Source organism: Streptomyces sp. NPDC058289 (assembly GCF_042880975.1).
Taxonomy (GTDB): domain Bacteria; phylum Actinomycetota; class Actinomycetes; order Streptomycetales; family Streptomycetaceae; genus Streptomyces; species Streptomyces stoeckheimensis.
In genome coordinates this window covers 1-49014 of record NZ_JBHVYI010000069.1, presented here as the reverse complement: position 1 = coordinate 49014, position 49014 = coordinate 1, and the positions used below count along the sequence as shown (strand labels likewise).

General features: G+C 71.6%; 40 protein-coding genes. 12 read left to right on the top strand and 28 right to left on the bottom strand.

Features of this window, described 5'->3' with window-relative positions:
- Positions 1–81: 81 nt before the first annotated feature.
- Both ACFVX6_RS29325 and ACFVX6_RS29320 read right to left on the bottom strand, forming a co-directional pair.
- Entirely contained in the window at positions 82–624 is a 543-nt protein-coding gene (locus tag ACFVX6_RS29325; RefSeq protein ID WP_389696483.1) for a DNA-3-methyladenine glycosylase I, read from the bottom strand.
- Between the two features lie 29 nt (positions 625–653).
- On the bottom strand, positions 654–1007 hold the full coding sequence (locus ACFVX6_RS29320) for a DivIVA domain-containing protein (RefSeq protein ID WP_389696469.1): 354 nt from the start codon (positions 1005–1007) through the stop codon (positions 654–656).
- Positions 1008–1083: 76 nt separating this feature from the next.
- On the opposite strand from ACFVX6_RS29320, the gene folP reads away from it, so the two are divergent.
- Positions 1084–1944 (top strand): dihydropteroate synthase, encoded by an 861-nt coding sequence (folP, locus tag ACFVX6_RS29315; protein WP_383944796.1) that lies wholly within the window; start codon positions 1084–1086, stop codon positions 1942–1944.
- A gap of 16 nt (positions 1945–1960) precedes the next feature.
- On the opposite strand, the gene ACFVX6_RS29310 is transcribed toward folP, so the two are convergent.
- Positions 1961–2719, bottom strand: a complete 759-nt coding sequence (locus ACFVX6_RS29310; protein ID WP_389696467.1) for a TIGR00730 family Rossman fold protein — start codon at positions 2717–2719, stop codon at positions 1961–1963.
- Between the two features lie 64 nt (positions 2720–2783).
- Positions 2784–3863, bottom strand: coding sequence for a succinyl-diaminopimelate desuccinylase (gene dapE / locus ACFVX6_RS29305; RefSeq protein ID WP_389696465.1), 1080 nt, complete (start codon positions 3861–3863; stop codon positions 2784–2786).
- A gap of 78 nt (positions 3864–3941) precedes the next feature.
- Between dapE and ACFVX6_RS29300 the strand changes: the two genes are divergently transcribed.
- Both ACFVX6_RS29300 and ACFVX6_RS29295 read left to right on the top strand, forming a co-directional pair.
- Positions 3942–4928 (top strand): hypothetical protein, encoded by a 987-nt coding sequence (locus ACFVX6_RS29300; RefSeq protein WP_389696481.1) that lies wholly within the window; start codon positions 3942–3944, stop codon positions 4926–4928.
- A gap of 228 nt (positions 4929–5156) precedes the next feature.
- Positions 5157–5492: an ATP-binding protein gene (locus ACFVX6_RS29295; protein ID WP_389696463.1), complete on the top strand. Its 336-nt coding sequence runs from the start codon at positions 5157–5159 to the stop codon at positions 5490–5492.
- Positions 5493–5576: 84 nt separating this feature from the next.
- Here ACFVX6_RS29295 and dapC read toward each other — a convergent pair whose 3' ends face one another.
- Positions 5577–6677, bottom strand: coding sequence for a succinyldiaminopimelate transaminase (gene dapC, locus ACFVX6_RS29290; RefSeq protein ID WP_389696461.1), 1101 nt, complete (start codon positions 6675–6677; stop codon positions 5577–5579).
- Positions 6678–6798: 121 nt separating this feature from the next.
- A complete protein-coding gene (gene fdxA, locus ACFVX6_RS29285) occupies positions 6799–7128 on the bottom strand; it encodes a ferredoxin (protein WP_030868357.1) in 330 nt (109 codons plus the stop codon).
- Positions 7129–7245: 117 nt separating this feature from the next.
- Here fdxA and ACFVX6_RS29280 point away from each other — a divergent pair, with 117 nt between their 5' ends.
- Positions 7246–8238, top strand: coding sequence for a GNAT family N-acetyltransferase (locus ACFVX6_RS29280; protein WP_389696459.1), 993 nt, complete (start codon positions 7246–7248; stop codon positions 8236–8238).
- Complete coding sequence (locus tag ACFVX6_RS29275) at positions 8235–9026, top strand: tetratricopeptide repeat protein (protein WP_389696457.1); 792 nt, start codon at positions 8235–8237, stop codon at positions 9024–9026. The genes ACFVX6_RS29280 and ACFVX6_RS29275 overlap by 4 nt, the downstream gene beginning before the upstream one ends.
- 211 nt (positions 9027–9237) lie before the next feature.
- On the opposite strand, the gene ACFVX6_RS29270 is transcribed toward ACFVX6_RS29275, so the two are convergent.
- The 17 genes from ACFVX6_RS29270 to ACFVX6_RS29190 form a co-directional block, all read right to left on the bottom strand.
- Complete coding sequence (locus tag ACFVX6_RS29270) at positions 9238–11274, bottom strand: hypothetical protein (protein WP_389696455.1); 2037 nt, start codon at positions 11272–11274, stop codon at positions 9238–9240.
- A 390-nt stretch (positions 11275–11664) separates the two neighbouring features.
- On the bottom strand, positions 11665–12048 hold the full coding sequence (locus ACFVX6_RS29265; RefSeq protein WP_389696453.1) for a DUF6113 family protein: 384 nt from the start codon (positions 12046–12048) through the stop codon (positions 11665–11667).
- Complete coding sequence (gene mshB / locus ACFVX6_RS29260; protein ID WP_389696451.1) at positions 12045–12953, bottom strand: N-acetyl-1-D-myo-inositol-2-amino-2-deoxy-alpha-D-glucopyranoside deacetylase; 909 nt, start codon at positions 12951–12953, stop codon at positions 12045–12047. The genes ACFVX6_RS29265 and mshB overlap by 4 nt, the downstream gene beginning before the upstream one ends.
- 57 nt (positions 12954–13010) lie before the next feature.
- Positions 13011–13205 carry a hypothetical protein gene (locus ACFVX6_RS29255; protein WP_250741735.1) on the bottom strand — a complete coding sequence of 65 codons (195 nt, stop codon included), beginning with the start codon at positions 13203–13205 and terminating at the stop codon, positions 13011–13013.
- Positions 13206–13561: 356 nt separating this feature from the next.
- Positions 13562–14659 carry an ABC transporter ATP-binding protein gene (locus ACFVX6_RS29250; RefSeq protein WP_389696449.1) on the bottom strand — a complete coding sequence of 366 codons (1098 nt, stop codon included), beginning with the start codon at positions 14657–14659 and terminating at the stop codon, positions 13562–13564.
- Positions 14652–15626, bottom strand: a complete 975-nt coding sequence (locus ACFVX6_RS29245) for an ABC transporter ATP-binding protein (protein ID WP_389696447.1) — start codon at positions 15624–15626, stop codon at positions 14652–14654. Before ACFVX6_RS29245 ends, ACFVX6_RS29250 begins: the two co-directional genes overlap by 8 nt.
- 12 nt (positions 15627–15638) lie before the next feature.
- Positions 15639–16646: an ABC transporter permease gene (locus tag ACFVX6_RS29240; RefSeq protein ID WP_389696445.1), complete on the bottom strand. Its 1008-nt coding sequence runs from the start codon at positions 16644–16646 to the stop codon at positions 15639–15641.
- Positions 16639–17562 carry an ABC transporter permease gene (locus tag ACFVX6_RS29235; protein ID WP_389696443.1) on the bottom strand — a complete coding sequence of 308 codons (924 nt, stop codon included), beginning with the start codon at positions 17560–17562 and terminating at the stop codon, positions 16639–16641. Before ACFVX6_RS29235 ends, ACFVX6_RS29240 begins: the two co-directional genes overlap by 8 nt.
- Before the next feature lie 31 nt (positions 17563–17593).
- Positions 17594–19222 carry an ABC transporter substrate-binding protein gene (locus ACFVX6_RS29230; protein ID WP_389696441.1) on the bottom strand — a complete coding sequence of 543 codons (1629 nt, stop codon included), beginning with the start codon at positions 19220–19222 and terminating at the stop codon, positions 17594–17596.
- A 148-nt stretch (positions 19223–19370) separates the two neighbouring features.
- A complete protein-coding gene (locus ACFVX6_RS29225) occupies positions 19371–20285 on the bottom strand; it encodes a GNAT family N-acetyltransferase (protein ID WP_389696439.1) in 915 nt (304 codons plus the stop codon).
- A 208-nt stretch (positions 20286–20493) separates the two neighbouring features.
- Entirely contained in the window at positions 20494–21543 is a 1050-nt protein-coding gene (locus ACFVX6_RS29220) for an ABC transporter ATP-binding protein (RefSeq protein WP_266955438.1), read from the bottom strand.
- On the bottom strand, positions 21536–22582 hold the full coding sequence (locus ACFVX6_RS29215; RefSeq protein WP_389696479.1) for an ABC transporter ATP-binding protein: 1047 nt from the start codon (positions 22580–22582) through the stop codon (positions 21536–21538). The genes ACFVX6_RS29220 and ACFVX6_RS29215 overlap by 8 nt, the downstream gene beginning before the upstream one ends.
- Before the next feature lie 20 nt (positions 22583–22602).
- Positions 22603–23550 (bottom strand): ABC transporter permease, encoded by a 948-nt coding sequence (locus ACFVX6_RS29210; protein WP_389696437.1) that lies wholly within the window; start codon positions 23548–23550, stop codon positions 22603–22605.
- Positions 23543–24475: an ABC transporter permease gene (locus ACFVX6_RS29205; protein ID WP_389696477.1), complete on the bottom strand. Its 933-nt coding sequence runs from the start codon at positions 24473–24475 to the stop codon at positions 23543–23545. The genes ACFVX6_RS29210 and ACFVX6_RS29205 overlap by 8 nt, the downstream gene beginning before the upstream one ends.
- Positions 24476–24649: 174 nt before the next feature.
- Positions 24650–26287, bottom strand: coding sequence for an ABC transporter substrate-binding protein (locus ACFVX6_RS29200; RefSeq protein ID WP_389696435.1), 1638 nt, complete (start codon positions 26285–26287; stop codon positions 24650–24652).
- 439 nt (positions 26288–26726) lie between these two features.
- A complete protein-coding gene (typA, locus tag ACFVX6_RS29195) occupies positions 26727–28631 on the bottom strand; it encodes a translational GTPase TypA (RefSeq protein WP_389696433.1) in 1905 nt (634 codons plus the stop codon).
- A 319-nt stretch (positions 28632–28950) separates the two neighbouring features.
- The gene (locus ACFVX6_RS29190) at positions 28951–31398 is read right to left on the bottom strand and encodes an ABC transporter substrate-binding protein (protein WP_389696431.1); all 2448 of its coding nucleotides are present in this window, start codon (positions 31396–31398) and stop codon (positions 28951–28953) included.
- A 364-nt stretch (positions 31399–31762) separates the two neighbouring features.
- Between ACFVX6_RS29190 and ACFVX6_RS29185 the strand changes: the two genes are divergently transcribed.
- The 7 genes from ACFVX6_RS29185 (at position 31763) to ACFVX6_RS29155 (ending at position 42767) form a co-directional block, all read left to right on the top strand.
- Complete coding sequence (locus ACFVX6_RS29185) at positions 31763–31984, top strand: hypothetical protein (RefSeq protein WP_389696429.1); 222 nt, start codon at positions 31763–31765, stop codon at positions 31982–31984.
- Positions 31985–32088: 104 nt separating this feature from the next.
- Complete coding sequence (locus tag ACFVX6_RS29180) at positions 32089–32913, top strand: hypothetical protein (protein ID WP_389696427.1); 825 nt, start codon at positions 32089–32091, stop codon at positions 32911–32913.
- Positions 32914–34827 (top strand): fumarate reductase/succinate dehydrogenase flavoprotein subunit, encoded by a 1914-nt coding sequence (locus ACFVX6_RS29175; RefSeq protein WP_389696425.1) that lies wholly within the window; start codon positions 32914–32916, stop codon positions 34825–34827.
- Positions 34824–35597 carry a succinate dehydrogenase/fumarate reductase iron-sulfur subunit gene (locus ACFVX6_RS29170; protein WP_389696423.1) on the top strand — a complete coding sequence of 258 codons (774 nt, stop codon included), beginning with the start codon at positions 34824–34826 and terminating at the stop codon, positions 35595–35597. Before ACFVX6_RS29175 ends, ACFVX6_RS29170 begins: the two co-directional genes overlap by 4 nt.
- 84 nt (positions 35598–35681) lie before the next feature.
- Positions 35682–39797, top strand: a complete 4116-nt coding sequence (locus ACFVX6_RS29165; RefSeq protein WP_389696421.1) for a protein kinase — start codon at positions 35682–35684, stop codon at positions 39795–39797.
- A gap of 133 nt (positions 39798–39930) precedes the next feature.
- Positions 39931–41991: a TPM domain-containing protein gene (locus ACFVX6_RS29160; protein ID WP_389696475.1), complete on the top strand. Its 2061-nt coding sequence runs from the start codon at positions 39931–39933 to the stop codon at positions 41989–41991.
- A 47-nt stretch (positions 41992–42038) separates the two neighbouring features.
- Positions 42039–42767: a PspA/IM30 family protein gene (locus ACFVX6_RS29155; RefSeq protein WP_389696419.1), complete on the top strand. Its 729-nt coding sequence runs from the start codon at positions 42039–42041 to the stop codon at positions 42765–42767.
- Positions 42768–42818: 51 nt separating this feature from the next.
- Here the strand turns inward: ACFVX6_RS29155 and ACFVX6_RS29150 are convergent, their stop codons facing one another.
- From ACFVX6_RS29150 to ACFVX6_RS29130, 5 genes are all read right to left on the bottom strand, one after another.
- Positions 42819–45416 (bottom strand): SpoIIE family protein phosphatase, encoded by a 2598-nt coding sequence (locus ACFVX6_RS29150; RefSeq protein WP_389696473.1) that lies wholly within the window; start codon positions 45414–45416, stop codon positions 42819–42821.
- Positions 45417–45601: 185 nt separating this feature from the next.
- A complete protein-coding gene (locus ACFVX6_RS29145; protein ID WP_389696471.1) occupies positions 45602–46030 on the bottom strand; it encodes an ATP-binding protein in 429 nt (142 codons plus the stop codon).
- A 165-nt stretch (positions 46031–46195) separates the two neighbouring features.
- Entirely contained in the window at positions 46196–46666 is a 471-nt protein-coding gene (locus tag ACFVX6_RS29140; RefSeq protein WP_389696417.1) for a (deoxy)nucleoside triphosphate pyrophosphohydrolase, read from the bottom strand.
- 41 nt (positions 46667–46707) lie between these two features.
- Positions 46708–46911 carry an SPOR domain-containing protein gene (locus tag ACFVX6_RS29135; protein WP_254382854.1) on the bottom strand — a complete coding sequence of 68 codons (204 nt, stop codon included), beginning with the start codon at positions 46909–46911 and terminating at the stop codon, positions 46708–46710.
- Between the two features lie 160 nt (positions 46912–47071).
- Entirely contained in the window at positions 47072–48760 is a 1689-nt protein-coding gene (locus ACFVX6_RS29130) for a purine-cytosine permease family protein (RefSeq protein WP_389696415.1), read from the bottom strand.
- Positions 48761–49014: the final 254 nt, after the last annotated feature.

Here is a 49014-nt window from a genome sequence, read left to right as displayed (position 1 = left end):
CCCGTTCCTCAAACGCCGGCGTGGCTGGATCTACCCAGCCCCTCCGGCGTCTGAGGAACGGGGGTCCGGGGGCCGGCGGGGTCAGGTCAGGTCGCGGGCCACGCAGCGGGACAGGTGGTCGTTGACCAGGCCGCAGGCCTGCATCAGGGCGTAGGCCGTCGTGGGGCCCACGAAGCGGATGCCCGCCTTCTTCAGGGCCTTGGCCAGGGCCGTGGACTCCGGGGTGACCGCCGGGATCTCGGTGGTGCTCTTCGGGGCCCGCCCGGGCGCCGGGGCGTGGGACCAGATCAGGGTGTCGAGTTCCCCCGCCTCCCACCCGGCCAGGGTCTTGGCGTTGGCGAGGGTCGCCTCGATCTTGGCGCGGTTCCGGATGATCCCCTCGTCGGCGAGGAGCCGTTCCACGTCCACCGCCCCGAACTCCGCCACCTTGGCGATCTCGAAGCCCGCGAAGGCCGCCCGGAACCCCTCGCGCCGGCGCAGGATCGTCAGCCAAGACAGCCCCGACTGGAAGGCCTCCAGGCACAGCCGCTCGTACAGCGCGTCGTCCCCGTGGACCGGACGGCCCCACTCCGTGTCGTGGTACGCGATGTAGTCCTCGGTGGCCAGCCCCCAAGGGCACCGCATGCCCCCGTCGGGGCCGGCGAGCACTCCGCTCACTGCTCGGCGGCCTTGGTCAGGTCCACGGAGCCGTCGACGGGCCCGGCCGCGGACGCGGGCGCGGCCGCGGCGGTGAGCTCGGCGATCCGTGCGTCGCGCTCCGCCAGCTCCGCCGCCAGCCGCTCCAGTACGTCGTCCACGTCGGACATCCGGTAGCCGCGCGGGGCCACCGGCAGGCGCAGCTCGTCGATGTCCGCCCGTACGACGGGACGGTTCTCCGGCAGGGCGTCGGACAGCCGGTCGGGCTCGGCCTCCGGCAGCACGGCCTCGGACCCCCCGCCGGCCACCGCGAGGGTGACTCCCGCGACGACCACGACCAGCGCGATGAGCAAGAACGCGAACACGATCAACTCCCCTGAGAGACTCCGGCCACCAGGTTAAGGTCGCAGGCGAGGCGCGAGGGTCGCCGAAGGAGGAAAGAGCAGGATGCTGCGACTGGGCAGGCGCGAGTTCGACGACCACGAGCCGGTGATCATGGCCATCGTGAACCGGACCCCTGACTCCTTCTACGACCAGGGAGCGACCTTCCGGGACGAGCCGGCCCTGGACCGGGTCGAGCAGGCGGTGGCCGAGGGCGCCGCGATCATCGACATCGGCGGGGTGAAGGCCGGTCCCGGCGAGCACGTGGACGCGGCGGAGGAGGCCCGGCGCACGGTCGGCTTCGTCGCCGAGGTGCGCCGCCGCCACCCCGACGTGGTGATCAGCGTCGACACGTGGCGGCACGAGGTCGGCGAGGCCGTCTGCGAGGCCGGGGCCGATCTGCTCAACGACGCGTGGGGCGGCGTCGACCCGAAGCTCGCGGAGGTCGCCGCGCGCCACGGCGCGGGCATCGTCTGCACGCACGCGGGCGGGGTCGAGCCGCGGACCCGGCCGCACCGGACCGAGTACGAGGACGTGATGGCCGACATCCTCCGCGTCACGGTCGGCCTGGCCGAGCGCGCGGCGGCCCTGGGCGTACCCCGTGAGTCGATCATGATCGACCCGGGCCACGACTTCGGGAAGAACACCCGCCACTCGCTGGAGGCCACCCGGCGCCTCTCCGAGATGACGGAGACGGGCTGGCCGGTCCTGGTCTCCCTCTCCAACAAGGACTTCGTCGGCGAGACCCTCGACAAGCCCGTGAAGGAACGCCTCCTGGGCACCCTGGCCACGACGGCCGTCTCGGCCTGGCTGGGCGCCCAGGTCTACCGCGTCCACGAAGTCGCGGAAACCAAGCAAATCCTGGAAATGGTCCGCTCGATCCAGGGCCACCGACCCCCGGCGGTCGCCCGCCGGGGGCTGGCATAGGGGTCGGCGGCGGGTCCTACCTGGCGACTTCCTTCGTCACGAGCGCGATCGCCTCGTCCACGTCGTCGGTGACGTGGAACAGGTAGAGGTCCTTCTCCGAGGCCTTGCCCTGGGCGATGACCGTGCCCTTCAGCCAGTCGATCAGCCCGCTCCAGTACGCCGTGCCGAACAGCACGATCGGGAAGCGGGTGATCTTCTGCGTCTGGACCAGGGTCAGGGCCTCGAACAGCTCGTCGAGGGTGCCGAGCCCGCCCGGCAGGACCACGAAGCCCTGGCTGTACTTCACGAACATCGTCTTGCGGACGAAGAAGTAGCGGAAGTTCAGCCCGAGGTCGACGTGCTGGTTGAGCCCCTGCTCGAAGGGGAGCTCGATGCCCAGGCCCACCGAGATGCCGTTGGCCTCCCGCGCGCCCTTGTTGGCCGCCTCCATCGCGCCCGGGCCGCCGCCCGTGATCACCGCGAACCCGGCCTCCACGAGCGCGCCGCCGATCCGCACGCCCGCCTCGTACTCGGGCGAATCCGCCGGCGTCCGGGCGGAGCCGAACACGCTGATCGCCGGCGGCAGCTCCGCCAGGGTGCCGAAGCCCTCGATGAACTCCGACTGGATGCGCAGGACCCGCCACGGATCGGTGTGCACCCACTCGGAGGGCCCGGCCGAATCCAGCAGCCGCTGGTCCGTCGTACTGCCGGCCTGCACCTGGCCCCGCCTCCTCAACACCGGCCCGAGCTGCTGCTCCTCGGGCCGACGACGAGCGGACCCTTCAGGGTTGCCCATGATGTGCTCCCTCCTGCTGATCGTTGGATCAGGTTAGGCGCACAAAGGTGACGAGAAGCGGAATTCAGGAGGTCAGCCAGGCGCGGAGTCGTTCCTCGCAGTGGAGGATCGCCTTCGTTTCCACGCGCTCGTCGGCCTTGTGGGCCAGGAGGGCGTCTCCCGGGCCGTAGTTGACCGCCGGGACGCCCAGGGCGCTGAAGCGGGAGACGTCCGTCCAGCCGAACTTCGGCATGGCGTGTCCTCCGACGGCCTCCATGAAGGCCGCGGCGGCCGGGTGGGAGAGGCCGGGGAGGGCGCCCGGGGAGAGGTCGTCGATCACGAACTCGTCGATGTCGCAGTCCGCGAAGACCTCGCGGACGTGGGCGATCGCCTCGTCCGTGGTCCGGTCCGGGGCGAAGCGGAAGTTGACCGTGACCGTGCAGGCGTGGGGGATGACGTTGTTGGCGACGCCGCCGTCGATGCGGACCGCGTTGAGGCCCTCGTGGTACTCCAGGCCGTCGATCACCGGCTTGCGGGGCTCGTACGCCGCCAGCGTGGCCAGGATCGGGCTCGCCGTGTGGATGGCGTTGGAGCCCATCCAGCTGCGCGCGGAGTGGGCGCGCTCGCCGGAGGTGCGGAGCAGGACGCGCAGGGTGCCCTGGCAGCCGCCCTCGACCTCGGCGTTGGAGGGTTCGAGGAGGACGGCGAAATCGCCGGTCAGCCAGTCGGGGTGGGCTTCGGCGACCTTGCCGAGGCCGTTGAGGTCGGCGGCGACCTCTTCCTGGTCGTAGAAGACGAAGGTGAGGTCCCGGTTGGGCTCGGGGACCGTGGCCGCGATGCGCAGCTGCACGGCGACGCCCGACTTCATGTCGGTGGTGCCGCATCCCCACAGGACGTCGTTCTCGTCGAGGCGGGAGGGCACGTTGTCGGCGATCGGCACGGTGTCGAGGTGCCCGGCGAGTACGACGCGTTCGGCGCGGCCCAGGTGGGTGCGCGCGACCACGTTGTTGCCGAAGCGGTCCACGGTCAGGTGCGGCAGGCCGCGCAAGGCGTGTTCCACGAGGTCGGCGAGTACCTTCTCGTCGCCGCTCACGGAGGGGATGTCGACGAGCCGGGCGGTCAGCTCGGCGGCGTCCAGGGTGAGGTCCAGCTCGGATTCGGACATGGAGCTGACCCTAACGCCCCGGGCTGCGGCGAAGCCTTGTCCGTCCGGCCGATGGACGCGTCATATGGCTCAAGTACGGTGGGCGGCGTGCCGCAGACCGATCTCCCCCGCCCTCGCCGCCGCCGTCGCCCGCTCCGTTGGGCCGCGGGCTTCCTGGTGCTGGTGGCGGTGGCCGGGTACTTCGTCGTGCAGCGCGCGTCGAACGACAACGGCGGCGTGCCCTACTGCACGGCTTCGGCCGACGGGAAGAGCGGCGCCAAGGGCTCGGGCCAGTTCGACGAGATGTCCCCCGAGCAGGCGGCGAACGCGGCGACGATAGCCGCCGTCGGGGTCTCCAAGGGGATGCCCGACCGGGCCGTGACCATCGCGCTGGCGACCGCCATGCAGGAGTCGGCCCTGCGCAACCTGGACCACGGCGACCGCGATTCGCTGGGCCTGTTCCAGCAGCGGCCCTCGCAGGGCTGGGGCACGCCGGACCAGATCATGGATCCCGTGTACTCGGCCGGGATCTTCTACGACCGGCTGGCCGAGATCAAGGGGTACTCGCGGCTCCCGCTGACGGTGGCGGCGCAAAAGGTTCAGCTGAGCGGTTTCCCGCAGGCCTACGCGAAGCACGAGCCGGAGGCCACCGTGCTGACCGGGGCCTTCACCGGCTCCGGCCACCTGACCTGTACCGGGCCCGCGCCCGCCGGGCCCGGCGATCCGGCGAAGGTCCGGGCGCAGCTGACCCGGCTGCTCGGCAAGAACCCCCTGTACACGCTGCCCGCGGCTGCGGGCGGCGGCGCCGGGGACGGTGCCGGGGCGGCCGCCGAGTCCGAGGTGACCCTGGTGGCGAAGCCCGGCGGCGGGGAACCGGCGGCGCGGACCGGGCAGGTCCTCGCGCAGTGGGCGGTGGCCAGCTCCCGCGAGCTGGGGATCACGCGGGTCTCGTACACCGCCAAGTCATGGGTGGCGGGCAAGGACGGCGACCGCTGGCGGGAGCGGGGCGCCGCGGGTGCCGGCAACGCCGCCGGGGATCCCGGCGCCGCGGCTCCGGGCCAGGTACGGATCTTCGTGCGCGGCTGAACCGCCGGTGGACAGGCGTACGACCCGTCCCCCGTACGGGGGTGACCCGTACGGCGGACACGGGGGTCCCGGCGGGCACGCAACCGCAGGTCGGCGCATGTTCCGAGCGGTCGGCCCGGAAGCCGATTAAACGATCCGTTACTGATCCTTTACCCACCGGCTCCGCAACTCGCGCCCCCCTCCGAGCGGTTGTCACGACGTACTCAGCCGCTACCGCTTAGGAGCAACATGTCCCTCCCCCTGACCCGTCGGATCGCCCGTGCCGCGCTGCTCCTCGCAGCCGGGGCAGCGCCCGTGGTCGGTGCGGCCGGCGCGGCCAGCGCCGCGGGCCTGGAGTCCGTGCCGCAGCTGGGCGCGCTCACCGCGCCGGACGCGACGGTCGCCGCCGCGGGCGACACCGCGACCGATGTCGTCCCCGCCTCGACCCTGCCGGCGCCCGCGCCCGCCGACGAGGTGACCGGCGCCGCGGGCAGCCTGCTTGCCGGGCTCCCGCTCGCCGGTGGCGGGCTGCCGGGCGGCGGCCTCCCCGGCGGCCTCCCGGCCGGGCTGCCCGGCCTCGGCTAGCAGCCGCCGCCTTGAAACGCCGAGGGGCCCGGGAGCACGAACTCCCGGGCCCCTCGGGCTGTCCTGCGGCTGGGTCGACAGGCCCTAGGGCGCCAGCCGCTTGACCGCCGCCGCGACGCGCTCGTCCGTGGCCGTGAAGGCGACGCGGACGAAGTGCGCGCCCGCCTCGCCGTAGAAGTCGCCCGGCGCGACCAGGACGCCGAGCTCGGCCAGGTGGGCGACCGTGTCCCAGCAGGGCTCGTCCCGGGTCACCCACAGGTACAGGCTGGCCTCGCTGTGCTCGACCCGGAAGCCGTGCGCCTCCAGGGCCGCTCGCAGGGCCGCGCGGCGGTCCGCGTAGCGCACCCGCTGCTCCTCGACGTGTACGTCGTCGCCGAGGGCCGCCACCGTGGCCGCCTGCACGGGGGCCGGGGTCATCATGCCGCCGTGCTTGCGGATCTGGAGCAGCTCGCCCAGGACTTCGGCGTCACCGGCGATGAAGGCCGCCCGGTAGCCGGCCAGGTTGGACCGCTTGGAGAGCGAGTGGACGGCGACGATGCCCTCGTACGAGCCGCCGCAGACCTCGTCGTCCAGGACGGAGACGGGCTCGGCTTCCCAGCCCAGTTCCAGGTAGCACTCGTCGCTGAAGATCAGGATTCCGTGCTCGCGCGCCCAAGCCACGATCCGTACGAGCTCCTCCTTGGGGAGGACCTTGCCGGTGGGGTTGGACGGGGAGTTGAGCCACAGCAGCTTCACGCGGGCCGGGTCGAGATCGGTGGTGGGGTCGTCGTAGACCACCGGCTCGGCGCCGCACAGCCGCGCGCCGACCTCGTACGTCGGGTAGGCCAGCCGGGGGTACGCGACCTGGTCCCCGGCGCCCAGGCCCAGCTGGGTGGGCAGCCAGGCCACCAGTTCCTTGGAGCCGACGACCGGCAGGACGTTGCGGTGCCCGGCGGCGCTCGCGCCGAGGCGGCTGCGCACCCAGCCGGTGATCGCGTCGCGCAGGGCGGGGGTGCCCCACACCGCGGGGTAGCCCGGGGAGTCCGCGGCCTCGATCAGGGCGCGCTGGATCAGCTCCGGCACCGGGTCGACGGGGGTGCCGACGGAGAGGTCGACGATCCCGTCCGGGTGGGCCGCCGCCGTCGCCTTGTACGGCTCCAGCTTGTCCCAGGGGAAGACGGGGAGACGGGCTGAGACTGCGGCCACGTGGTGCTCTCGCTTTCCGGGTGTTCCGTGCTTTCCAGGGTTTTGTCGTACAAACACCTCGGTCCCGTGCGGCTGTGAGCCGTACGGGACCGAGGGACGCGCGTGGGGCGGTACCCGACCGTCAGTGGCTCGGGTTGATGTCCGCCGGAAGCGCTGCGATGAAGGGGTGGTCGCGCTCGATCAGGCCGAGCTTGGAAGCACCACCGGGCGAACCGAGCTCGTCGAAGAACTCGACGTTCGCCTTGTAGTAGTCCTTCCACTCCTCCGGAGTGTCGTCCTCGTAGAAGATGGCCTCGACCGGGCAGACCGGCTCACACGCACCACAGTCGACGCACTCGTCCGGGTGGATGTACAAGGACCGCTGGCCCTCGTAGATGCAGTCGACGGGGCACTCTTCGATGCATGCCTTGTCCTTGACGTCGACACAAGGCTCCGCGATGACGTAGGTCACGCTCTCGTTCCTCCTCATAAGGGCTTTCCATATCGCGCGGGAGCGCGGCGTCGTCGATGCCCGCCTCTAGTATCTCCGTTCCCGGGCACGATCCGAACAGGAGGGGCGGACAGAGCTGTGGAAATCACTGCCGGTGGACGGCTGGAGATCCGGATTACACCCGCTGACGTGGGTAAACGTGTCTCTGTGCGACAGGTGGAGCGCGGCTCGACCGGGAGCCCCTCTTTCACGGACACCGTAGGGGTTCTCACATCCTGGAACGCGGGTGTGGTGACGATCACACGAAAGACCGGTGAGTCGGTCCGCATCGCGGAATCCTTGCTGGTGGCGGGCAAGGTCGTACCGGCCGCTCCGGCCCGCCGCAGGGGTCCCGCGGCCTCCTTCGAGGAGCTCGCGCGGGTCTGCGCACGGTCCTGGGTGCCGCTGGAGAGCGAGCCGCTGGGCGAGTGGACGCTGCGCGCGTCCGGCGGATTCACCCGCCGGGCCAACTCCGTGCTGCCGCTCGGCGATCCCGGTGCCCCGCTGGACGATGCACTCGCGCGGGTGACCTCCTGGTACGCGCGGAGGGATCTTCCGGCCTACGTCCAGACCGCCACGGGGGCCGCGGGCACGCAGGAGCTGCTGTGCGCGGAGCTGGAGGACCGGGGCTGGGTCCGCGAGGTGTCGGCGCTGGTGCAGGTCGGCGGGCTGGCGGCGGTGGGCGACCTGGACGTGGACGATGCCGTGGTCGCGGGCGTACGGCTGACCCGTACTCCGGACGAGGACTGGCTCTCCCGCTACGGGCGGGTGAAGGATCCCGGGACCGCACGCCGGGTGCTGGTGGCGGGGCCGTCGGTGTGGTTCGCGGCGGTGCCCGGCCAGGCGATCGGGCGGCTCGTGGTCGACGGCCGCTGGGCCGGGTTCGGTGCCGTCGAGGTCGACCCGGTGCACCGGCGGCGCGGCCTCGCCTCGGCCGTGATGGCGGCGCTGGCGCGGCGCGCGCTGGAGGAGGGCGCGTCGGCGGCCTGGCTCCAGGTGGAGAGCGACAACGCCGGGGCGCGGGCGCTGTACGAGGGGATGGGCTTCGGGACGCACCACTCCTACCACCACTACCGCCGGGCGGCGGTGTGACCTCGCCCTGGCGGGAGCGGTTCGCCGCCGAGGCGCGGGCGGAGCGGCCCGACCTGGCCGCGCTGTGTCTGCTGCTGGCGGCGGAGGGGGACCCGGAGCTCGACGAACGGGCCATGGACTGGGCGCAGATCGAGCTGGACCGGCTGGCGGGGATGCTGCCGTACGGGCTGCGGGGCGCGCGTGCGTGGGCTTCGGCGGTGAGTGAACTGCTGGGCGGGCGGCTGGGCTTCCACGGCACGCCGGCCGACTACGACAAGCTCTCGTCCTCGCTGCTGCACGAGGTGCTGCGGCGGCGCCGGGGACTGCCCATCCTGCTGTCCGTGGTCTGGCTGGAGGTGGCCCGGCGGGCCGGGGCTCCGGTGTACGGGCTGGCCCTGCCGGGGCACTTCGTGGTGGGCTTCGGGGATCCGGAGGAGGGCGTGGTCGTCGACCCCTTCGCGGGGGGCGCCTCGCTGGGCGCGGGTCCGGCGGAGCTGGCGGCGGGGCCGCGGACCGCGGCGCGCACGATGGACATCGTCCTGCGGATCCTGAACAACATCCGGGCGTGGGCCTCGTCGCGGCCCGAGCACTCGGGGGTGGCGCTGTGGGCGCTGGACCTGGCGCTGCTGCTGCCTTCGCATCCTGCGGCGTTGCGGTACGAGCGGGCGAAGCTGCTGGTGGAGCGGGGGGAGTTCGCGGCGGGGGCGGCGGAGATGGAGTCCTACGCGGTGGTCGTGGACGTGATCGATCCGCCGTCCGCCGTGCGGATTCGCGCGGAGGCGATGGCCGCGCGGGCGCTGCTGAACTAGCCCGGCTGCGGGTGTTCCGCTGCGCGGGGCTGAGTCCCCGCGGCGCCCCTTGCCGCTGCGCGGGGCCAGGTCCCCTACCCGCCCTTCCGCCGTTCCCCGGGGCTCCGCCCCGGACCCCGCACCTCAAACGCCGGCGGGGCTGAATTTGGCTGATGTGACGGCGGAGCCCCTCCCCCGGGTTCGGGGAGGGGCTCCGCCGTCAGGGTCGTGGTCAGCTCGGGTTGGTGGGGATGACCGCGGTGCGCTCGGCGGTCGTCTTGCCGCGCAGGGCCTTGCCGAGGACTCCGGCGACGTCCTGCGGGGTGACGGCGGTCTTCTCGCCGGTGCCGCGCATGATGAGGACGCCGTCGAAGGTGTTCCCGTAGGCCGTCTTGAGGGCTTCCAGGTCGTACTTCTCGACGAGGTGGCCGTCGACGACCTGCATGCTCAGGATCTTCGGCAGGGACTTGGCGCCCAGCGGGATGGACTTGGTGCCCGCCTTGACGAGGACCGACGCCGACATCGCGGGCTGCGCGAAGTCCTTCATGGCACGGTCCAGTTCGGACTGGTCGACGACCGGGTCCTTGGTGGCGACCGGGAGGGCGACCGGGGCGGCCTGGCCGGTGGCGACCATGTCGTGGAAGGCCTTGGTGACCAGGCTGACGGAGCCGTCCACGTCGAGCGTGGAGCCGGGCTTGCCGGGGACGGCGACGGCCTTGCCGGTGTCGAAGGTGATGGTGCCCTCGGTGGCGGAACCGGCGGTGCCGGCCAGCTCCTGGAGGGCGACCCGCAGCTTCTCGTCGTCGGTGGGCAGGACGGCCTCGGCCTTGCGCTCGCTGCCGAAGAGCGAGCCGATGACCGTGACGGGGTTGTAGTCGCTGCCCGCCGCGTTGCGGACGGTGGTCTGGCTGTCCAGGCTCAGGCCGGCCTTTTCGGGCTTCAGCTCGACCGTCTTGCCGCCGACGGTGAGCTGGAGCGGGGCGGCGGCGCGGTTGCCGAAGGACGTCTGGAGCTTGGCGACGGCCTCGTCGCGGCTGCCGCTGATGTCGACGCCCATGACGGTGGTGCCCTTGGGGACGTCGGAGTGGTTGAGGAGCAGGCCGGCTCCGTAGGCCACGCCGCCCAGCACGAAGAGGGCTCCGCCGAGGAGGACCACCTTGTTGCGGCCCTTCTTGGCGGGCCGGGCCGGGGCGGGCGCGGTTGCCTTGGGCTTGGCCTTGTTCGCGGGCGCCGGGGTGGGCGCGGGCTGCGGGTATCCGGCGGCGTCCAGCTCGGGGCCGGGCCAGCTCGGCTCCTGCGTCCCGCCGACCGGTACGGAGCCCAGCGCGGGCCCGCCGGTCGGTCCGTCGGGGCCGCGGCCGCTGCCGGGCCATGCGGGGGCGGGCGGGACCGGGGCGATCAGGGCCTTGGCGACGGGACCGGTGGTGGGGCCGGAGCCGTAGTCGACTCCGGCTCCGGGGCCGGGCTGCGGCGCGGGCGGTCCGGCGGGACCGGGGCCCTGCGTGGGGCCCGCGGGGCCGCCCGTACGGGGACCACCGGGTCCGGCGGGCGGCGCGGGGTAACCGGCGCCCGGCCCGGTGCCGACGCCGGGGCCGCCGGGGCCGGGGCCCATCGGCGCACCGGGGCGCGGCCCTGGCGGGCCCTGGGCGAAGCCCTGCTGCGGGGGCCCGTCGAAGCGCGGGCCGCCGGCCTGGGCCGGGGCGGGGCCGGGACCACCGCGGCCGGGACCCATCGGAGCACCCTGGCCGGGACCAATAGGTGCACCGGGGCCGGGGCCCATAGGTGCACCGGGGCCGGGACCCATCGGAGCACCCTGGCCGGGACCCATGGGTGCACCGGGGCCGGGACCCATCGGCGCGCCAGGGCCGGGGCCCATCGGCGCGCCAGGGCGCGGCCCTGCCGGGCCCTGGGCGAAGCCCTGCTGCGGGGGCCCGTCGAAGCGGGGGCCGCCGGCCGGAGCCGGAGCCGGTCCGCGTCCCGGGGCCGGAGCCGGGGCCTGCCCCGGGGCGGGCGGGGAGCCCGCCTTGCGCGGGGCGAACCAGTTGCTGGGCATGCCCTCGCCCGGACCCGGCTCCGGCGCGGCCGGCGGGGCGACGGGCTCGGGCGCCTGCCCGGCCTCGGCTTCGGCTTCGGGCATGGTCTGACGTACGACCACGGGCGGAATCGGCCGCGAACCCGGGATGTTGATCCGGATCCGGGTCGTCAGCTGGGTCTCCGTCTTCGGCCCGTCGGAATCGGGCGTGGACGGCTTCGCGGGCGGTGCGGTCACTGAACTCTCCTCCGGAATGGTCGCCGCGCCCGGACGGGGGGGCACTGCCGTGGTCGGATACTGGCCTGATCCGTACGGAGCCGCACCCGAGGGGTGGGCGGCTCCGCCGGGCCCGTTGGGCCCGGGGGACGGACTGTCAGTATCACGACTCAAAGCAGGTTCTCCCGATCGGCTCCGCCGCCCGTCATAGCGTGCGCGGGCAGCTCGGCGGCCGGTCCACCATACTGGCCACCGCCCGCGCGCACCCGGCCGCCGGGAACGAAGGGTTCCCCTTGACCTCCTGCGCGCCCCCTCCGCACCCCTCCTGAGCACCTGTCGCCCGGCCTCCGGAGGTCCGTGGACGCAGCGGCCGAGCCGCTCGTCAAGGCGTCGCGCGCGTCCGACGCCGCGTCACTTGGCGTTCCTGGCGGCCGAAAGCGGCCGGTCCTCCGGGAGGTTCATCGTGGCGCACATCACAGCAAGCACCACTCCACCCAAAAGGTAGACGTACATGCCGATTCCGGACGAACCGAGCAGGAAGTCCCCCTCCGGCCGGGGCACGCCGAGGATCACGTAGGAGAGGAACCAGCCACCCGTGGCCGCTCCGACTCCGATGCCGGTGCCCAGGGCGATCCGGCCACCGAGGAACAGGCCGAAGAGCGCGAGGAGCGCCAGCGCCAGTCCGCCCGGGAACCACAGGTCGACGACGAGCCAGCCGGCGACGCCGACCAGCACCCCTGCCACCAACAGGCCCAGCAGGGCGCCGATCCGCCCCGCGTTCCACGCGCCGGTCATGCCCGCACCCCCGCGAAGAGGTCGCGCTCGCGCTCGCCCGCCGGGACGCCCGGCCTGCCCACGGCCAGCTCGTAGTACTCGTGGGTGAACAGCGGCTGCGCCAGGTCGTTGGAGAGCGCGAAGAAGGGCCCGTCCACCGCGATCTGGGTGGCATGGGCGCGCATCGCGGCGGTCTTGGCGGCCACGAACGCCTGCTCGGCGGCCTCGTCCCCGCCGATCTCGGCGGTGATCCGCTCGTCGGCCACCACGCCCGGCACGTCGTCCGGCGTGGCCGGCGCCGGGAAGGGCACCTCGCTCCCGGCCTCGTGCAGCCGGGCGAAGCCCTCCTCGACGACCGTGCGCGGGACGCGGTTCCAGTAGAGCTTCTCGATGGCGTGCGGTGCGCCGAGGTCCCGGCGGTACGCGGGTTCCGCGGCCAGTTCGGCGGCGCGGGTGGCGACGCGGTGGGCCTGGATGTGGTCGGGGTGGCCGTAGCCGCCGTCCGGGTCGTAGGTGACGAGGACCTGGGGGCGCAGTTCGCGGATCACCTCTACGAGGTACCCCGCCGCCTCGTCCACGTCGGCGGACCAGAAGGCGCCGGGCCGGTGGTTCTGTTCGGCGCCCATCATCCCGGAGTCCCGGAAGCGGCCGGGGCCGCCGAGGAACCGGTGGTCGGCGACGCCCAGTTCCCGCATGGCCTCGGCGAGCTCGCCGATGCGGTGGGCGCCGAGGGAGTCCTCGCGGTCGGCCGTCAGGTGGGCGAGGTCGGGCGGGATGACCTCACCCTCCTCGCCGAGGGTGCAGGTCACCAACGCGACATGGACGCCCTCGGCCGCGTACTTGGCCATGGTGACGCCGTTGTTGATCGACTCGTCGTCCGGGTGCGCGTGCACGAGCAGGAGCCGACGGGCGGGAAGACCGTTCATGGCACCAGCCTACGAGGACCCGCCACCCGGAACCCCACACGGCGACCCCTGCAGCGCCTAGAACTTGAGGCCGCTGATCATGCTCGCCACGTTGTTGGTCAGCTGAGAGAGCGTCGGAGCCACGGTCGAGCTCGCCAGATAGAAGCCGAGCAGTACACAGACCACTGCGTGACCCGCCTTCAGGCCCGATCGCCGGACCAGCAGGAAGACGACGACTGCCAGCAGCACCACGGCCGAGATCGATAGTGCCACGGCGTTTCACCTCCACGTCGAGCGGACATCGGGTTCGCGTACTCGCAACTCGGTGCTCGGCAGAGTCATACCCACCGTGCGCTACGGATCATAACTATCCGTACCCCGACATCGATCGATTCCGGCAGCACGAGGGGCGCATGCCGCGCACGTCCGGGGTCACAGGAGTGCCGGCCGGGGAAGCTGTACGCCTCCCCGGCCGGCTGTCGGCACCCGCACGGCCGCACGGGATCAGGCTGCCCGGCCCAGATCTCGGGACAGAAACGGTCAAGTTGCCTGCATGTAAACCGAGTTGCCGGTCGACCGGGCGCCGTTCACAGCTGTGGCGAGAAATGAGCGGTACCGGGGCCCGTGGCTCACTCCTTGGTCGGCGGTCCCGACGGCGATCCCGATGGCGGTCCCGGCTGCGGTCCCGGCTGCGGTCCCGACGGCGGTCCCGGCGGAAGGACGGCCCGCTCGGATGCGAAATGGCACGCCGAGGGGTGGGCCGTCGGGCCGCCCGGGAGGAAGGCCGGGATCTCCAGGAGCGGGACCTCCGACGCGCAGCGCGCCTCGGCCTTCCAGCAGCGGGTGCGGAAGCGGCAGCCCGAGGGCGGGTTGGCCGGGGAGGGCACGTCGCCGGAGAGGATGATCCGGTCGCGGCCCGCGCGGGCCTCCGGGTCGGGAACCGGAACGGCGGAGAGCAGCGCCTGGGTGTACGGGTGGGTGGGGTGGTCGTAGATCTGGGTGTCGGTGCCGATCTCGACGATCCGGCCCAGGTACATGACGCCGACCCGGTCGGAGATGTGGCGGACGATCGAGAGGTCGTGCGCGATGAACACGTAGGAGAGGTTGAACTCGTCCTGGAGGCGCTCCAGGAGGTTGACCACCTGGGCCTGGACGGAAACGTCGAGGGCGGAGACGGGCTCGTCGGCGACGATGATCTCGGGCTGGAGGGCGAGGCCGCGGGCGATGCCGATGCGCTGGCGCTGGCCGCCGGAGAACTGGTGCGGGTACCGGTTGATGTACTCCGGGTTGAGTCCGACCACGTCCAGGAGCTCCTGGACCTTGCGGCGGCGGTCGCCCTTGGGGGCGACCTCGGGGTGGATCTCGTAGGGCTCGCCGATGATGTCGCCGACGGTCATGCGCGGGTTCAGCGAGGTGTAGGGGTCCTGGAACACCATCTGGATGTTGCGGCGCACGGCCTTCAGGGCGCGGCCGGACAGCTTGGCGAGGTCCTCGCCCTTGTACGTGATCGAGCCCGCCGTCGGCCGTTCGAGGTTGACCAGCATCTTGGCGACGGTGGACTTGCCGCAGCCCGACTCCCCGACGATGCCGAGGGTTTCGCCGGCCCGCAGGTCGAAGGAGACGCCGTCGACGGCCTTCACGGCGCCGACCTGCTTCTTGAAGAGGACGCCCTGGGTCAGCGGGTAGTGCTTCACCAGATCCTCCACCACGAGGATGGACTCAGCCACCGAGGCACTCCTTCCAGAAGAAGCACGCACTGGCGCGGTCCGGTCCGACCTCGGCCAGCGGCGGTACGTCGGTGCGGCAGACGGCCCGGGCCATCGGGCAGCGCGGGTTGAAGGCGCAGCCGGGCGGGATGGCGAGCAGGTTGGGCGGCAGACCCTTGATGGCGTAGAGCTCCTGGCCCTTCTGGTCCAGCCGCGGGATGGAGTCCAGCAGGCCGCGGGTGTACGGGTGCGCGGGGTTCTTGTAGATCTCGTGGACGGGGGCCGCCTCGACGATCCGGCCGGCGTACATGACCGCGATCTTGTCGGCGACGTCGGCGACGACGCCGAGGTCGTGGGTGATCAGGATCAGGCCCATGTTCAGCTCGCGCTGGAGCTCCGCGAGCAGGTCCATGACCTGGGCCTGCACGGTGACGTCCAGGGCCGTGGTCGGCTCGTCCGCGATGATGAGCGAGGGTTCCAGGGCCATCGCCATGGCGATCATGATGCGCTGGCGCATGCCCCCGGAGAACTGGTGCGGATAGTCCCCCACCCGCTCCCGCGCCGCCGGGATCTTCACCCGGTCCATCAGCTCGACGGCCTTGGCCCGGGCGTCCTTGCGGGACATCCCGCGGTGGACCTCGTACATCTCGCCGAGCTGCGCGCCGACGCTCAGGACCGGGTTGAGGGAGGACAGGGCGTCCTGGAAGATCATGGCCATCTCGGCGCCGCGGATCTTCCTGCGCTCCTCCTCCTTCATCTTCAGCAGGTCCCGGCCCTTGAAGAGGATCTCGCCGCCCGCGATGCGGCCCGGGGGCATGTCGAGGATGCCCATGACGGCCTGGGCGGTGACCGACTTGCCGGAGCCGGACTCGCCGAGCACGGCGAGGGTCTCGCCTTCGGCCACGGAGTAGTTGACCCCGTTGACGGCCTTGGCGACTCCGTCCTGCGTCTTGAATTCCACGTGCAGATCGCGCACTTCGAGCAGCATGTGCGGGGCTCCTCAGCGCAGCTTGGGGTCGAGGGCGTCGCGCACCGCGTCGCCGAGCATGATGAACGCGAGCACGGTCACGCTGAGCGCGCCCGCCGGGTAGAGCAGCATGTGCGGGGCGTTGCGGATCTGGGAGGCGGCGTTGGAGATGTCGATGCCCCAGGAGACCGTCGGCGGGCGCAGGCCGACGCCGAGGAAGGACAGGGTGGCTTCCAGGGCGATGTAGGTGCCGAGCGCAATGGTGGCGACCACGATGACGGGTGCGATGGCGTTGGGCGCCACGTGCCGCAGCAGCATCCGGCCGTTGCCGGCGCCGAGTGCCCGCGCGGCCTGGACGTAGTCGTTCTGTTTGGCGGTGATGACCGAGCCGCGGGCGATGCGGGCCAGTTGGGGCCAGCCGAGCAGCACGATGAAGCCGACGACGGGCCAGACGGTGGTGCTGGTGACCACGGACAGGAAGACCAGGCCGCCGAGGACCACGGGGATGCCGAAGAAGATGTCGGCGACCCGGGAGAGCAGGGCGTCGCCCCAGCCGCCGAAGAACCCGGCGAGCCCGCCGAGCGCGGAGCCGAGGAGGGCCGCGCCGAGGGTGGCGCAGATGCCCACGGTGATGGAGGCGCGGGCCCCGTAGACGGTGCGGGTGTACACGTCGCAGCCCTGGGTGTCGTAGCCGAAGGGGTGGCCCGGGGAGGAGCCCTGCTGCGATTTGGACAGGTCGCACTGGAGCGGGTCGCCGCTCGCGATGAGCTGGGGCCAGATGGAGATGACCACGAGGAAGAGGATCAGCAGGGTGGAGACGAGGAAGACGGGGTTGCGGCGCAGTTGGTGCCAGGCGTCGGACCACAGCGAGCGGGCCTTCGCCTGCGGGCCTGCGGGGGCTCCCCCGAGCTCCTTCTCCAGCGACTCCCCCTCTTCCAGGGCGAGATCCATGGCGCCCCCCTGGCCGGTGGGGGCGATGGACTCGTGGGGGCCGGGTCCCAGCGGATCGTAGCCGGCGCGCTCGGGGTCGGGCTCAGGCATAACGGATCCTCGGGTCCAGGACCGCGTAGAGCAGGTCGACGAGCAGGTTCGCCAGCAGGAAGACGATCACGAGGATGGTCACGAAGCCGACCACCGTCGGGGAGTTGTTGCGCAGGATGCCCTGGTAGAGCTGGTAGCCGACCCCGTGGATGTTGAAGATCCGCTCGGTGACGATGGCTCCGCCCATCAGGGCGCCGATGTCGGTGCCGATGAAGGTGACCACGGGGATCAGCGAGTTGCGCAGCAGGTGGCGGGTGACGACCCGGCGCCGGGGCAGGCCCTTGGCCACGGCGGTGCGGACGTAGTCGGCCTTGACGTTCTCGGCGATGGAGGTCCGGGTGAGCCGGGTGACGTAGGCGAGGGAGACCAGCGCGAGCACGATGCCGGGCAGGATCAGCTCGTTGAAGGGGGCGTCCGGGGAGACGGTGGGCCGTACCCAGCCCCATTTGACGCCGAAGAGGAACTGGAGCAGGTAGCCCGTCACGAAGGTGGGCACCGAGATCACCACGAGGGTGAGGACCAGCACGCTGCTGTCGATGGACTTGCCGCGCTTGAGGCCGCTGATCACGCCGAGGGTGATGCCGACGACGATCTCGATGGCGATCGCGACGATGGTCAGGCGCAGGGTCACCGGGAAGGCCGAGGCCATGAGTTCGGTGACCTTCTGGCCGTTGAAGGCGGTGCCGAAGTCGCCTTGGAAGATCTGGCCCATGTAGTGCAGGTACTGCTTCCACAGGGGCTGGTCGAGGTAGAGGTCCTTGCGGATGCGCGCGGCGGTGGCGGGGTCCGGGGCCTTGTCGCCGAAGAGGGCGGCGACCGGGTCACCGAGGGCGTACACCATGAAGAAGATCAGGAACGTGCTGCCGATGAACACGGGGATCATCTGGAGCAGTCGCCGGATCACATAACGTCCCATGGACTGCTCCAGGTTCGATCCGCGAGAGGGGTCAGCTGACCTTGATCTGGTCGTACACCGGGACGCTGAACTGGTTGAGCGCCACCTCGGAGATGCGCTCCGAGTGGCCCGCGCTGCCGTTCTGGTACCAGAGCGGGATCGACGGCATCTGGGCGGCGAGGATCTTCTGCGACTCCTGGAACGTGGCCGTCGCCTTGGCGGCGTCGCTCTCCCGGTTGGCCTCGTCGATGAGCTTGTCGAACTCCGGGTTGCTGAACTTGCCGTAGTTCGAGGAGGCCCCGGTGTAGTACAGCGGCTCCAGGAAGTTCTGGATCAGCGGGTAGTCGGCCTGCCAGCCGGAGCGGAACGGGCCGGTCAGCTTGAAGCTGCTCTGCTGGTTCCTGAAGTCGGCGAAGGTGCCTACGGGGTTGACGGTGCAGACCGGGCCCTCGCCCAGGGCGTTGTTGACGCTGTTGCAGACGGCGTCCATCCAGTCGCGGTGCGAGCCGGTGTCCACGTTGGACGTCAGGGTGACCTTGCCGCCGGGCAGTCCGCCGGCCTCCTGGATGAGCTTCTTGGCCTCGGTGGGGTTGAAGGAACAGGCCTCGCCGCAGGCGGTGGCGGAGAAGCCGCCCTTGTCGCCGAGGGCCGGTGAGGTCCAGTCCTTGGCCGGGGTGCGGGTCTCGCGGAAGATCTGCTTGGTGATCTCGTCGCGGTTGATCGCCATGGAGATGCCGCGGCGGACCTTCTCCATGCCCTCCTTGCTCCACTGCGGGTCGTACAGCGGGAAGGTGAGGGTCTGGATGATCAGGGCCGGCTGGTTGATGTAGCGGTCGCCGAGGTCGTTCGCGACGTTCTTCAGCTGCTGCGCCGGGATGTCGTCGACCAGGTCGAGGTTGCCGGAGATCAGGTCGGTGTAGGCCGTGTTGTTGTCGGTGTAGACCTTCAGGTCCACTCCGCCGTTGACCGCCTTGTCCTCACCTGCGTACGCGTCCCACTTGCGCAGCTTCATGCCGGTGCCCTTGGTGTACGAGTCCACCGTGTAGGGGCCGTTGCCGACGGGCTTCTTCAGCCAGGCCTCGTGATCGGTGAAGAAGGCCTTGGGCAGGGGGGAGAACGCCTGGTAGCCGAGGGTCTCGGGCCAGGTGGAGAACTTCTCCTTGAGGGCGACCGTGAAGGTCTTGGGGTCCTTGACGACCAGGCCGGACATGGTCTTGGCCTTGGGGTCGCCCTTCTCGGGGTGGACGTCCGCGTAGCCGACGATGTCGGAGAAGAAGGGCGAGTTGTTCTGCTTCTTCGTGACGTCCGCGCCGTAGTTCCAGGCGTCCACGAAGGACTGCGCGGTGACGGGCTCGTCGTTGCTGAACTTCCAGCCGTCCTTCAGCGTGATCGTGAAGTTCTGGCTGTCGGTGGTCTCGATCTTCTCGGCGAGGAAGTTCTTCGCCTCGCCGGTCTTGGGGTCGTACCGCTTGAGCCCCCGGAAGATCATGTCGAGGACCTTGCCGCCCTGGACCTCGTTGGTGTTGGCGGGCTCCAGCGGGTTCTGCGGGTCACCCCACGAGGAGCTGACGATTCCCGCATCGCCGCCTCCGCCGCTGTCGCTTCCGCCGCCGCAGGCGGTCGCCGCGAGGGCGACGGCCGCCGCACATGCGGCCCACTTGGCGTGGGTGGCTCCGCGCATGGAGTGCCTCCTCATGGATCCCAAGACTCACTTAGGGCCCAATGTCACCCTATGTGGGGCCCCACACACTCCTGGTTGGACCGATTGCACCCTCGCGCCCCCCGCCTGTCACCCCTGCGAGTGCAAAGCGGGGGCTCCCGGCGCGGGGTCACAGCGTCAGCTCCCAGGTGTCCACCGCGTGGTGCGTCGTCATGCCGTGCGCCTCGTACAGCGCGAGCGCTCCGGTGGTGTTGCCCGTGTCCACGCCGAGGCCCAGGGTGGCGCGGCCGCGGGCGGCGTAGGCGGCGAAGCAGTGGCGCAGCAGGAAGCCGCCGACGCCCCGGCCGCGGGCCTGCGTCCGTACGCCGAGGTGGCTGAGCCAGCCCATGCTGGTGCGGTCGTCGCGGGTGAGCAGGACTCCCGCGTCGCCCAGTTCGGGCAGGCTCGCGATCCACACCAGCGACCAGTCCAGGCCCCGGCCGTCGATGTGGTCGAGCCAGGGCTCGTACGGGCGCTCCACGTGCCCGAAGTGGTCCGCGAAGGTCTCCTCGATCAGGCCGTGGGCGCGCCGGCGCTCGCTCTCGTCACCGTCGCAGGGGCGAAGGGTGAGCCCGGCGGGCGGGGCCGGGGGCGTGTCGGCGGGGCCCAGCGGGCGGGTCAGCACCCGGTGGCTGCGCACCGTGCGGTAGCCGCGGCCGGGCAGCAGGCCGGGGTCGAGGGTGCGCCCGCCGCTCGGCGCGAGCCACAGGAAGGAGCGCGGGGCTCCGGCGGTGAGTTCGCGGGCCCTGGCCTCGACCCGCTCCAGCAGCCGGACGGCGGCCTCGCGGCGGCCCGGCAGGACCCGGAAGTGGCAGTCGGCCCGGCCGGGGCCGGAGTCGGCCCACACCAGGGCGTAGCCGAGGAGCCGGCCGCTCTGGAAGGCGAGGAAGGAGTCGGCTTCCAAGTCGACGTCGGGGTGGTGCAGATCGGCCTCGACGGCGCCGAGGTCGGTCTCCGGGCGGCCGATCTCGATCCGGTCGATGGCGTTGAGGAGCCCGCAGATGTCCCCGGCGTCGGAGGGCCCGGCGGGCCGTACGGTGAGCATGCGGGCCATCAGACCATGCCGGCCGTCGGGGCGCCGTCAGCGGGCGAGGGCGCACCCCCCGCCCTGCGGACGCCCGCTCCCCGGACGCCCGGCGCGCGCATCCCCGCGCCGCGGACGGCCGCCCGCGGACGCCCGGCGCGAAACACCAGGGCGCCCGCCGCCGGAAAGGATCCGGTGACGGGCGCCCTGGGGTGTCGCTTCGGGGAGGTCAGACGGCCAGGACGGCCTTCTCCTCGGCGAAGTGGCAGGCCGACTCGTGCGCGGCCAGGGACTTGACTCCCTTGAACCGCTCCGGAATGGCGAGCAGCGGCTCCTCCACGGAGCACTTCTCCTCGGCCTTCCAGCAGCGGGTCCGGAAGCGGCAGCCCGACGGCGGGTTGGCCGGCGAGGGGACGTCACCGGTGAGGATGATCCGCTCGCGGCCCTCGCGGGCGGCCGGGTCCGGCACCGGCACCGCGGAGAGCAGCGCCTGGGTGTACGGGTGGGTCGGGTGCTCGTAGATCTGCTCGTCGGTGCCGATCTCGGCCATCTTGCCGAGGTACATGACGCCGACGCGGTCCGAGATGTGCCGGACGATCGAGAGGTCGTGCGCGATGAAGATGTAGGAGAGGTTGAACTCCTCCTGCAGCTTCTCCATCAGGTTGATGACCTGGGCCTGCACCGACACGTCGAGCGCGGAGACCGGCTCGTCGCAGATGATGATCTCCGGGTTGAGCGCGAGGCCGCGGGCGATGCCGATGCGCTGGCGCTGGCCGCCGGAGAACTGGTGCGGGTACCGGTTGATGTACTCCGGGTTGAGACCGACGACGTCCAGGAGCTCCTGCACCTTGCGGCGCCGGTCGCCCTTGGGGGCGACCTCGGGGTGGATGTCGTAGGTCTCGCCGATGATGTCGCCGACCGTCATGCGCGGGTTCAGCGAGGTGTACGGGTCCTGGAACACCATCTGGATGTTGCGGCGCACGGCCTTCAGGGCGCGGCCGGACAGCTTGGTGATGTCCTGGCCCTTGTAGAAGACCTCGCCGGCGGTGGCGCGTTCCAGGTTCATCAGCAGCTTGGCGACGGTGGACTTGCCACAGCCGGACTCGCCGACGATGCCCAGGGTCTCGCCCTGGTACAGGTCGAAGGAGATCCCGTCGACGGCCTTGACGGCGCCGACCTGCTTCTTGAACAGGATTCCCTGGGTCAGCGGGAAGTGCTTGACCAGGCCCCGGACCTGGAGGATCGGCTCCCGCGCGGGGGCGTTGGTGAGCTCAGCCATGGAGCTGCTCCTTCCAGAAGTGGCAGGCGCTGTGACGGCCGGCCAGCTCGCTGCCGTCCTGCTCGCTGACGGGCTGCAGGGCGGGGATCTCGGACCGGCAAATGTCCTGCGCGGCGATGCAGCGCGGGCTGAACGAGCAGCCGGTGGGCAGGCGCAGCAGGTTCGGCGGCAGGCCCTTGATCGCGAAGAGCTCCTGGCCCTTCTGGTCCAGGCGCGGGATCGAGTCCAGCAGGCCCCGGGTGTACGGGTGCGCCGGGCGCTTGTAGATCTCGTGGACCGGGGAGGTCTCGACGATCCGGCCGGCGTACATGACCGCGATCTTGTCCGCGACGTCGGCGACCACGCCGAGGTCGTGGGTGATCAGGATCAGGCCCATGTTCAGCTCGCGCTGGAGCTCTGCGAGCAGGTCCATGACCTGGGCCTGCACGGTGACGTCCAGGGCCGTGGTCGGCTCGTCCGCGATGATCAGGTCGGGCTCCAGCGCGATCGCCATGGCGATCATGATGCGCTGGCGCATACCGCCGGAGAAGTGGTGCGGGTAGTCGTCGACCCGCTGCTTCGCCGCCGGGATCTTGACCTTCTCCATCAGTTCGATGGCCTTGAGCCGGGCGTCCTTCTTCGACATGCCCTCGTGGACGCGGAACATCTCGCCCAGCTGGTAGCCGACGGTGAGCACCGGGTTCAGGGAAGACAGGGCGTCCTGGAAGATCATGGCGATCTTCCGGCCGCGCAGCTTGCGCCGCTCCTCGAAGGACATCTTGAGCATGTCCTGGCCGCGGAAGAGGATCTCGCCCTGCGGGATCTTGCCGGGGGGCATGTCGAGGATGCCCATGATGGCCTGGGCCGTCACGGACTTGCCGGAGCCGGACTCGCCGAGCACGGCGAGGGTCTCGCCGGCGCTCACCGAGTAGTTGACGCCGTTGACTGCCTTGGCGACACCGTCACGGGTGTGGAACTCGACGTGCAGGTCGCGCACTTCGAGGAGCGGCGTCTGCGGGTCCCCGTCACGCGGGGAGGGAAGGCTGGAGGTGTTGTCCATGGTGATCACTTACGCCCTCCTCAGCGCAGCTTGGGGTCGAGGGCGTTGCGGACCGCTTCGCCGAGCATGATGAAGGCGAGGACGGTGATGCTGAGCATGATCGAGGGGTACAGCAGGATGTGCTGGGCCACTCGGATCTGCGAAGCACCGGCGGAGATGTCCACGCCCCACGAGATGGTCGGCGACGCGAGGCCGAGACCCAGGTAGGACAGGGTGGCCTCCGCCGCGATGTAACCGCCGAGCGCGATCGTGGAGACCACGATCACCGGGGCCATGGCGTTCGGCAGGATGTGCCGGAACAGGATCCGGGTGGTGCCCGCGCCCAGTGCCTTGGCGGCGTGCACGTAGTCCGCCTGCTTCACGGTGATGACCGCGCCGCGCATGACGCGGTTGATCTGCGTCCAGCCGAGGAAGGCCAGGGCGAAGACGACCGTCCACACGGTGCGCTCGGTGAAGGCCTGGAGGACGACCATCGCGCCGAGCAGGAACGGGATGCCGAAGAAGATGTCGGTGACGCGCGACATGATCGCGTCGGTGACGCCGCCGAAGTAGCCGGCGATCATTCCGGTGATGCCGCCGAGCACGGTGACGATCGCGGTCACGGAGATCGCGACGATGACCGAGGCGCGGGTGCCGTAGATGAGGCGCGCGTAGACGCTGCGTCCCTGGCCGTCCCAGCCGAGCCACTCGGGGGATCCGACGGCGCCCAGTTCGGGCTTGCCGAGGAAGTGGTGGACCAGGTCGCCCTTGGTGGGGTCGATGCTGGTGAACCAGCCCGGGAAGGCGGCGATCACGAGGAGTACGAAGATCAGCGCCGAGGATACGACGAAGTACGGGTTGCGACGCAGGTCGGCCCAGGCGTCGCCCCACAGGCTGCGGGCCTTCTCGGCCTTCACCGGCTCCACCGGGGCGCCGGGCGCCGCGGAGGTCTCGGCCGCCACGATGTCGGTCTTGGTCAGATCAGGCATACCGGATCCTCGGGTCCATGACCGCGTAGAGGAGGTCGACGAGCAGGCTGGCTATCAGGTAGACCACGACGAGGACGGTGACGACACCGACCACGGTCTGGCCTTCGCGGCGGACGACCGATTCGTAGATCAGACCGCCGACGCCGTGGACGTTGAAGATGCCTTCGGTGACGAGGGCACCGCCCATCAGGGCGCCGATGTCGGTGCCGAGGAAGGTGACCACGGGGATCATCGAGTTGCGCATGAGGTGCACACCGATGACGCGGCGCTTGGGCAGGCCCTTGGCCACGGCGGTGCGGACGTAGTCGGCGCGCAGGTTCTCGGCCATCGAGGTGCGGGTCAGGCGGGCCACGTAGGCGAGCGAGAGCGAACCCAGCACGATGGCCGGCGCGAGCAGTTCGCCCCAGGTCTCGTCGTTGCTGACGTTCGGTTCGATCCAGCCGAGCTGGAAGGCGAACACCGACTTGACGATGAAGCCGAGGACGAAGACCGGCATCGAGATGATCAGCAGGGTGAGGATCAGGATCAGGTTGTCGGCCAGCTTGCCGGCCTTGAGGCCGGCGACGATCCCGAGGGCCAGGCCCAGGACGATCTCGATCGCGAACGCCAGGAAGGCCAGGCGCAGGGTGACCGGGAAGGCAGCCCCGACCACTTCGGTGATCTCACGTCCACTGCGGATCTGGGACCCGAAGTCGAAGTGGAACAGGATGCCGGTGATGTAGTTCCAGTACTGCTGCCACAACGGCAGGTCCAGGCCGTGCTGGTGGCGCAGTGCGGCCAGCGTTGCGGGGTCGGTGCCCTTGTCCCCGAAAAGTCCGGCCACGGGATCGCCGGGCAGGCTGTACACCATCAAAAAGATGAGCAGGGTCGTCCCGAAGAAGACCGGGATCATCTGGAGCAGTCGTCGTGCGACATAGCGCCCCATCATGCCTCCGTAGAAGATGCGGCAGGCGCAGCCGGACGGGCCCTTTCGCCACGCACGCGCGTGACGGTTCCGTCACTGCGTCGCGAAAGGGCCCCCCGGGCGCTGCATGTAGGCCCGAATGTGGGCCGGCTCCCCGCCGGCCCACATCCGTCGAAAGGAATTACGCGGTAGGACTTACTTCTTGACCTCGACCTGGTCGAGGATCGGGTCGCCGTCCTGGGCGTACTTCACGTTCTGGACCTTCTCGGAGAAGCCCGCGTTGACCTTGTAGTACCAGAGCGGGATGGAAGGCATGTAGTTGACGAGGTCCTTCTCGATGGCCTGGTAGGCCTTCACGGACTCGTCGAGGGTCGCGGCGCTGTCGGCCGCGGCGATCTTGGCGTCGAGCTCGGGGCTGGTGAAGCCACCCTGGTTGCCGCCGGCGCCCGTACGGAACAGGTCGCTGATGAAGTTGGCGTTCACCGGGTAGTCGAGGACCCAGCCGGAGCGGTAGATCGACTTGACCTGCTTGGACTTGCGGGCCTGGAGGTCGGCCTGGAAGTCCGGCTTGGCGTCACCGGTGCACTTGACGCCGGTGGCCTGGGTGATGCTGCCGCAGACGGCCTCGACCCATTCCTTGTGACCGCCATCCGAGTTGAACTGGATGAAGATCTCGTTGTTCGGAACGCCACCGCCCGCGGTGATGAGCTCCTTGGCCTTCGCCGGGTCGAACTTGGTGACGTCACCGGAGCCGGTCGGCGTGTAGCCGAGGACGCCCTTGGCGACCCAGCCGGTCGCCGGCTCACGGGTGCCCTGGAGCACGGTCTTGGTGATGGTGTCGCGGTCGATCGCCATCGACAGGCCCTGGATGACCTTCGGGTCGACCTTCTTCGGGGTCTTCCACTGGTCGGCGTAGTACGCGATGGCCAGCGTCTGGACGGCGGAGTACGCCTGGTCCACGGCGCGGTCACCGAGGTCGGCACGGTAGACCGGGAGGTCCTTCGGGCTGATCTGACGCAGGACGTCGACGTTGCCCGACTTCAGGTCCTCGTAGGCGGTCTCGAGGGTGGTGTAGTTCTTGAGAATCACACCGCCGTTCTTCGCCTTGTCGGTGCCCTTGTAGTCGTCGAAGCGCGTGAGCTCGATCTGCTTCTTGTGCTCCCACGACTTGAACTTGTACGGGCCGTTGCCGACCGGCTTCTCACCGGCGGCCGCGGGGTCCGCGTAGAACGAGGCGGGCAGCGGGGAGAAGACCTCGTAGCCGAGCTTGTACGCGAAGTACGGCACCGCGTTGGCGAGCTCGATGGTGAAGGTGTTCTCGTCGACGATCTTCAGACCCTCGAGAGCCTCGCCGGTGGGCTTGGCGCCCTCGGCCTCGGGGTGCAGGGCCTCGAAGCCCTTGATGTCGGCGAACCAGGACGCGTTGCCCTGCTTGTTGTTGATGTTCGCGGCCCAGTTCCACGCCTTGACGTAGGACTCGGCGGTCACCTTGGTGCCGTCGTGGAAGGTCCAGCCCGGCTTGAGCTTGACGGTCCAGAGCTTGCTGTCCGTGCTGGTGACCGACTCGGCGTTGACGTTGACGATCTTGCCGTCGGCGTCGTAGTCGACCAGCTGGGAGAACAGACCCGACATCGCGATCGAGCCGTTGGACTCCATCGTGTCGGCCGGCTGGAGAAGCTTCTCCGGCTCGCCCACCTCGATCGAGTAGATGCCGTTCGGGTCAACTTCGCCCTTGGCGCCGGCGTTCTTGCCATCGCCGCCGCCACAGGCAGTCGCTGCCAGGGCGACGACAATCGCGCCCGCTACCCACTTGGCGCTCTTGGCACCGCGCATGGGTTTCCTCCTCATGAGTCCACTGTCTGATGTGAAGGACACAGGTGTGCTTCGCCGACACCCCTGACGGCGATAGGACCGGTGTCCCGAGTGTGCTCGTGAGTCGACGCTCCCCACAGCGTGTGACCCATTGACCCGAGCTCAATGGAGCCATCCTCAGGGACTGCTTGACCGTAAACCACACTTAAGTGGTCTCGTTTTCACAACATCGCACTACGGCTAAAACCCGAAATCCGGACAAACAGATAGGAGACAGACATGAACGAAACGGACTGTTAGCTCTTCTTCCGGAGTGTCACGGTCGGTATGCGGACACCGGACCGAAATAATCCGCTTGACAAAAGCGAACAGCCCCCTCCGTCACGGTGTGCGTGACGGAGGGGGCTGTTCATTAAAGCCGTACCGGGCAGGACCCAAGTGTGACCTAGGTCCTACGCGACTACTTGCCGGACTTGGCGCGCGACGCGGTGCGCGAGCGGTCCTTCTGGTCCAGGACGACCTTGCGGATGCGGACGGCCTCCGGGGTCACCTCGACGCATTCGTCGTCGCGGCAGAACTCCAGGGACTGCTCCAGGGAGAGCCTGCGCGGGGGCACCACGTTCTCGGTGTTGTCCGCAGAAGCCGCACGCATGTTGGTGAGCTTCTTCTCCTTGGTGATGTTCACGTCCATGTCGTCGGCGCGCGAGTTCTCGCCGACGATCATGCCCTCGTACACCTCGGTGCCGGGCTCGGTGAACAGGACACCGCGCTCCTGCAGGTTGATCATCGCGAACGGCGTGACCGAACCCGAGCGGTCGGCGACCAGCGAACCGTTGTTACGGGTCACCAGCGGGCCGAACCACGGCTCCAGGCCCTCGTGGATCGAGTGGGCGATGCCCGTACCGCGCGTACCGGTCAGGAACTCGGTACGGAAGCCGATGAGGCCGCGCGACGGGACGACGAACTCCATGCGGACCCAGCCGGAGCCGTGGTTCGACATGTTGTCCATGCGGCCCTTGCGGACGCCCATGAGCTGCGTGACCGCGCCCATGTGCTCCTCGGGGACGTCGACCGTCATGCGCTCGACCGGCTCGTGCACCTTGCCGTTGATCTCCTGCGTGACGACCTGCGGCTTGCCGATCGTCAGCTCGAAGCCCTCGCGGCGCATCTGCTCGACCAGGATGGCGAGCGCGAGCTCACCACGGCCCTGGACCTCCCAGGCGTCGGGACGCTCGGTCTCGAGGACGCGGAGCGAGACGTTACCGACCAGCTCGCGGTCCAGACGGTCCTTGACCTGGCGGGCGGTGACCTTGCGGTCCTTGACCGCGGACTTGGCGTCCGCGCCCTTGCCGCTGCCGCCGCGGCCGACCATCGGGGAGGTGTTCGTACCGATGGTCATCGAGATCGCCGGCTCGTCGACCGAGATCAGCGGGAGCGCGATCGGGTTCTCCGGGTCGGCCAGGGTCTCGCCGATCATGATGTCGGGGAAACCGGCGACCGCACAGATGTCACCCGGGCCCGCCACCTCGGCCGGCTTGCGGGTGAGCGCCTCGGTCATCATCAGCTCGGTGATGCGGACGTTGGAGATGGTGCCGTCACGCTTGATCCACGCGACGGTCTGGCCCTTGCGGAGCTCGCCCTGCTCGACGCGCACCAGCGCGATGCGGCCGAGGAAGTTGTCCGCGTCCAGGTTGGTGACGTGGGCCTGGAGGGGGGCCTCCTCGTCGTACACCGGGGCCGGGACGTGGTCCAGGATCGTGGAGAAGAACGGCTCCAGGCTGTCGCTGTCCGCGGGGACGGTGCCGTCCTCCGGCTTGGTCAGCGAGGCCACGCCGTCACGGCCACAGGCGTAGACGATCGGGAACTCGATCTGCTCCTCGTCGGCGTCCAGGTCGAGGAAGAGGTCGTACGTCTCGTTGACGACCTCGTCGATCCGGGAGTCCGGACGGTCCGTCTTGTTGATGCAGAGGATGACCGGCATCTTCGCCTGCAGGGCCTTGCGCAGGACGAAGCGGGTCTGCGGCAGGGGACCCTCGGAGGCGTCCACCAGCAGAACGACGGCGTCCACCATCGACAGACCGCGCTCGACCTCACCACCGAAGTCGGCGTGGCCGGGGGTGTCGATGATGTTGATCGTGATGGGCGCCCCGCCGTCCTTGGGGTGGTACTTCACCGCCGTGTTCTTGGCGAGGATCGTGATGCCCTTCTCACGCTCCAGGTCGTTCGAGTCCATCATGCGGTCGTCGAGGTGCTGGTGGGCGGCGAAGGCACCGGCCTGCTTGAGCATGGCATCGACGATGGTCGTCTTGCCATGGTCGACGTGGGCGACGATGGCGACGTTACGGATGTCGTGGCGCGTGGGCACTTCGGCGCTTCTCCCGGGATCGTGGATGGCGACGCGTACGGTCCGGCACGCGCGCCTCGACCGGGCGGAAAACCTGCCACGGCCTTACCCCATCGTACGTCGGCTGGCGGGAACCGCCTGCCGGGGGGTCTGTCAAGAGGCCGGACGACTGAGCACGGCCGGGTCCTGGGTGGGGGGACTCGGCCGCAGGTGGAGCCTGTAAACACGCGGGTCAACGGGTACGTACGACCTTGCCCGCCGGGTGATCCGGCGGGCAAGGGACTTGAGTCACATCTGAGCTTGAGACCTTCGAATCAACCCTGGATGCACCCCTTCGTCATCACTTCTTCTCGTTCTTGCCCTTGGCCGCGGCCGGCTTCTTCCAGCCGATGTCCTGGTAGCGCGGGGCACCGAGGCCGAAGGCGCCCGCGTTGGTGAGACCCGGCTTCACGGCCACCAGCTCGGGGCGCTGGTAGAGCGGGATGGACCCGGCCGTCGCCCAGATCCGGGCGTCGGCCTTGCGCATCAGCTCGCGGGAGGCCGCCTCGTCCAGCTCGCCGAGCGCCTGGTCGAAGAGCTGGTCGATGTGGTCGGTGCCGACCCGGGTGTAGTTCTGTTCGACCAGCAGCGAGCCGTCCGCGGCCGGCTCCGGCTTGGCGAAGATCGGCCGGGCGTCGGTGGCCGGGTAGGCGGTCGCGGGCCACGAGTAGAGCGCCAGGTCGTACTGGCCCGAGGCGATGTGGTCCTTGAAGAAGCTCTCGTCGGCCACCTTGGTCAGCTCGGTCTGCACGCCGACCTTCTGGAGCATCTGCGCGATCCGCTCTCCGACCGTGCGCAGCGCCTCCGAACCGGGACCGGCCGGCAGGACGAAGCGCAGGGCGAGCGGCTTGCCGTCCTTGGCGAGCACGCTGCCGGAGGTGCGTACGGCCTGCTTTGCGGGGGCCGGGGCGGTGCTCGCCTTGGCCGGGTCCGCCGGGTCGGCGGCGGCCTCGGCGTCGAGGGCCGGGCTGCGCTTGCCGTCGTCCACGGCGTCGGCCCGGGCCCCGGACTGGGCTTCGGCCTGGGCGCGCAGGTGCTGCTCCTGGAGGTCCGCGAACGGCTCCGGGGCGAGCACCGGGGAGGGGCGGCTCTGCCCGTTCGCGGCGAAGGCGTCGGCGTCGACGATCTCTCCGTCGGGGGCGGAGCGGCCGTACCGGCCTTCGGGCACGTCCGCGCCCGCCGGGTCCTCGGGGCCTTCGGGTCGGTCGTCGGGGTGGGTGTCGCGCAGGGCGGCCGCGGCGTTCCGGGCGGCGTCCCCGGGCTTGCCGTCGTCCTGGCCGACGATGTAGAGGCCGTCGTTCCCGGTGCCCGGGCCCGCGGCCGGGCCCGCGGGAGTCCCCGCCGGAGTCTTGGAGTCGTCCGTCTCCTTCGCGGCTTCCGAGCCCGCCTTCGCTCCCACCGGCTCGGTGATCTTGCCGCCCCGGCGCCAGCCGGCGTCCGCGAGCAGGGCCTGCGAGGCCTGGGTGTCCTGGCCGCCGAGGGCGTCGCTGTTGTCGGCGTACGCCTGCTGCCCGGCCAGCGCGAGGTGGCTGCCCACCGGCTTCGCGGGCAGGCCCAGCGGCTTCAGGACGATGTCGGCGAGCGCCTGGCGGTCCAGGGCGCGGGCCACGGCACGGCGTACCCGCTCGTCGGCGAGCGGGCCGCTCGCCCCGTTCATGGCGAGCTGGGTGTAGGCGGGCTCCAGGGACTTGCGGACGGTGAAGCCGCGCAGGGCGCTCTGCTCCTCGGCGTACCGCTTCACCGACTCCGCGTGCTTCTGGCGGGTGGCCTGCGCCTCCTTGGCCTTGTCCTCGTCCAGTCCGAAGGCGAGCGCCCACGACAGGGTGGCCTGCGCGGCCGTCACCGAGGCGGCCGGGCCGTGGGCCCCGTCGGCCTTGGCGGCGTCGCGGCGGGCCAGGGCGATCCGGTCGGCCCCGGTGCGGTCGATTTCCGCCAGGTCGAGCTTGCCGGCGGCCAGCGCGGCCGGGCGTTCGGAGCGGGGCACCGCGGTGAGGACCAGGGTGTCGAGCTTGGCGGGGCTGCCCCACCAGCGCGGGTTGCGGGTCAGCGAGGCCGTACCGGTCTTCTTGTCGATGGCGCCCAGGCCGAAGGGGCCCGCGGTGACCTTCAGGGCGCCCCGGGCTCCCTCGTTGAAGCTCTCCGGGGTGCCGGTGACCTGCTTGGGGTAAAGGGGGCTGAAGAGGGAGCGCCAGTCGGCGTACGGCCTGACGAAGGTGACCTTGACCTCCAGGTCCGTCTTGCCGCGCTCGATCTTCTCGATCCGGTCGTAGCCGGCGTTGCGCGCCGTCCAGTACGCGGAGTCCTTGCCGTTCAGGGCCCGCCACTGGGCGACGAAGTCGGCAGCGCCGATCTCGCGGCCGTCGCTCCAGACCGCCTGCTGGTTGAGCTTGTACAGGACGACCTGCTTGGGCTCCCGCTCGACGACCTCGGCCTTCTCCAGGTAGTCGGGATTGGCCACCGGCCGCCCCTTGCCGTCCAGCACGAACAGCTGGGGCAGTACCGCCCCGGCGATCCGGTTGGTGGTGGCGTCCGCATCGGCCTGGAAGGCGTTGAGGGTGGCCGGCATGGAGTCCACGGCCCACCGCAGCACCCCGCCGTCGGCGACCTTGTCGCGGGTGGCGGCCGCGATGTCCTGCCCGGCGGCGGCCGGGCCGCCCTCGTCTTCACCCGCGCCGCAGCCCGCGAGCAGCGGCAGTGCAAGAACTCCCGAGGTCAGGAGCGCCAAGGACCTGCGCCTTCTCTGGGACATGGGTGGTACCTCCGGGGCGGGGCGTGGGGGGAGCCGTGAAAGGGGGATGTTTTGATCACGTTCGGCGGTATATGGAGCTGATCACACTGGGTGCCGAAACCCACTGAAATCGACACCCCGCCGCACTCACCGCAGCCGGCCCCCGCCACGCCGCGAACCCCACCCGTGCGGACCAATCCGGCTTGCTTCCCGAGCGGGCGTTCCCCCGTAAGAGGGATGAAAATGGGGGCAGGGAGGGGCGCACAGTTCGCGCCTGCGCGCCCGCAATCGCTGCACGTCCCTTCACAACGGGGGACGGAAGGCGCGACACTCGCAGGCGCACATGAGCGTTGCCACCGCACCCAAGGTGAAGTGAGGGCAAATCATGTCCCTGCAAGACGATTTGACCGCCGTACGGCGCAACCTGAACGAGCTGGTCCGCTCGGTGGAGCAGCTGGAGAAGGATGTCGCGCGGCAGGCGCCGGCCGCCTCCCGGCCTCCCGGCGAGGGCGCGATGGTCAGCGTCCCCGACACCCCGTACGACAGCGCGCTGTGGACGGACGCCGACGACGAAGGTCTCGGCGCCCGCGACCGCCGCGCCCCCTGACCCGCCCTCTCCCGCACACCCCACCACCCCGCAGGACCCGGTCACCCGCAGCGACGGCGGCCGGGTCCCCGGGGCACCCCTCATCACTCCACTCGGAGTCCCTCTTGGCCACAGGCACCCAACCATCCCCACAGCGGCCCGGCGGCGTCCACGACGCCTCGCGGGCCGCGATCGCGGCCCGGCACCTGCGGACCGACCGGTGGTGGCTCTCCCCCGCCGGCACCGCGGCCGGGCTGCTCGCCTTCATCGTCTACTCGAGCTGGCGGGCCTTCGCCAACGCCGACTACTACGCGGCGCCGTACGTCTCCCCGTTCTACTCCCCGTGCCTCGCGGAGAACTGCGCCGACATGCGCGGCGGCCCGAACCTCGACCTCTTCGGCAGCTGGTGGGGCCTGTCCCCCGCGCTGCTGATCCTGGTCTTCCCGCTCGGCTTCCGGCTGACCTGTTACTACTACCGCAAGGCCTACTACCGGGGCTTCTGGGCCTCGCCGCCCGCCTGCGCCGTCGCCGAGCCGCACGCCTCGTACAGCGGTGAGACCCGCTTCCCGCTGATCTTCCAGAACATGCACCGGTACTTCTTCTACGCGGCGCTGCCGGTCGCGGGCATCCTCACCTACGACACCGTGCTGACCTTCCGCGACGAGCACTACGCGTGGGGCCACATGGGCCTCGGCACCCTTCTGTTCCTCGTGAACATCGGGCTGATCTGGGCGTACACGCTGTCCTGCCACTCCTGCCGGCACATCATGGGCGGCCGCCTGAAGCACTTCTCCAAGCACCCGGTCCGCTACCGCCTGTGGGGCTGGATCAGCCGTCTCAACACCCGTCACATGCAGCTGGCGTGGGCCTCGCTGATCAGCGTGGCCCTGTGCGACTTCTACGTGTACCTGCTGGCCAGCGGCGCCTTCACCGACCCGAGGATCTTTTAGATGACCCAAGTGGAACGGCAGCAGTGGGACGTGGTCGTGGTCGGTGCGGGCGGCGCCGGGCTGCGGGCCGCGATCGAGGCGCGCGAGCGGGGCGCCCGTACGGCCGTGATCTGCAAATCCCTCTTCGGCAAGGCCCACACCGTGATGGCGGAGGGCGGGATCGCCGCCTCCATGGGCAACGTCAACGAGGGCGACAACTGGCAGGTCCACTTCCGCGACACGATGCGCGGCGGCAAGTTCCTGAACCAGTGGCGGATGGCGGAGCTGCACGCCAAGGAGGCCCCGGACCGGGTCTGGGAGCTGGAGACCTGGGGCGCGCTCTTCGACCGCACGCCCGACGGGAAGATCTCGCAGCGCAACTTCGGCGGGCACGAGTACCCGCGGCTCGCGCACGTCGGCGACCGGACCGGGCTGGAGCTGATCCGCACCCTCCAGCAGAAGATCGTCCAGCTCCAGCAGGAGGACTTCAAGGAGTACGGGGACTACGAGGCCCGGCTCAAGGTCTTCCAGGAGTGCACGGTCACCAGGATCTTGAAGGACGGGGAGAGGGTCTCGGGGACTTTCTGCTACGAGCGCGAGACCGGCCGGTTCTTCGTCCTGGAGGCCCCCGCGGTGGTGCTGGCCACGGGCGGGATCGGGAAGTCCTTCAAGACCACGTCCAACTCGTGGGAGTACACCGGTGACGGCCACGCGCTGGCGCTGCTCGCCGGGGCGCCGCTGCTGAACATGGAGTTCGTGCAGTTCCACCCGACCGGCATGGTCTGGCCGCCCTCGGTGAAGGGCATCCTCGTCACCGAGTCGGTGCGCGGCGACGGCGGGGTGCTGCGCAACAGCGAGGGCAAGCGGTTCATGTTCGACTACATCCCGGACGTGTTCAAGGAGAAGTACGCGCAGTCCGAGGAGGAGGGCGACCGCTGGTACGAGGACCCGGACCACAACCGGCGCCCGCCCGAGCTGCTCCCCCGCGACGAGGTGGCCCGCGCCATCAACTCCGAGGTCAAGGCCGGGCGCGGCTCCCCGCACGGCGGGGTGTTCCTCGACGTGTCCACCCGGATGCCGGCCGAGAAGATCAAGCGGCGGCTCCCGTCGATGTACCACCAGTTCAAGGAGCTGGCGGACGTGGACATCACCGCCGAGCCGATGGAGGTCGGCCCGACCTGCCACTACGTGATGGGCGGCATCGCGGTCGAGTCCGACACGGCCGCCACCCTCGGGGTACCAGGCCTGTTCGCCGCCGGTGAGGTCGCGGGCGGGATGCACGGCTCGAACCGGCTCGGCGGGAACTCCCTCTCCGACCTGCTGGTCTTCGGCCGCCGGGCCGGGCTGCACGCGGCCGAGTACGCGGCGCGGGACGCCCCGGCCGTCGGCGGGCGGCCCGAGGTGTCCCAGGCGCAGATCGACTCGGCGGCCGCGGAGGCGCTGGCCCCGTTCCATGCCGCCGAGGGCGCGGAGAACCCGTACACCCTCCACCAGGAGCTCCAGACGGCCATGAACGACCTCGTCGGGATCATCCGCCGCGAGGGCGAGATGGCCCAGGCCCTGGAGAAGCTCTCGGCCCTGCGCGTACGGGCGGCACGGGCGGGGGTCGAGGGACACCGGCAGTTCAACCCGGGCTGGCACCTGGCCCTGGACCTGCGCAACATGCTGCTGGTCAGCGAGTGCGTGGCCCGCGCGGCCCTGGAGCGCACCGAGAGCCGGGGCGGGCACACCCGCGAGGACTGCCCGGCGATGGAGCGGTCCTGGCGGCCGGTGAACCTGCTGTGCCGCCCCGTCGAACCCGCTCCCTCGGATCCTGCGGCGGACCGGATCGAGCTGACCCGGGTGCGCACCGATCCCATCCGATCCGACCTGCTCGCGCTCTTCGAGAAGGAAGAGCTGGTCAAGTACCTCGCCGAAGAGGAGCTCTACGAGTGAGTACCTACGATGCCGCGTTCCGGATCTGGCGGGGCGACGCTGAGGGCGGTGAGCTGCGCGACTTCACCGTGGAGGTGCACGACGGGGAGGTGGTCCTGGACATCGTCCACCGGCTCCAGGCCACCCAGGCGTCCGACCTCGCGGTGCGGTGGAACTGCAAGGCGGGCAAGTGCGGTTCGTGCAGCGCGGAGGTCAACGGGCGGCCGCGGCTGATGTGCATGACGCGGATGTCGACCTTCTCCCGCGAGGAGACGATCACCGTGACCCCGCTGCGGGCCTTCCCGGTCGTCCGCGACCTGGTGACGGACGTGTCCTTCAACTACCAGAAGGCGCGCGAGGTGCCCGCGTTCGTGCCGCCCGCGGGGGTGGCACCGGGCGAGTACCGGATGCAGCAGATCGACGTGGAGCGCTCGCAGGAGTTCAGGAAGTGCATCGAGTGCTTCCTGTGCCAGGACACCTGTCACGTGGTGCGTGACCACGAGGAGAACAAGGGGGCCTTCGCCGGTCCGCGCTTCCTGATGAGGGTGGCGGAGCTGGACATGCACCCGCTGGACGCGGCGGCCGAAGCGGGCCTGGACCGCAAGCGCACGGCGCAGGAGGAGCACGGGCTCGGCTACTGCAACATCACCAAGTGCTGCACGGAGGTCTGCCCCGAGGGGATCAAGATCACCGACAATGCACTGATCCCGCTGAAGGAGCGGGCCGTGGACCGCAAGTACGACCCGTTGGTGTGGCTGGGAAGCAAGATCCGGCGGCGTTCCGGCACATAGCCGCCCCCAGCTGTTTACTTCGCACGACAGAATGCCCCCTGAGCAACGTCGTTGACGTCATGTCAGGGGGCTTTCGCGGTGCGGGTGGGGGATCAGCTGGCGGGCCGGTACCGCCTCGAACAGCGGCTCGGCAAAGGCGGCTTCGGCGAGGTGTGGCGGGCGCACGACACGGCGCTGGACCGGGCCGTGGCGGTGAAGGTGCTCCTGGAGACGGCCATGGCCGACGAGGCGGTCGCCCGCTTCCGGCGCGAGGCCACCATCGGGGCGCGGCTCCAGCATCCCGGCATCACCGTCGTGCACGACGTGGGCCAGGAGGAGGGGCGGCTCTTCATCGTGATGGAGCTGCTGGCGGGCGAGGACCTGCGCAGCACGCTGTCCCGGGTGCCGGGCGGGCTGCCGGTGCCGGTCGCGCTGGAGCTGGTCACCCAGGCTGCGGAGGCGTTGGCCGCCGCGCACGAACGCTCGGTGATCCACCGGGACTTGAAGCCGGCCAACCTCTTCCTGATGCCCACCGGGCGGGTCAAGATCTGCGACTTCGGCATCGCGCACTCCTCGGACGCCACGGCCGGCTGGACGGTCACCGGCCGGATCTTCGGGAGCCCGCCGTACATGGCCCCCGAGCAGTGGCGGGGCGAGCGGGTGGACGCCCGGTGCGATCTGTACGCGCTGGGGTGCGTGATGTACGCGCTGCTGAGCGGGGAGCCGCCCTTCGGGGAGGCCGAGGTCCCCTACGTCTTGATGCGCCGGCACATCGAGGACCTGCCGCGCTCGCTGCGGGAGGCCGGTGCGGTGGTCGCGCCGGAGGTGGAGCGGCTGGTGCGGCAGCTACTGGAGAAGGACCCGGCGGACCGCCCCGGGTCGGCGCAGTCCGTGGCCACGGCGATACGGGCCCTGCCGGGCGGGAGCGGGGCCCCGACCGGGGGCGGGGCGCGGGACGGGAGCGGGGCCCCGGCCGGGAGCGAGGCCCCGGACGGGAGCGGGGCGCGGGTCGGGTCCCCGGCCGGGGGTGACGCCCGAAGCGGGGCGGGCGGGGCCAACGGAGCCCGGGGCGGGCCGGAGGCAGGACCCGGGGCTGGGGGCAGGGCTCGGGCTGGGGACGAGGACGGGTTCGACCCGGGTGCCCGGGGTGGCGCCGGGGTCGGGACGGGGTCCGGGAACGGGTCCAGGGGCGGGAACGGTTCCGGCCGCGGGGTCGGAGGCGGGCCGGAGGCAGGGGCCAAGGGCGAGTACGGCGCGGATGACCAGCCTGGCGTCGGGGTCCGGCCCGGGCCAGAGCTCGGGAACGGGGCCGGCGGCGGGGTCGGAGGCCGGCCGAAGGCAGGGGACGGGTACTCGTACGCGTACGGCGCGGATGACCAGGCCGGGGCCGGAGTCCGGCCCGGGCCAGGGGACGAGAACGGGGCCGGCGGCGGGGTCGGAGGCCGGCCGAAGGCAGGAGACGGGTACGCGTACGGCGCGGATGACCAGGCCGGGGCCCGAGTCCGGCCCGGGCCAGGGGACGAGAACGGGGCCGGCGGCGGGGGCGGGACGAAGGTCGGGGTCGGGGACGGGCTCGGCGCCAGGGACGGGGATGGGCTCGGGGCCAGGGACGGGGATGGGTTCGGCGCGGGCGACCCGGGTGGGGTCCGGGCCGGGTCCGGGGTCGGGATCAGGTCCGACGGCCAGGCAGGCGTCCGGGCTGGGTTCGGGGCTGCCAACGGGGCCGGGTCGGAGATCCGGGCCGGGTTCGGGGCTGCCGACCGGGGCGGGGCGGAGATCCAGGGCCAGTTCGAGGCCGCCGACCGGGGCGAGGCGGAGATCCAGGGCCAGTTCGAGGCTGCCGACCGGGGCGAGGCGGAGATCCGGGGCGGGTTCGGGGCTGACGACCGGGGCGGGGCGGAGATGCGGGGCGGGGCGGAGGTCGGGGAGGTGCCTGCTGAGGTGCGGGCGTTTGTGCGGGAGCTGCTGCTCGAGGCCGAGGTCGGGCTGCGGGGGCTGGAGCCCGGGGACGAGGCGCGCATCGAGGTGCTGACCGTGGCCGCCGACGCCGCGGCGCGGTTCGACGCGGGGCTCGCGGGGCGGCTGCTCGGCGACGCCGAGATCGCGGCGTGGGAGGGCGGCCGGGGCGACGGGGCGCGGGTGGCCCGGCTGCTGACCCGGCTGGCCAGGGCCACGTCCACCCGTGCCCCGGCGCGGGCCCGGCGGCTGCTGACCGACGCGCAGCAGGCGCTGTTCACGGTGTTCGGCTCCGACCGGGAGGGCCCGCTGTGCGAGGTGGCGGAGGAGCTGGCCGTGGTCGCCCCCGGGCAGGCCGCCCGGATCGCCGCGGACCACTTCGCGGACGCCCGGACGGACAAACGGCTGCGGGCCCGCGTCGCCACGGCCGTCGCGGCGGCCGATCCCGCGGAGGCCGAGCTGCAGTTGGCGCTGATCCCGGACGCCGGGCAGCGCGGGGCCGCCACCTACGACATGGTGGTGGCCGTCGCCCCGCACGACGTGGCGGCGGCCCTGCGGCTCAGCGAGCGCATCGGCTCCGCCGGGGGACGGCTGCTGGCGCTGTGCCAGGTGGCGCGGGACCGTTCCGGGTCCGGAGACCCGGCGGGCGGGGCCCGGGCGCTGGAGCAGGCCGAGGAGGAGCTGCCGCGGTTCCTGGAGGAGCGGGCGGCCTGGCTGCGCGAGGAGGCGGCGCAGCACGCCGGGGAGGGCCGTTTCGACAGGGCGGAGCGGCTGCGGAAGCAGGCCGACGCCCTGCTGGGCGGCCGCCCCGGGGAGGCTGCCGACGCGAAGGCAGACCACGCGCTGGCGTCACTGGCCACGGCCCGGGCATACAGGGAGCAGGATGCCCGGCTGCCGCTGGATCCGGAGGCGGCGCGGGAGTGGGCGGGCCGGGCCCGGAACCAGCCGGAGCCGGCGCAACGGTCCCTGCAACTGGCCCTCGGCGCCCGCCTGTCCGTGGGGACGGGCCGGGTGCCCTGGCTGGCGGCGGCCGCCGCCGACGCGGGGAGCCCGCCGCCGCCGGGGATCAGGGCCCTGGGCGGACCGGACACCGGCGCCGGGTCGCGCCTGCCGGGGCCCGGGCCGAAGCGGCGTACCGAGCCCGGGGCCCGCGCCTGGCGCACGGAGGCCCGGCCGGACGCCGCGTACGCGGCCGGCGCGCACGTGGTGTGGCGGTCGGGGGCCGAGGTGGGCTGCGTACGGGCCGGGGAGGGCACGACCCGCTGGACGGCCCGCTCCGACGAGGGCGTGGGCTCGGCCGCGCCCCCGCTGCCCGGGACGGGGCCGCTCCTGGTGGCCTGCACGGCGGACGCGGCCACGGTGTACGTCGAGGTCCGGCGCGACGGCGCGCCCGGAGTACGGCTGCTGGCGCGCGAGCCGCGCGACGGGCGGGTGCGGTGGTGGCGGGACCTGCCCGGCACGGAGGCGCAGTCCGGCACCGGAGGCGCCCGCCTCCCCGCGCCGCGGCCGCGGCCGCTGCGCAGCGCCGGGCCCGTGCTGGTGCACGGGGCGCCGGGGGACCTGACCGCGCTGCGGGCGGCGACGGGCGAGGTCCTGTGGCAGCGCCCGGTTCCCGACCCGGCGACGCGCTCCCCCGCCGCGGTGGGCGACTGCCTGGTCCTCGCGGACGAGCTGCGGCTGCGGGCGGTGCACCTGCCGACCGGCCGGCCGGTGTGGTCCTTCCAGCGGTCCCGCCCCACGGCGCGCACGCTGCACGATCCGCGGCTCGCCGGGAGCGGCCTCGTCCACCTCCTGGACGAAGGCGCGCTGCTGGCCCTGGAGCAGGGTTCCGGCCGGGAGGTGTGGCGCTTCGCGCCGGGCGCCCCGGCGGAGGGCGGCCCGCTCGTCGAACGCGGCACGGTGTACGCGGTCTCGCACGCGCCGGAGGGCCGGGACGGCCGGGAGGGCTGGGACACGGTCCACGCCCTCGATGCGGGGACGGGCGCGCTGCGCTGGCTGCGCCAGGCGGCCCGGTGCGGCGGGGCGGGGTGCGGGTTCGAACTGTTGGGGCTGCGTCCGGGCGGCCTGTACGTCAAGGTCCCCCAGGGCGGTCGGCGCGGTCTCCTCGGCCGTTCGCCGGACCCGTACGTGGCGGTCCTGGACCCGGCCTCGGGCCGACCGCGCCGGTATTGGGACCACCCGCCGCCGGCCACGGCCGAGGCCCTCCTGGTCGGCGACCACCTCGTCCTCTCCCGCCCGGAGCTCACGGCGTACGAGCTGCCCTAGAGGGTGTCGGCTCCGGGTGCGAGAGGGGGAAACCGCCCATACTCTCCCAAATGTGACTCCGCCGAGAAGCAGCACGAACAGCCGCACCACCGCCGAGATATCCGTCCGGACCGGCCTCGCCCTCGCCGCCGCGCTGCTCGGGCTCACCGGCTGGGCGACAGCCACCGCTCCGGCCGCCCGGGCCGACGACCCCGTCACCCTGTCCCAGCAGGGGCAGATCACCGACCGCGTGGGCGCCCTGGGCGACCGCAAGCCCCAGGTCGCCGCCGCGCTGGACAAGCTGTACGCCGACCGGAAGGTCCAGCTGTTCGTCACGTACGTGCGCGACTTCTCCGACCGGTCCGCGCAGAGCTGGGCCGACGCCACCGCCCAGAAGAACGGCCTCGGCCAGAACGACGTCCTGCTGGCCATCGCGACCGGGGCCCGGCAGTACGCCTATTCGGCCGATGTCGACTCCGGATTCACCAAGGAGCAGCTCGCGGCGGTCGCGCAGACCGCCATCGAGCCGGCCCTCAAGCAGAACGACTGGGCGGGCGCCGCGATCGGCGCCGCCGACGGCTACGACGCGGTCCTGGGCGGACAGCCCGTGCCGGTCCCGGCCATCGTCCCCGGCGAGGCCGACCCCGGAGGCGCCGCGGCGAGCGGCGGCGAGAGCGGCGCCGGGGACTTCGTCCTCCCGGTGGTCGCGGTCGGCGCGGCCGGCGCCCTCGGGGCGTACGCGTATACCCGCCGCAAGCGCAAGCAGGCGGGCGGCGGCAGCGGCGGCTCGAAGACCACCGGCTGGTCCGGGCAGGGGCCCGGCCCCGTTCCCCTGCCGGAACTGGATGCCAAGGCCAAGGCCCTGCTGGTGGAGACCGACGATGCGATCCGCACCAGCACCGAGGAACTCGGCTTCGCCACCGCACAGTTCGGCGAGGAGGCGGTGTCGGCCTTCACGCAGGCGGTGGAGTTCGGGAAGGGCGAGCTGACGGCCGCCTTCCGGCTGCGCCAGCAGCTCGACGACGCGTACCCGGAGGACGACGCCACCCGCCGCCGGATGCTGGACGAGATCGTGGCCCGCTGTACGGAGGCGAGCCGGCGGCTCGACGCCGAGTCCGCGGACTTCGACCGGCTGCGGGACCTGGAGAAGAACGCCCCGCAGGCCCTCGCGACCGTGGAGGCCCACTTCCGCGCCCTGACGGGCCGTACGACCACGGCGGAGGCGACCCTCACGGCGCTCGGCCGCCAGTACGCGGACTCCGCGGCGGCGCCGGTGGCCTCCAACCCCGAACAGGCCAAGGACCGGCTGCTGTTCGCGACGACCAGCCTCGGCGAGGCCCGCGCCGCGATCGACACCGGCGAGAACGGCAAGGCCGCCGTGCACGTCCGGGCGGCCGAGGGCGCCGTGGACCAGGCGGCCACCCTGGTCGACGCGGTGGAGCGGCGCGCACAGGAGCTGGCGGAGGCGGCCGGGAAACTGCCGGGCGCGCTCAACGAGACGGACACCGACCTCGCCGACGCGAGCGGACTGCTGACCGGCACCGCCGAGGGCACCTCGACCGCCGATCTGCGCGGCCGGATCAGCCGGGCGCAGGCCGTACTGGCCGACGTACGGCAGGAGCAGGCCGCCGGCCGGTACGACCCGCTGGACGCACTGCGCCGCGTGGAGGAGGCCGACGCGGCCCTCGACGAGGCGCTGGCCGGGGCCCGCGAGCGGGAGTCGGGCCGGCAGCGGGCCGCGGCCCTGCTCGATCAGGCCCTGCTCACGGCGCGCAGCGCGATCGGCGCGGCCACGGACTACATCACCACCAGCCGGGGCGCGATCGGCAGCCAGGCCCGTACCCGGCTGGCGGAGGCCCAGCGCCACCTGGAGCGGTCCGCCTCCCTGGCGGGCTCGGACCCGGCGGGCGCACTCGCCGAGGCCCAGCAGGCGGACTCGCTCGCGCGCCAGGCGCAGCAGCTGGCCGAACAGGACGTACGGGGCTACCAGAACCCGTACGGCGGTGGCGGCCGGCAGCAGGGCGGCGGCATGGGCGGCGCGGTGCTCGGCGGGATCATCCTCGGCGAGATCCTGGGCGGCGGACGCGGCGGAGGCGGCTTCGGCGGCGGGGGCGGGGGCTTCGGCGGCGGCTTCGGCGGGGGCGGCGGACGCGGCCCCGGCTCCTTCGGCGGCGGCGGCACCCGCGGCCGCATGGGCGGCGGCGGCCGCTTCTGAAACGTACTCCCTTCGCTCCCCCTCCCCCTCCCAAGGAGACACCGCACATGAGCAAGCAGAGCATCCTCGGCCGCGTCACCCAGCTCGCCAAGGCCAACATCAACTCCCTGCTGGACCAGGCGGAGGACCCGCAGAAGATGCTGGACCAGCTCATCCGCGACTACACGAACAACATCTCCGAGGCGGAGCAGGCCGTCGCCACCACCATCGGCAACCTGCGGATGCTGGAGGCGGATTACAAGGAGGACGTGGACGCGGCCGCGGAGTGGGGCGGCAAGGCCCTCGCGGCGAGCAAGAAGGCCGACGAGCTGCGGGGGTCCGGGTCGGCCGCGGACGCCGACAAGTTCGACAACCTCGCGAAGGTCGCGCTCGGCCGCCAGATGCAGTCGGAGAAGGAGGCGAAGACGGCCGCGCCGACGATCGCCGCCCAGACCGAGGTGGTCGACAAGCTGAAGTCGGGCCTGGACTCGATGAAGACCAAGCTGACGGAGCTGACGGCGAAGCGCGACGAGCTGGTCTCGCGGGCCAAGACCGCGCAGGCCCAGAACACGATGATGGACGCGGTCAAGAACATCGACGTGATGGACCCGACCAGCGACATCACCCGCTTCGAGGAGAAGGTCCGCCGCGAGGAGGCCATGGCCCTGGGCAAGCAGGAACTGGCCGCCTCTTCCCTGGACGCGCAGTTCGAGTCCCTGGACGACCTCGGCAAGACCTCGGAGATCGAGGCCCGCCTGGCCGCCCTGAAGTCCGGCAGCCTGAGCAAGCCCTACTAGAGCCTTCCCCCGCACCTCCCCGGGCCTGGCCGCGGCCGGCCCGGGGGCGCACTACCCGTACATGCTCAGCAGTTGCTCCGCCGACAGTTCCGTCACCGATTCCGCCACCGCGCCCGGGAGCGGGAGTTCGAACCAGACGGTCTTGCCGCGGTGGGTGCGGCGGGTGCCCCAGCCCGCGGAGAGCAGGCCGACCAGCTGGAGGCCGCGGCCGCCCTCGTCGGTGTCGCGGGCCCTGCGGCGGCGGGGCTGGACCAGGTTGGCGTCCCAGACCTCGCAGACCAGGGTCCGGTCCAGCAGGAGGCGCAGCCGGATCTCGCCCTCGCCGTAGCGCAGGGCGTTGGTGACGAGCTCGCTCACCAGGAGTTCCGTGGTGTCGAGCAGTCCCTCCAGGCCCCACGCGGGCAGCTTCGCCCGGGCCAGCTCGCGGGCCCGGCCCACCGAGCGGGCCTCGCGCGGGAGCTGCCAGTCGCCGACCGCGTCCACCGGAAGGCCCTGGACCCGGGCCATCAGCAGCGCGATGTCGTCCTCGCCGTGCCGGGTGTCCAGGGTGTTCAGGACGTGGTCGCAGACCTCCTCCAGGGGGCGGGACGGGTCGGCCAGCGCGTCCCGCAGGCCGCGCAGGCCCTCCTCCAGGGGGTGGGTCCGGGATTCGACCAGCCCGTCGGTGTAGAGCGCGAGCAGGGCCCCCTCGGGGAGTTCGACTTCGACTTCCTCGAAGGGTTCCCCGCCGACGCCCAGGGGCATTCCGGTGGGGATCTCCAGCAGCAGTCCGGGGCGGGGGGTGCCGCCCTCCTCCACCGGTTCCACCAGTACGGGCGGCATGTGGCCGGCGTTGGCGATGGTGCAGCGCCGGGTGACCGGGTCGTAGACGGCGTAGACGCACGTCGCGAGGTACACCTCGGAGCGGTCCGCATCCCGCGACAGGGCGGCCCGCGAGGCCTGCTGGGAGCCGCCGGGCGCGCCGAGGCCCCGGGCGATCTCGTCCAGCGCGGTCAGCACCTCCGCCGGTTCCAGGTCCAGCAGCGCGAGGGTCCGTACCGCGGTGCGCAGTTCGCCCATGGCGACGGCGGCCCGCAGTCCGCGGCCCATGACGTCGCCGACGACGAGCGCCGTGCGGTGCCCCGGCAGCTCGATGACGTCGAACCAGTCGCCGCCGACCTCGGTGGCGGCGTTCCCCGGCAGGTAGCGGCAGGCGATGTCGAGTCCGGCGGCCTCCGGGTCGCCGGGGGGCAGCAGGCTGCGCTGGAGTATCAGCGCGCGTTCGTGTTCGCGCCGGTAGAGCCGGGCGTTGTCGATGCAGACGGCGGCGCGCGCGGCGAGCTCCACCGCGACCGCCCGGTCGCGTTCGCCGAAGGGCTCGCTGCCCTTGGTGCGGGAGAACTGCGCGAGTCCGACCACCGTGTCGTGGGCGACCAGCGGGACCACGAGCGTGGACTGGACGAGGTCCCCGGACTCGGGCCCGCCGCCCTCCACCAGCCGCGGCCGCGCCGTGCGCAGGGCGAACGCCCCCGGCGATCCGGCCGGGTAGCGGTGCACCTCCCCTACGGAGACCAGCGCGCCCGGACCGGACAGCGGCGCGTCCGACACGGCCGAGGAGAAGGCCACCCGCCGCAGCGGCGCCGAGGGCGCCCGGCCCGGGCCCTGGCCGGGCAGGCTGGGCACGCCGGGGCCCTGCGGGCGGGCGGGGCGGTCGTCGTCGCCGAGCAGCAGCCCCTGGTAGAGGTCGACGGCGGCCAGGTCGCAGAAGCCCGGGACGGTGACGTCGAGCAGCTCGCGGGCGGTGGTCTCCAGGTCGAGGGAGTTGCCGATGCGGTGTCCGGCCTCGTTCAACAGGGCCAGGTTGCGCCGGACCCCGGCCGCTTCGCGGGCGGCGAGGTGGCGGCGGGTCACGTCGATGCCGATGCCGGCGACTCCGATGGGGCGGCCGGTGCCGCCGTGGACCCGGTAGAGGTTGATGGACCAGTGGCGGTTGTCCCGGCTGCCGGGGGCGGCGCCGGTGATCTGGAGGTCGTTGACCGAGTCCCCGGTCTCCAGGACCCTGCGCAGCGCTTCGGCCATCCGGTCGGCCTCGTGCGCGGGCAGGTAGTCGTGGACGGTGCGGCCGCGGTGTTCCTCGGCGGCACCGCCGAAGACGGTGGCGAAGCGGCGGTTGGCCCGCTGCACGGTGAGGTCCGTACCGAAGAGCAGGAATCCGAAGGGAGATTGACCGAATATCGCCTGCGAGGCGGCCAGATCGGATTCGATCCGGCGCAGCGCGCGGACGTCGACCACGACGCAGAGCGCGGCCCGCTCGGCGGTTTCGGTCTGGGTCGGCATCACATAGATCTCGGCCACCCCGTGCGCACCATCGCCGCCGGGGATCCGGAAGGGGATCAGGCCGGTCCATTCCTTGCCGTCGAGAATCTCGGCCACCCTGCGGTGTGCGCCGGCGCGCAGCTCCGGGGGCATGAAGGCGTCGACGGGGTCGCGGCCGACGGCCTCGGCCGCGGTCAGCCCGAAGAGTTCCTCGGCGCGCAGACTCCACTGGTCGATCAGCCCGTCGGGCCCGATCGAGAAGGAAGCGACCTTTATGTAGTCATATATCGAGCCAGGCGGGCTGCTGTGCCACAGGGAGTCGCGCCAGGTCTCCCCAGACGCTCCCCCGGGCACACGGGCCTGATGTGCCTGTACAGGTATCTCGCTCACGCGACCGTCCCCTCCAGCTCACCGCAACCGGACCGGCCATGACCGAAGTATTCAGCACCACGGCGCTCTACGACACGGCCTTCGCGATCACAAAAAGATCCCGTTGTTTTCCAGCCAAGCCGTGTGATCGTCGGCTGCCCCTCACCTTGTTACTCACCAGGAAGAGCCAATTCGAACCACACGGTCTTCCCCGACTTCCCGTGACGGGTCCCCCAGCGCTGTGCCGACACGGCCACCAGGTGGAGTCCGCGACCCCCCTCGTCGTCGGGTGTGGCGACGCGTTCGCGGGGTGGATCCGGAAGCGGATCCGAAACCTCCACGAGAAGTGCCGGACCCGAGGGCGCCTCGGCGGCGGCCGGATTGCGCCGTACGAGACGGACTCCGATGGGGCCGGAAGCGTACCGCAGGGAGTTGGTGACCAGCTCGCTGACCAGCAGTACGGTGACGTCGCCGACGGAGTCGAGACCCCAGTCGCGAAGGGTGCCGCGCACCGCGTGGCGGGCGGTGCGGACGGCACCGGGTTCGGCGGGAAAGGCCCATTCGGCGCATTCACCGTCTGTGTCGATCACGCCGATCACTTCCCGGGCCGGCTGGCGACCCCAGTCCGGTTCGAGGGAGAACGGAACCTCGGGTACAAGTACGAGATAGGGATTAATAGCCACATACCCGATATTCACGGCGTCGTACCACTCGGCCCCCCACGGACCGGCGCACTGTGGCGCAGACGGCCTAGCGCGTGCGCGTCACGCGCCCCCACGAACTCCGTGAACTCCGTGAACGCCGTGGACGCCGTGCACGCCGTGAACACCGTGCGCGCCGTCGGCAGCGCTCAGCCGGCGGCCCGCCTCGGCGACGGCCGGGCGGTCCTGGTCGAGCCAGTCCACCGAGTCGAGCTCTTCGGGCCGGAGCCAGCGCAGCTCGTCGTGGTCCTCCAGCGGGAGCGGATCGCCCGAGAGCAGCCGGGCCGTCCAGACGTGCAGGACGAGGCCGGGCTTCAGCGGCCACTCCCCCGGGATCCGCTCCAGCGCCTCGGTCTCCACGCCGAGCTCCTCGCGCAGCTCGCGCACCAGAGCCTCGGGCACGGATTCACCCGGCTCGGCCTTGCCGCCCGGGAGCTCCCAGCGGCCGGCGAGCTCAGGGGGCGCGCTCCGGCGGGCGGCCAGCAGGCGCCCCTCATGACAAAGGGCTCCGCCCACGACCACTCGTACAGTCATGGACGGAGCCTATGGCAGCGGCGACGGGTGCGCCGCACTGCTCAGTTCCTCGTGCCGGTCCGGCCGGCGGTGCTGTCCTGGCCTAGCCGCTCGATCCAGTAGAGCTGCTTGTGCCCTCTGCTTTCGAGGCTGTCGGCGACCTTCTGGGCCTCGGCCCGGGTGGAGTACCGGCCCACCCGGTAGCGGTTGCCGTTGTCGTCCTCACGTATGACCAGCCACGGGAGCAGGGCACCGCTGTCGTTCATCGCGTTTCACCCTCCGCCGACGTACCTGCCCGGGAAACCGCATTGCGCATATGCCCGAGCCTACGCCCGACCTTTACTCAGCGGATACGGTTTTTCACGAAGAGGTACCTCGCAGGCGTACGCATCCGGCCATGCGTACGAGCGGGCCGTGCGCGCCGGTTCAGCGCCCGCGCACGGTCGGCAGCGGCAGGATCACTGCGCCGCCCGGGTTCGCCTTGCGGCAGACGTCCCCGCAGGTGGCATCGAGGGAACAACAGAGCGAGCAGATCGGGCCGGAGACGACGGGGCAGTCGGCGATGTCCGGGAGCTCGTACGCGGACTCGCAGACGGCGCACAGGTGCGTGGCGGTGACGTCCTCGACGACCACGTCCGGGCCGTTGACCGTGTTCGGCCTGGCCAGGTAGTACTTCCCCTTCGTCGCCCAGGCGATCAACGGGCAGAGGACGAGCGCGAGTCCGGCCGCGATGAAGGTGGAGAAGGCCTCCGCGTATGTCCCGAAAAGGCCGAAGAAGGCGAGGATCGAGACGGTGGAGGCGATCACCATCGAGCCGAAGCCGGCCGGATTGACCGAGTAGAGGTAGGCCCGCTTGAACTCGATGTACGGCGGGCTGAGCCCGAGCCGCTTGTTGATCACGAGGTCGGCGGCGACGGCGACGATCCAGGCGATGCCGACGTTGGAGTAGAAGCCCAGCAACTTGCCGAGCATCGCGAACATGTTGAGCTCCATCAGCGTCAGCGCGATGCCGAGGTTGAGGAAGATGTACCAGACGCGGCCGGGGTGGCGGTGGGTGACCCGGGAGAAGAAGTTCGACCAGGACAGCGAGCCGCTGTAGGCGTTCGTGACGTTGATCTTGATTTGGGACACGATGACGAACACGGCGGCGACGGGCAGCGCGAGACCGCCGAGCCACGGGCGCAGCGCCTCCAGTTGCGGGGCGATCGGCTCCAGGGCGTGGGTCTTGCCGACGGCCTCCAGGGCGACGAAGGCGAGGAAGGCCCCGCCGAGCTGCTTGGCGGCGCCGATGATCACCCAGCCGGGACCGGCGGCGAGCACGGCGAGGTTCCAGCGGCGGCTGTTGGCCGGGGTCTTGGCGGGCATGAACCGCAGGTAGTCGGCCTGCTCGCCGATCTGCGCGATGAGCGAGAGCGCGATGCCGGTGCCGAAGCCGAAGCCGATCCAGGAGAAGCCGGAGCCGGCTCCTTCCGTCCCGCCGAAGTGCGCGAAGGCGCCCCAGGAGTCGGGGGCCTCGAAGGCCAGCACGAGGAAGGGCAGGACCAGCCCGATCAGCCAGATCGGCTGGGTCCACGCCTGCACCTTGGCGAGGGCGCCCATGCCCTTGAAGACGATCGGTATGACGATCAGCGTGGTGAGCAGGTACCCGATCTCCACCGGCAGTCCGACGGCCTGGTGCATGGCCTGGGCCATGATCGAGCCCTCGAGCGCGAAGAAGATGAAGGTGAACGAGGCGTAGATGAGGGAGGTGAGGGTGGAGCCGAAGTACCCGAAGCCCGCGCCCCGAGTGACCAGGTCCATGTCCAGGCCGTACTTGGCGCAGGCGCGGGCGATGGGGATGCCGGTCAGGAAGATGACGACGGCGGCCGCCAGGATCGCGGCGGCCCCGCTGGTGAAGCCGTAGGCGAAGACGATGGAGGCGCCGATCGCGAAGTCGGCGAGGTAGGCGATGCCGCCGAGGGCGGTGCCGGCGACGGTGCCGGGGCCCCAGCGGCGGAAGGAGTGGGGCGCGTATCTGAGCGAGTAGTCCTCGCGGCTCTCGTCGGCGGCGAGCTTGGCGTAGCTCCGGCGGGGCGGCTGTGCCGGGGGCGCGGGGGTGGTGGCGGTATCGGTCATACCGCCGGAAGGTAGGCCGCTTCCGTGACGGCCCGTCACGCTTGGGCATTGCCCGGGGGTTACGCCCCCGGCCCCCGTGTCACGGCGGGGTTACACCCCGCTGACCCCCTGTCCGCTGTCCGGTGCGGCGGGCTCCGCCGATGCGTTCCGGCTCGCCGCCGTGGCGGGGGCCCGCCCCCCCCCCCCCCCCCCCCCGCGCCGGCGAACGCCCCGGGCGCGGGCGCTTCGACGCAGCGGCCGCACCCGGCGGCCGC

Excerpts from the sequence above, each read along its gene's own strand:
- ACFVX6_RS29325 (WP_389696483.1), bottom strand. The coding sequence starts at position 624 with ATGCGGTGCCCTTGGGGGCTGGCCACCGAGGACTACATCGCGTACCAC.
- folP (WP_383944796.1), top strand. The coding sequence starts at position 1,084 with ATGCTGCGACTGGGCAGGCGCGAGTTCGACGACCACGAGCCGGTGATC.
- ACFVX6_RS29310 (WP_389696467.1), bottom strand. The coding sequence starts at position 2,719 with ATGGGCAACCCTGAAGGGTCCGCTCGTCGTCGGCCCGAGGAGCAGCAG.
- dapE (WP_389696465.1), bottom strand. The coding sequence starts at position 3,863 with ATGTCCGAATCCGAGCTGGACCTCACCCTGGACGCCGCCGAGCTGACC.
- ACFVX6_RS29295 (WP_389696463.1), top strand. The coding sequence starts at position 5,157 with ATGTCCCTCCCCCTGACCCGTCGGATCGCCCGTGCCGCGCTGCTCCTC.
- ACFVX6_RS29265 (WP_389696453.1), bottom strand. The coding sequence starts at position 12,048 with ATGACCGGCGCGTGGAACGCGGGGCGGATCGGCGCCCTGCTGGGCCTG.
- mshB (WP_389696451.1), bottom strand. The coding sequence starts at position 12,953 with ATGAACGGTCTTCCCGCCCGTCGGCTCCTGCTCGTGCACGCGCACCCG.
- ACFVX6_RS29245 (WP_389696447.1), bottom strand. The coding sequence starts at position 15,626 with ATGCTGCTCGAAGTGCGCGATCTGCACGTGGAATTCAAGACGCAGGAC.
- ACFVX6_RS29240 (WP_389696445.1), bottom strand. The coding sequence starts at position 16,646 with ATGCCTGAGCCCGACCCCGAGCGCGCCGGCTACGATCCGCTGGGACCC.
- ACFVX6_RS29235 (WP_389696443.1), bottom strand. The coding sequence starts at position 17,562 with ATGGGACGTTATGTGATCCGGCGACTGCTCCAGATGATCCCCGTGTTC.
- ACFVX6_RS29230 (WP_389696441.1), bottom strand. The coding sequence starts at position 19,222 with ATGCGCGGAGCCACCCACGCCAAGTGGGCCGCATGTGCGGCGGCCGTC.
- ACFVX6_RS29225 (WP_389696439.1), bottom strand. The coding sequence starts at position 20,285 with ATGCTCACCGTACGGCCCGCCGGGCCCTCCGACGCCGGGGACATCTGC.
- ACFVX6_RS29220 (WP_266955438.1), bottom strand. The coding sequence starts at position 21,543 with ATGGCTGAGCTCACCAACGCCCCCGCGCGGGAGCCGATCCTCCAGGTC.
- ACFVX6_RS29215 (WP_389696479.1), bottom strand. The coding sequence starts at position 22,582 with ATGGACAACACCTCCAGCCTTCCCTCCCCGCGTGACGGGGACCCGCAG.
- ACFVX6_RS29210 (WP_389696437.1), bottom strand. The coding sequence starts at position 23,550 with ATGCCTGATCTGACCAAGACCGACATCGTGGCGGCCGAGACCTCCGCG.
- ACFVX6_RS29205 (WP_389696477.1), bottom strand. The coding sequence starts at position 24,475 with ATGGGGCGCTATGTCGCACGACGACTGCTCCAGATGATCCCGGTCTTC.
- ACFVX6_RS29200 (WP_389696435.1), bottom strand. The coding sequence starts at position 26,287 with ATGCGCGGTGCCAAGAGCGCCAAGTGGGTAGCGGGCGCGATTGTCGTC.
- ACFVX6_RS29190 (WP_389696431.1), bottom strand. The coding sequence starts at position 31,398 with ATGTCCCAGAGAAGGCGCAGGTCCTTGGCGCTCCTGACCTCGGGAGTT.
- ACFVX6_RS29185 (WP_389696429.1), top strand. The coding sequence starts at position 31,763 with ATGTCCCTGCAAGACGATTTGACCGCCGTACGGCGCAACCTGAACGAG.
- ACFVX6_RS29175 (WP_389696425.1), top strand. The coding sequence starts at position 32,914 with ATGACCCAAGTGGAACGGCAGCAGTGGGACGTGGTCGTGGTCGGTGCG.
- ACFVX6_RS29155 (WP_389696419.1), top strand. The coding sequence starts at position 42,039 with ATGAGCAAGCAGAGCATCCTCGGCCGCGTCACCCAGCTCGCCAAGGCC.
- ACFVX6_RS29140 (WP_389696417.1), bottom strand. The coding sequence starts at position 46,666 with ATGACTGTACGAGTGGTCGTGGGCGGAGCCCTTTGTCATGAGGGGCGC.
- ACFVX6_RS29135 (WP_254382854.1), bottom strand. The coding sequence starts at position 46,911 with ATGAACGACAGCGGTGCCCTGCTCCCGTGGCTGGTCATACGTGAGGAC.
- ACFVX6_RS29130 (WP_389696415.1), bottom strand. The coding sequence starts at position 48,760 with ATGACCGATACCGCCACCACCCCCGCGCCCCCGGCACAGCCGCCCCGC.